This is a genomic window from Pseudomonas sp. LBUM1647, from assembly GCF_059716175.1.
Map to the genome: position 1 here is coordinate 397,149 of NZ_CP166809.1, position 57,671 is coordinate 454,819.

Below are 57,671 nucleotides of genomic sequence, written 5' to 3' on the forward strand. Positions count from 1 at the left end.
TTCGATGTTCAACAGGGTTTTTTGCAGCAATACGAGCTGTGGCTGCACTTCCATGTTGAAGCGTCGGGCGGTCTGGAACAGGCGCATCAGCACCTGGCCGAAGGAAATATCTTTTAACGGTTTTTCGAAGATCGGCTCGCACACAGTGCGGATCGCCGCCTCGAATTCGTTGAGTTTGGTTTCCGCCGGCACCCAGCCTGAATCGATGTGCAGCTGCGCGACACGACGGTAATCACGCTTGAAGAACGCAAACAGGTTGCGCGCCAGGTAGTCCTGGTCTTCCGGGGTCAGGCTGCCGACGATGCCGCAGTCGATCGCAATGTACTGCGGGCTCCACGGGTTCACGGTGCTGACGAAGATGTTGCCGGGGTGCATGTCGGCGTGGAAGAAGCTATCGCGAAACACCTGGGTGAAGAAAATCTCGACGCCGCGCTCAGCGAGCATTTTCATATCGGTGCGCTGGTCAGCCAGGGTCGTCAGATCGGTGACCTGAATGCCGTAGATGCGCTCCATCACCAGCACTTTCGGCCGGCACCAGTCCCAATAGACTTGCGGCACGTAGAGCAGCGGCGAGCCGTCGAAGTTACGTCGCAACTGGCTGGCGTTGGCTGCTTCGCGCAGCAGGTCGAGTTCGTCGTAGATGGTTTTTTCGTAGTCCAGGACCACGTCCACCGGGTGCAGCAGACGGGCATCGGCAGAGAGTCTTTCGGCGGCGCGGGCGAGGATGAACAGCCACGCCAGGTCCTGCGCGATGATCGGTTTAAGGCCCGGGCGGATGACCTTGACCACCACTTCTTCACCGGTTTTCAGCTGCGCGGCATGCACCTGCGCCACCGAGGCCGAGGCCAACGGTTCGACGTCGAAGCGGCTGAAGACTTCACTGATTTTTTTGCCGAGCTGTTCTTCGATCAGATTGACCGACACTTGCGAGTCGAACGGCGGCACGCGGTCCTGCAGCTTCATCAGTTCATCGGCAATGTCTTCCGGCAGCAGGTCGCGGCGGGTGGACAGGATTTGCCCGAACTTGATGAAAATCGGTCCCAGGTCCTGCAACGCCAGACGCAATCGCGCGCCGCGGCTCAGGTCCAGCGTCTTGCGCGGGAACCAGCGCCACGGCAAGGCGTAGCGCAGCGCCAGCAGAAACCACGGCAGTGGCAGGGCGAACAACAGGTCATCGAGGCGGTAGCGAATCACAACGCGCTGGATGCGCAACAAACGGCGGACGGCAAGCAGCTTCATGCGTTATCGCTTGGGTCGAGGGATCGGGAAAGGCGCTCGAAGCGCGCCTCGAGACGTTCCAGATCGAGTTTGATCTGGTCCAGTTCACTGAAGCGGGCTTCGGCTTCACGTTGACCGACGAGGGTGCGCGATTCTTCGGCCAGGTACTCGCCAAGATTCTGATTAAGGCTGGCGAACCCTTGCTGATAAAAGCGTGCGCGACTGCGCAGGTGACCGCCGAGCAGTTGCGCGGCGACAGGTCCCAGCCAGCGTGAGAGTTCGTACTCCCAGTCCAGCTCAAGGTCCTGAAGGATCATCGCCAGTTCCAACAGCACGCCGCTGTCGCCGTCGAGTTCGACTTCAGGGGCATGCAGGACCGAAGTCTTGTCCTCGCTCATTGCCAGTTTCAGCAGGCTGGAGGCCGGTGCGCGCAAGGTGCAATCGGCGCCGGTTTCCCAGTGGGAAGCCAGCATCAGGCCTTCGTCGCTGGGCAGGATGAACACTTGCAGCGCCGGACTGCGGCAGTCGACGGCAATCACCTTGCCACTCAAATGCGCCAGCCGCGGCAGCGCTGTGCTGTCGAGACGCAGCACCCGGTTCAGACCGAGTTCAACGCTGGCGAGCAGGCCGGCCAGCAACATCAGGGCTTGATGCCGCGGTGCAGGGCGACGATGCCTGCGGTCATGTTGTGGTAGGTCACGCGGTCGAAACCGGCCTCGACCATCATCGACTTCAGGGTTTCCTGATTCGGGTGCATGCGGATCGATTCGGCCAGGTAGCGATAGCTTTCCGAGTCGTTGGTGATCAGCTTGCCCATCAGTGGCATGAAGGCGAACGAGTAGGCGTCGTAGGCTTTGGACATCAACGCATTGGTCGGCTTGGAGAACTCCAGAACCAGCAAACGGCCGCCCGGTTTCAGCACGCGCAGCATCGAGCGCAGGGCGTCTTCTTTATGGGTCACGTTGCGCAGGCCGAAAGCGATGGTCACGCAGTCGAAATGGTTGTCCGGGAACGGCAGCTTTTCAGCGTCGGCCTGAACGAATTCGACGTTGCCGGCCACACCCAGATCCAGCAGGCGGTCACGACCGACCTTGAGCATGGATTCGTTGATGTCGGCCAACACCACCTGGCCGGTCGGGCCAACGAGGTGCGAGAACTTCTTGGTCAGGTCGCCTGTACCGCCGGCGATGTCCAGCACGCGGTTACCGGTGCGAACACCCGACAGCTCGATCGCGAAACGCTTCCACAGACGGTGCATGCCGCCCGACAGGAGGTCGTTCATCAAGTCATACTTGGCGGCTACGGAGTGGAACACCTCAGCGACTTTTTCCGCTTTCTGGCTTTCCGGAACGTTTTTGAAGCCGAAGTGAGTGGTGGGTTCGGCATCGCTGCCTTTGCGCTGATCAGTCATATCGCTGTCACCAAAAGAGAATGCGGGACATTCTAATCCCGGTGGCCTGCTTTGTCTTGGCAAGGCTGCAGGTAAGATAGGTAACCACCGGGACGTTTTGCCGCAGTAGCGGTCAGGATGCTTCGGGAAAGTATTCATAAAGCAGGAGTCATTCGATGGCCCGTATTAGTGTTGAGCGTGCCCATGGCCTGGGTAAGGAAGCGGCCCGCGAGAAGGCCGACCAGTTGGCGCAGAAACTGTCCGAGCAATATGGCCTGGAGCCGCAATGGTCCGGCGACACCCTGAACCTCAGACGCTCCGGTGTGAAAGGCGCGGTGTATGTGGGCGAGAATTCGATCAAGGTCGATGTCGAACTTGGCCTGTTGATGTCGGCCATGAGCGGCACCATCAAATCGGAAATTGAAAAGGCCCTCGATAAAGCGTTGGCTTGATGCCGAAAAGATCGCAGCCTCGTTTCACTCGACAGCTCCTACAGGTGAGCACCGCCATCCTCTGTAGGAGCTGTCGAGTGAAACGAGGCTGCGATCTTTTCCAAAAGGCACCACCGATTCATGTCAGTTGTTAGGGTGCCGTTTCTAATTATTCTCACTACTTTGTGCCTGAGCCCGACTCTTTCGCGGGCAGTTCCTCAAACCTTCTGCGCGTGAGGTGCACCATGGCCAAAGTTATTTTGAAGAAAAAAATCGACGCTTCGACAACTGCTCTGAGCGACGTTAAATCTTATGCCCGCAAGATCTGGCTGGCAGGCCTGGGTGCCTACACCAAGGTCGGCCAAGAGGGCGGCGAGTACTTTCAAGAGTTGATCAAAGCCGGTCAAGATGTTGAAAAGAAAGGCAAAAAAGTAGTTGCCGAGAAACTTGAAGCGGCGAATGCCGAGATCGATGAAGCCAAGAGTGAAGTAAGCACTTTCAAAGGCAAGGTCGAACTTCAACTCGACAAGGTCGAGAAGGCTTTTGACTCGCGTGTCGCAAGTACCTTGAATCGTATCGGCATTCCGTCTAAACATGACGTTGAGACACTCTCTGCCAAGCTCGATGAGCTGACGGCATTGCTCGAACGCGTCGCGCGTAAATCTTAAGGAGAACGGGATGGCTGGTAAAAAGAACACCGAAAAAGAAGGCAGCTCGTGGATCGGGAAAGTCGAAGACTACTCCCGCAAAATCTGGCTGGCTGGTTTAGGCGTGTACTCGAAGATCGACACTGACGGCAGCAAGCTCTTCGATACATTGGTTAAAGACGGCGAGAAAGCCGAGAAGCTCACCAAGAGCGTTGTGGGCAAAAAAGTCGATGCTGCCAAGGACTCTGCTTCGTCGGCCAAGTCGCGCATCAGCGGCGTGAAAGATCGCGCACTGGGCAAGTGGGATGAGCTGGAAGGGGCTTTCGACAAGCGTCTGAACAGCGCCATTTCGCGCCTGGGTGTACCGAGCCGCAATGAAGTCAAAGCACTGCACAGCAAGGTCGATACCCTGACCAAGCAAATCGAAAGACTCACCGGTGCCAAGGTGGCGCCTGTTGCGGCGAAAACCGCGGCGGCCAAACCTGCAGCGAAGTCCGCTGCCAAACCACTGGCTAAAGCTGCCGCTAAACCGGCTGCCAAACCAGCGGCCAAAACTGCCGCAGCGAAACCTGCAGCAGCCAAGCCAGCGGCCAAAGCAGCAGCAAAACCAGCCGCTAAACCGGCTGCCAAAACTGCAGCGGCCAAACCCGCTACCAAGCCAGCGGCCAAACCTGCCGCAGCGAAGAAACCAGCGGTGAAAAAGCCGGCAGCTCCGAAAGCGGCTGCACCAAAACCAGCAGTGGCTGCCGCCAAACCGGCAACCCCAGCCCCGGTCAGCGCATCGAACTCCGCTACTGCGCCGACCCCTGCTGCAACCCCGACTGTCGCGCCAGCTCCATCGACGCCAACCAGTCAGTCCTGATTTCAGGGCTCAAGAAAACGCCCGGCCTGTGAAGGTCGGGCGTTTTTGTTTGAAGATTGAGTCATCAGTCAAAAGATCGCAGCCTTCGGCAGCTCCTACATTGGATCGCATCACCCTGTAGGAGCTGCCGAAGGCTGCGATCTTTTGATCTTAATGCTCTTCTAAATACTGCATCGCCATCTGCTCGGTCGCGACCTTGATCGGCGGCAGCAGATGCGGCGCCACCAGCATCATGATCTGGTACACCACCAATCTCACCTCACCCTCGCGATCAAGAATCCGCTGATAGTCCAGCGAGAACAGCAGCGTCATGGTGATCTGTTCCACCAGCTGCCCCAACGCCTGGGTGTCGCTGACCAATTGCCCCTGAGCCTTTAATCGTGCGAGCAACGAAGCCAGTGTGCGCTTCAGCGCATTGAGCAGGTTGCGTATGCCCTTGGCCAGTTTTGGCAAGCGCCCGGCGAGGTTCGACAGGTCCTGGAACAGAAACCGGTAATGGGCCAGGCGCTCGACAATCAGGTGTAGGAATAGCCAGTAATCTTCCGGTGCCAGTTCCACATCGGCCGGTGGATCGAGCAGGGGCGCCAGTTCGGCCTGGAAGCGCTCGAACAGTCCGAGAATCAGGGGCTCCTTGCCGTGGAAATGGTAGTAGAGGTTGCCCGGGCTGATGCCCATTTCGTTGGCAACTTCCATGGTGGAGACGTTCGGCTCGCCCTTCTGATTGAACAACTGCAAAGCACATTCGAGAATCCGGTCGCGGGTTTTCATCCAGTCTTCTTAATGGTTCGTTGAACGTCAGCGCACACGCACGTAAGTACCGGGTGCTGCCTCCATCGGTGGATAGTTCTGGTTGCCAAGCGCCATGTGGGTTTCTTTTTGCGCACCTGAACGTTCTTGAATCCAGCCCAGCCACTGAGTCCACCAACTGCCGTCGACTTGCTTGGCGTCGTAATACCAGGCCCGTGGGTCACTGCTCAGCTTCGTGCTTTCGACGAAATTGGCTTTCGGTTTGGAGGGTGGGTTGAGAATGCTCTGCACATGCCCGCTGTTGGACAACACGAAGCGTCGCTCGCCACCCAGCAGCAGGGTCGAGCGATACACCGCATCCCACGGGGTGATGTGGTCATTGATGCCCGCGACGCTGAAGCTGTCGACGTTGACTTTCTGCAAGTCGATCGGCGTGCCGCACACCTCCAGACCTCCCGGATGACTCAGCGGGTTGTGTTTGAAGAAGTCCAGCAAGTCGCCATGCAAGGCTGCCGGCAAACGTGTGTTGTCGTTGTTCCAGTAGAGGATGTCGAACGCCGGAGGCTCTTTGCCCAACAGGTAGTTGTTAACGAAATAGCTCCAGATCAAATCGTTGGGGCGCATCCAGGCAAAGATCTTGGCCATGTCGCGGCCGTCCAGCACGCCTTTCTGATAGGAGCGACGCTTGGCCGCCTCAAGCGTCTGTTCGTCGGTGAAGAGGGTCGCAGGCGAGTCCATCTGACTGTCGAGCAGGCTCACGAGATAGGTCGCGCTGGACACCCGCCGAAGTTGTCGCTTGGCCTGTAAGTGACCTTGCAGGGCGGCAATGGTCAGCCCGCCCGCGCAGGCGCCCATCAGGTTGACCTCGCGAGCACCGGTGATCGCCCGGCACACATTCATCGCTTCTTCCACGGCTTCGACGTACGTCGACAGCCCCCATTCGCGATGACGTACATCCGGATTGCGCCAACTGATCATGAAGGTTTGCAGGCCGTTCTTCAGGGCGAACTGGACGAAGCTGTTATGCGGGCTCAGGTCGAAAATGTAGTACTTGTTGATCTGTGGCGGCACCACCAGCAGCGGTTTGGAATACTGCTTTTCGCTCATGGGCTTGTACTGGATCAACTCCAGCAGCTCATTGCGAAACACCACGGAGCCCGTAGTGGTGGCGACCGTTTTGCCGACCTCGAAAGCTTGCTTGGTGACTTGTCTGGGCAAGCCGTCGTTGTGCAGGAAGTCGTCGACCAGGTGGCTGATACCTCGCACCAGGCTGTTGCCGCCGGAGTTGAAGATCTCCTTGATCGCCAGCGGATTAAGCAGGCTGTTGGACGGTGCCATGGCGTCGTTGAGCAAGGCGAACGCGAAGTGCGCGCGGGCGCGATCGTCCGGGGTCATGTTGCTGTCGTCGATCCAGTGTTTGACCTGCTTCTGCCAGCTCAGGTAGGCCTGCAAACTGCGTCGATAAAAAGGGTTGAGGCTCCACGCCGGATCGGCAAAGCGATTGTCCTGCGGATTGGTGGGGTGCAGGGTTTCGCCCAGCAGTACACGGCCCAGTTGACCGCCCAGCTTCAAGGCGTGTCGGGCGGTGTGCACCGGGTTGCGCAAACCATGGGCGGCAACGCTGCGCAGGGTGGAAAACAGATCCCGACCACGCAGGCCGGTAATCGCACTCTGTGCGTTGATGAACGCGGCGGGAGTGGGCAAAAATTCCCTCGCTGGTTTTTCGCGCATGAATCAACACTCCTTCGTCTTCAGGCCAAATACAGATACACCGAACCAGAACACCATAGACGCTGTTGCGGATTGTTGCGCGGCGCTGCGTCTTCCCGACCCCTTTTTGTTCACAAAAGCCAGGGCCAATTAGCCGCCCAATGGCGCCGGATGCGGATGCATCACGGCACGCTGACGTTCTTCCTCGAGAAACTTCATGATGATCGGTGCCACTGCTTCGGCCCGGGTAATCAAAAACAGGTGCCCGTCATCGATGATGTGCAACTGGGCGTTGGGAATCCGCCAGGCCAGTAACCGCATGTTGACCAACGGGATCAGTGGATCGTCGTCGCCGGCCAGCACCAGGGTCGGCTGGTTGATCTTGTGCAGCCAGTGAATGCTGGTCCAGCCGAGGCCGGCGAACAGCTGCCAGTAGTAACCGAGTTTGCCCGCCGAGCGGACCTTCGCCGCATGGCTGGCGGCGAGGGTTGGATCGCGACGGAACGCACCGCCATAGATCATCGGTGCAATGCGAATCACATGAGACGGCTGGATATAACGTCGTGGGCTGGCCATCATCCACAGCACTTTCGGCTTGCCCGGCACCATCACCATGCCGGCCGCCGTAGCCGCCAGAACGAGTTTCTTGCAGCGCTCGGGATAGTCGTAAGCGAACTGCTGGGCGAGGGCGCCCCCCCAGGAAACGCCGATTACATTGACTTGCCCGTAGTCGAGATAGTCGAGCATCCGCGCCGTGAGTTTCGCCAGGCCCGGAAAGCGATACGGTCGCCTTGGCGTCGACGAACCGCCGACACCAGGGACGTCGAAGGCGATGACTTCCAGGTCCGGGTCCAACGCCGCGACGAACGGAAACACCAGCTCCAGGTTGGCGCCGATACCGTTGAAAATCAGCAAGGGCGTCAAGTGAGGCTTGCCGGGGCGTACCGCCGTGCGGAGGGTCTGGCCATCCAGGTCGACGGTACGAAATATGAACGGTTGCGGCATGCTTCAGGCCCTGTGGGTCACTGTCTTTAATTCATCCCAATCCCTTGTGGGAGCGAGCTTGTGTGGCGAGGGGATTTATCCCCGTTGGGTGGCGAAGCCGCCCCAAAACCTGCAGCCTCGGTGTATCAGTTACACCGAGTGCATTGGTTTTACGACTGCTTCGCAGTCGAACGGGGCGGTGCGACGTGTCGCTAAATCCCCTCACCACACAAGCTCGCTCCCACACAGGGGCGCGAGGTGTGTCAGTTATCGCTCATGCACATAAGTGCCCGGCGCAGCTTCGCCCGCCGGATAAGCCTTGTTGCCCAAACTGCCCGGAGACTTCTTCAGCTTGCCCGAACGCTCGGCTTGCCATGCCTGCCAGTGCAGCCACCAGGAGTCGGTGTGCTTGGTGGAGTTTTCTTGCCACTCCTCAGCCTTGACCGGCATCTCGGTGCTGGTCATGTAGCGCGATTTCGGATTGCCCGGCGGGTTCAGAATGCTTTGGATATGCCCGCTGCTGGACAGCACGAATTCAACCTTGCCACCGAACAGTTGCGCCGACTTGTAGCAGGACTTCCACGGGGTGATGTGGTCGTTGGTGCCGGCCAGGGAGTAGATGTCGGCAGTGACCTGCTTCAGATCGATCGATGTGCCGCACACTTCCAGTGCATCAGGTCGGATCAGTGGGTTGGTTTTGAACATCTCGATCAGGTCGCCGTGGAACGCTGCGGGCAACCTTGTGGTGTCGTTGTTCCAGAACAGGATGTCGAAAACCGGCGGCTCGTTGCCCAGCAGGTAGTTGTTGACCCAGTAGTTCCAGATCAGGTCGTTGGGGCGCATCCAGGCGAAAATTTTCGCCATGTCACGGCCTTCCAGCACGCCGGCCTGATAGGAGTGGCGCTTGGCGGATTCGAGGGTCTGTTCGTCGACGAACAGTGCCACGTCGCTTTCCAGGGTGGTGTCCAGCACGCTGACCAGCAGTGTCAGGGCGTTGACCTTCTTCTCGCCGATCGCTGCGTAGTGGCCCAGCAAGGCGGTGCAGGTGATGCCGCCGGAGCAGGCGCCGAGCATGTTGATGTCTTTGCTGCCGGTGATCGCGGTGACCACGTCGACCGCTTCCTTGAGCGCTTCGATGTAGGTCGACAGGCCCCACTCGCGCTGCTCCTTGGTCGGATTGCGCCAACTGACGATGAACGTCTGTACGTGATTGCGCAGGCAGAACCGCGCCAGACTCTTGTCCGGGCTCAGGTCAAATACATAGAACTTGTTGATCTGCGGCGGCACCACCAGCAATGGGCGTTCGTGCACCTGCTCGGTGGTCGGCCGGTAGTGGATCAGCTCCAGCACGTCATTGCGAAACACCACCGCGCCTTCGGTGACGCCCAGGCTCTTGCCAACCTCGAACGCGCCCATGTTGACCTGGCTCGGCATGCCGCCGTTGTGCACCAGATCCTTGGCCAGATGGGAGAGGCCGTCGAGCAGGCTTTTGCCGCCGGTTTCGAAGAAGCGTTTGACCGCCGCCGGGTTGGCCGCACTGTTGGTGGGGGCCATGGCTTCGGTCATGAGGTTGATCACGAAATGCCCGCGTGCGACATCCTTGGGCGAAAGGTTGCTGTCACCGATCCAGTCGTGGAGTTCCTTGCGCCACGCCAGGTAAGTTTGCAAATAACGTTTGTAGAGCGGGTTCTGGCTCCAGGCCGGATCGGCGAAGCGACGGTCATCGCTTGTCGGTAGAAGCTCGGATTTACCGAACAACACGTTCTTCAGTTCAAGACCAAAATGGGCGACATGCCTGGCGCTGTGAATCGGTTGTTTGATGGCCTGTCTGAGCACCATGCGAGCAGAAGCCAGTAGATCCTTACCACGCAGCCCAACGACAGGATTCAGCCCCAAGGTGTTTTCCGAGGCCTGATACTTCAAGTCATCGTTATTCTTGTTACTCATCTACGACGCTCCATTGTCCTGAGACGAGTACCTGAGTCCAGCTGTGCATTCCCACAGCAAATGCCAGGTACTACTGCTCGGGTGACCGTTAATTCTGCATCGCTGCTTTTTATCGCAGAGAGCACTGCAGGGACCTTGCCAGCTCCATTGGTTACCCGAGTTTAATTTTTTTCGCAAGCAGGCCAATCGTCGACCCGGAAGCGGAGCATTCAAACAGATGGAATTAGAAAATGCCCTCTAAAGAGCGAGAGGCCCGACCTAGAGCATCAGCTTGACGATGGATTCGTTCGGATCGCGGGTTTTTCCGGCGGCTTTGAGTTCGGCAAGATAATCGTTCCAGAGATCCTCTTGGCGCACTCCTAGCTGGTACAGATATTCCCAGGTGAAGAGGCCGCTGTCGTGGCCGTCGTCGAAGGTCAATTTCAGTGCGTACTGACCGGCCGGTTCGACCTTGCTCAGGCCCACGCCGATCTTGCCAAATTGCAGGATAGGTTTGCCGTGGCCCTGGACCTCGGCGGAAGGAGAGTGCACGCGCAGGAACTCGGCGGGCAGATGATGTTCCTCACCGGACGCGTATTTCAGCGACAGGGTTTTCGAGGCTTTGTGCAGTTTGATGTCGGTGGGGAGTTGGGTCATGACAGGTCATCCGTCTTGGTGGAGCACCCTGTAGGAGCTGCCGCAGGCTGCGATCTTTTGATCTTGTTTTTTCAAGGAAAAATCAAAAGATCGCAGCCTGCGGCAGCTCCTACAGGGGAACAGGTGACCTACAGGATATAACGGGACAGGTCTTCGTTCTGCGCCAATTCGCCCAAGTGGCTGTTGACGTAATCGGCGTCGATCAAGATCGCCTTGTCGTCGTGGGCGCTGGCCAGATCACCGGCGCTGAACGACACCTCTTCAAGCAGACGCTCAAGCAGCGTGTGCAGGCGACGGGCACCGATGTTCTCGGTCTTCTCGTTGACCTGCCAGGCGATCTCGGCAATGCGCTTGATACCGTCCGGCTGGAACTCGATCACCAGACCTTCGGTTTTCAGCAGGGCGCAATATTGCTCGGTGAGCGACGCGTGCGGCTCGCTGAGAATGCGTTCGAAATCTTCAGGCGTCAGCGCCTTGAGTTCGACACGAATCGGCAGGCGACCTTGCAGCTCAGGCACAAGATCGCTCGGCTTGCTCAGGTGGAACGCACCGGACGCGATGAACAGGATGTGGTCGGTCTTGACCATGCCCAGTTTGGTGTTGACGGTGCAGCCTTCGATCAGCGGCAGCAGGTCGCGCTGTACGCCTTCGCGGGGCACGTCGACGCCACCGGTGTTGCCGCGCTTGGCGACCTTGTCGATTTCGTCGATGAACACGATGCCGTGCTGCTCGACCGCTTCCAGCGCCTTGGCCTTCAACTCTTCTTCGTTGACCAGGCGACCGGCTTCTTCGTCACGCACCAGTTTCAGCGCTTCCTTGACCTTGATCTTGCGGCTCTTGCGTTTGCCCTTGCCCATGTTGGCGAACAGGCTCTGCAACTGGTTGGTCATCTCTTCCATGCCCGGTGGCGCGGAGATATCGACACCGGCCATTTCGGCGACTTCGATTTCAATCTCCTTGTCATCCAGCTGACCTTCGCGCAGGCGCTTGCGGAATAGCTGACGGGTGTTGGAGTCGGCCGATGGGGCGTCTTCGTTGCTGAAGCCCATGCGTGCCGGTGGCAGCAGGGCGTCGAGGATGCGCTCTTCGGCGGCGTCTTCGGCGCGGTGGCGAACCTTGGTCATTTCCTGTTCGCGCAGCAGCTTGATCGCCGCGTCGGCCAGGTCACGAATGATCGACTCGACGTCGCGGCCGACATAGCCGACTTCGGTGAACTTGGTCGCTTCGACCTTGATGAACGGCGCGTTGGCCAGTTTGGCCAGGCGACGGGCGATCTCGGTTTTACCGACACCGGTCGGACCGATCATCAGGATGTTCTTCGGGGTGACTTCAACGCGCAGCTCTTCGGGCAGCTGCATCCGGCGCCAGCGGTTACGCAGCGCGATGGCGACGGCGCGCTTGGCATCGTCCTGGCCGATGATATGGCGATTGAGTTCGTGGACGATTTCACGGGGAGTCATGGACATAGTAATTGGCGGTCCTCAGGTAAAAGTGAGCCGTGGCGTGGTGGCCAAAACAGGCTTACTCAGCGAGGTCCTGCTCCTCAATGGTGAAGGTGTGGTTGGTGAATACACAGATGTCGCCGGCGATGCCGAGGGCGGTTTCGACGATTTCCCGGGCCGACAGATCGGTTTTCTTCAGCAGCGCGCTGGCGGCGGCCTGGGCGTAGCCGCCACCGGAACCCATGGCGATCAGGCCTTCTTCAGGTTCGACGACATCGCCGTTGCCGGTGATGATCAGAGAGGCGTCTTTGTTCGCGACCGCGAGCATGGCCTCGAGGCGGCTGAGGGAGCGGTCAGTGCGCCATTCTTTGGCGAGTTCGACAGCGGCGCGAACCAGGTGACCTTGATGTTTCTCAAGCTGGCCTTCGAAACGCTCGAAGAGGGTGAAGGCGTCAGCGGTGGCCCCGGCAAAACCGGCGATCACCTGGCCGTGGTACAGGCGGCGAACTTTCTTCGCGTTGCCTTTCATCACGGTATTGCCGAGAGAAACCTGGCCGTCGCCGCCCATGACGACTTTGCCGTGGCGGCGAACTGAAACGATGGTGGTCAAGGGAGAGTCTCCACGCAGCGGGGCGAAAATGCCTTATGCCAACTCATATGGGGGTGGTGGAGCGTATTTCAACGGTGGGGGACGAATGGTGTGCGATGACTGTGGCGAGGGGATTTATCCCCGTTCGGCTGCGGAGCAGTCGCAAAACGAGTGCACGTGGTGTGTTTGATACGCCACAGGTGGGGGTTTGGGGGCCGCTTCGCGACCCAACGGGGATGAATCCCCTCACCACAGAGATTAATCCCTCATCATAGGGTTTGTGGGCGACCTCAGATTAAGGTGCCCACAAATAAGGATCAGCGGCTTTGGCGTTGTTGTAACAACAGGTTGCTGAATCCGCTGCCGGCCAGTTGTTTCTGGGCCGTGGTCAGTTGCTCACGGTTGCTGAACGGTCCGACCAATACCCGATACCAGGTTTCGTCCTTCACGGTGCCGGACTCAACTGCCACAGCCTGACCGAGCAGGATGATCTGCGCCCGAACCTTGTCCGCGTCAGCCTCCTTGCGGAACGAACCGGCCTGCAGGAAGAACTTGGTCACTGGCGCCGCTTTGGACACCGGTGGCGCTGGCGGCGGGGTAATCCCGGCCAGTGCGGCTTGAGCCCGCGCGGTATCGATCTTCGCCGCTTGCTCTGGCGTAACCGGCGTCGTCGGAATGGCCGGCACTTGTGGCGTCGGCAGGGTTTTCTCCGGCACGGCATCCGGCGGCACGATGACTTCCGATTCCGGCAGCAACGTGTAGAAGTCGTACTTCGGCTTCACCGGTTGCGTCGGGCTCGGCGGGGTCTTGTTGGCCTCGGCGATCTTGGCCTTCTGCTGCTCGATCTTCTCGCGCTTGACGCTCTCGCTGCCCTTGCCCGGTTCCAGTTTCATCAGGAACACAATAAACGCGCCGACCGTCAGGCCGATGGCCATCCACAGCCAACCCGGGATCGGTTGCTTTGCAGGAGCTTGGTAACGGCTGGCGCCACGCTTGGGTGCTGGTTTTTTCTTGGCAGCCAACTTACATACGCTCCAGAGTTTCCAGACCCAAGAGTTCCAGGCCTTGCTTGAGAGTGCGGCCGGTCAGCGCGGCGAGGCGCAGACGGCTCTGCATTTGCGCCGGGGTGTCGGCGCTGAGAATCGGGCAGTTCTCGTAGAAACTGGAGAACAGGCCGGCGACATCGTACAGGTAGGTGCACAGGATGTGCGGCGTGCCTTTGTCGGAAACGTTGTTCAGCACTTCGCCGAATTGCGCGAGTTTCGCCGCCAATTCGTGTTCGTGCGGTGCTTCGAGGACGATCTGGCCTTCGACTTCGCTGAAGTCCTTGCCGAGTTTGCGGAACACGCCGGCCACGCGGGTGTAGGCGTACAGCAGGTACGGCGCAGTGTTGCCTTCGAAGTTCAGCATCAGGTCGAAGTTGAAGCTGTAGTCGCTGGTGCGGTGCTTGGACAGGTCGGCGTATTTCACCGCGCCAATGCCCACGACCTTGGCGATGTTGCGCAATTCGTCTTCGGCCAACTCCGGGTTCTTGTCCTTCACCAGGGTGTAGGCACGTTCCTGGGCTTCGGTCAGCAGGTCGATCAGCTTCACGGTGCCGCCGTCACGGGTCTTGAACGGACGGCCATCGGCGCCGTTCATGGTGCCGAAGCCCATGTGTTCCATTTCCATCGGGTGCGTCACGAAGCCGGCCAGGCGCGCGACCTGGAATACTTGCTGGAAGTGCAAGGCCTGACGCTGGTCGACGAAGTACAGCGCGCGATCAGCCTTCAACTTGCCGCTACGGTAACGCACGGCCGCCAGGTCGGTGGTGGCGTAGAGGTAACCGCCGTCAGCCTTGACGATGATCACCGGCAGCGGGTCGCCGTCGGCGTTCTTGAACTCGTCGAGGAACACGCACTGGGCACCGTTGCTTTCAACCAGCAGGCCGGCGGCCTTGAGGTCGTTGACCACGTTGATCAGGTCGTCGTTGTAGGCGCTTTCGCCCATCACGTCGGCCATGGTCAGTTTGACGTTCAGTTGTTCGTAGATAGCCTGGCAGTGGGACAGCGAGATATCGCGGAAGCGCGACCACAACGCCAGGCATTCGGCGTCGCCGGCTTGCAGCTTGACCACCAGTCCACGGGCGCGATCTGCGAACTCTTCGGATTCGTCGAAGCGTTGTTTGGCCGCACGGTAGAAGTTTTCCAGGTCCGACAGCTCGTCGCTGGTGATCGGGTTTTCCTGCAGATACGCCATCAGCATGCCGAACTGGGTGCCCCAGTCGCCGACGTGGTTCTGACGGATCACTTCGTCGCCGAGGAATTCCAGTACGCGCGCCACGCCGTCACCGATGATGGTCGAGCGCAAGTGGCCGACGTGCATCTCTTTGGCCAGGTTCGGTGCCGACAGATCAACCACGGTGCGCTGCACCGGGCCGGCCTTGCGCACGCCGATGTGGGCGTCAGCCAGGGCGGCGTCCAGGCGAGTGGCCAGGGCCTGGGTGTTCTGGAAGAAGTTCAGGAAGCCAGGGCCGGCGATTTCGGTCTTGGTGACGTTTTCGTCAGCCGGCAGCGCGGCGATGATTTTCTCTGCCAGGTCACGCGGCTTCATGCCGGCCGGTTTCGCCAGCATCATCGCGATGTTGCTGGCGAAGTCGCCGTGAGTCTTGTCGCGGGAGTTTTCCACCTGGATCGCCGGCGACAGGCCTTCAGGCAACACACCTTCGTTGACGAGTTGGGTGATGGCTTGTTGGATCAGCTGGCGAATGGTGTCTTTCATGGTGTTCTCTTTCGACCGCAAGCGCGGCGGCGCCTGGATGCGCTAGTGGAAAAACTGGGCATTATCCGTTGCGAAGACGGGCTTGCCAACTATAGCGGGCAGGTTATGGATATGTGGTGACAAAAGCGGCAAAGATCGCAGGGTAGGAGCTGCCGAAGGCTGCGATCTTTTGATCTTGATCTTTTAATACAAATCGACCGGGTCCACATCCAGCGACCAGCGCACCGCCCGCCCACTCGGCATCTGCTCCAACACCAGCAGCCAGCTGCTTAAGAGTCGATGCAGCGGCGCCCGGGCCGTCGCTTGCAGCAACAACTGCGCACGATATCGCCCGGCCCGGCGTTCCATCGGCGCCGGTACCGGCCCGAGCAGTTCAATCCCGGTCAGGTTCTGTTCGGCCAGCAAGCGCTCGGCCTCGCTGCACGCCTCATCAAGAAAACCTTCAGCTTGCCCCGGTTTGTGCGCTTCGGCCCGCAGCAGCGCCAAGTGCGCAAAGGGCGGTAGACCCGCCGAGCGACGTTCGCTCAACGCCTGTTCGGCAAAGGCGAAATAGCCCTGTTCAGTCAATTGCACCAGCAGCGGATGATCGGCCAGGTGCGTCTGGATGATCACTTTGCCCGGCTCTTCGGCCCGCCCGGCACGGCCTGCAACCTGAACGATCAGCTGCGCCATGCGCTCGCTGGCGCGGAAGTCGCCGGAGAACAGCCCGCCATCGGCATCGAGAATCGACACCAGCGTCACCCGTGGAAAGTGGTGCCCTTTGGCGAGCATTTGCGTGCCGACCAGAATGCACGGATGGCCTTTCTGGATGGTTGCGAACAGCTGATTCATCGCATCTTTGCGCGAAGTGCTATCGCGGTCGACCCGTAGCACCGGGACGTCCGGGAATAGAATCCCCAGCCGTTCCTCGGCGCGCTCGGTGCCGGCGCCGACTGGTCGCAAATCGACCTTGCCGCACTTCGGGCAATGCCGAGGGACGAGTTCGACGTAGCCGCAATGATGGCAGCGCAGTTCGCCGGAGCGCTGGTGCACGGTCATGCGGGCATCGCAGCGCTGACACTCGGACATCCAGCCGCAGTCGTGACACAGCAAGGTCGGGGCAAAACCGCGACGGTTGAGGAACACCAAAACTTGTTGCCCAGCGGCCAGCGTCTGACCGATGGCTTGCTGCATCGGCCCGGAAATGCCGCTGTCCAGTGGACGACTTTTCACGTCCAGGCGCAGGAACCGCGGCTGTTTGGCGCCACCGGCGCGCTCGTTCAGGCGTAAGAGTCCGTATCGACCGGTGTAGGCGTTGTGCAGACTTTCCAGCGAAGGCGTGGCGGAGCCGAGGACAATCGGGATGTTTTCCTGGCGTGCGCGCACCAATGCCAGGTCGCGGGCGTGATAGCGCAGGCCTTCCTGCTGTTTATAGGAACCGTCGTGCTCTTCATCGATGATGATCAGGCCGGGGTTCTTCATCGGCGTGAACAGCGCCGAACGGGTGCCGATAATAATGTCGGCGTCACCGTCGCGGGCGGCGAGCCAGGCTTCGAGGCGCTCGCGGTCGTTGACCGCCGAGTGGATCAGCGCGATACGTGCATTGAAGCGCTGCTCGAAGCGCGCCAGGGTCTGCGGGCCGAGGTTGATCTCCGGGATCAGCACCAGCGCTTGTTTGCCAGCCTCGAGCGTTTCGCGGATCAGCTGCAAATAGACTTCAGTCTTGCCGCTGCCGGTGACGCCGGCCAGCAGGAACGCGTGATAACTGTCGAAGCCTGCGCGAATCGCCTCATAGGCCGCGCGCTGCTCCGGGTTGAGCGGCAGTTCCGGCTGCGCCAGCCAGTGTTCGTGGCGGGCGTCGGGGGCGTGCTTGCGGATTTCGACTTGCACCAGGTCCTTGGCCAGCAGCAAATCCAGGCTGTCCTTGCTCAGCATCAGTTTGCTCAACAACTGATGGGCGACGCCGTGGGGATGTTGGGCCAGGGTCGCCAGGGCCTCCCGTTGACGCGGGGCGCGAGCGATGCGTGGGTCATCAAGGCTGGCGCCGGGCGCGGCGGACCAGAAGCGTTCCTGCCGTGCTTCGGCCAGTTCGCCCTGACGCAGCAACACCGGCAGCGCCCAGCTCAAGGTGTCGCCAAGGCTGTGCTGATAATACTGAGAGGTCCACAGGCACAGTTTGAACAGCGCTGGCGGCAGGGGCGGCGTGGCATCGAGCAGGGCCAGGGCCGGTTTGAGTTTTTCTACCGGCACTTCGCTGTGATCGGTCACCTCCACCAGGATCCCGATCATCTCCCGTCGGCCGAACGGCACCCGCAGGCGCATGCCCGGCTGCAACTGGGCACGCAGGATCCCGGCCGGGGCACGGTAATCGAACAGGCGGCGCAGAGGCGAAGGCAGGGCGAGGCGCAAAATGGCGTCGGGCACGCGGGGGATTCTCGATAAGCAGCTAATAACAGCAGGGTCTTACAAGACCTGAGGGAGCTAACTGTGGCGAGGGGATAAATCCCCTCGCCACAGTTAGCTCCCTCAGGGACGGTATTAGGGCCGGGAGCCTAGCAGACGGTCGGTGTAAGGGACAGCTTGCGTGATTGCAAAGGTCTGGTAGAATCCGCGGCCTAATTATGTGCGGTATTCAACAATAGTGTTGAGTGGCGGCACACTAGCCTGAGGAATACACCATGAAAGCCGATATCCATCCAGCGTACGAAACCATCGAAGTAACTTGCAGCTGCGGCAACAAGTTCGAAACTCGTTCGAACCTGTGCAAGCCACTGGGTACTGACGTATGCAACGAGTGCCACCCGTTCTACACCGGTAAGCAGAAGACTCTGGATACTGGCGGCCGTGTACAGCGCTTCGCAGACCGTTTCGGTGCTTTCGGCAAGAAAGCTCCTGCTGCTGCAGAGTAAGGTTACAAAGCCCCATGGGCTTTACCTTGCTGATGAAAAAGGCGTCCCTCGTGGGCGCCTTTTTTGTGTCTGCGATTTGGCTTTCCGGTGCCCAGGCCTTCTGCCCGGCGCCGAGCGGGCTGACACCCGTTGTGGTGCAGCGGGTGGTGGATGGTGACACGCTGCGCCTGAGCGATGGCCGCAGCGTGCGCATGATCGGTTTGAATACGCCGGAGCTGGGCAAGAAAGGTCGCTCCGACGAGCCGTTCGCGGTGGCGGCACGCCAACGCCTGGAAGCACTGGTGAATGCCAGCGACGGACGGGTTGGTTTACTGCCCGGCAAAGAGAGCAAAGATCATTACGGTCGCACCTTGGCCCATGTCTACAGCGCCGATGGCGCCAACCTTGAAGCGCAGATGCTCGCTGAAGGACTCGGTTTCCAGGTAGCGGTCGCGCCGAATGTCGATCTGGTCGACTGCCAGCAAGCGGCGGAACACAGCGCCCGTCAGGCCGGACTCGGGTTGTGGCGTCAATCCCCTGTACTGAAAGCGGAGCAGATCAGCACGTCCGGTTTCGCTGTGCTCAGCGGTCGTGTGAGCAAGGTTCAGCGCAATCGCGGCGGGGTTTGGATCGAGTTGCAGGATTCGGTTGTACTGCGCGTTGCACCCAATTTGCTGGGGCAGTTCGATGTGGCGAATCTCGAGCGGCTGAAGGGCAGGCAGATCGAGGCCCGTGGCTGGGTGCTGGACCGTTCGCGGCGCGGCGGACTGAAAGAAGGACAGGCACGCTGGCTTCTGCCATTGACCGACCCGACGATGCTTCAGATGGCGCAGTGATAAAAAATTGTAGACATTTTTTATGCTGATTGTGAACAGTCTATCCCTTATGTTCCGCGGCTCTTGGTCCAAAGTCGTAGGGCCGGGCGCTTGACAGGGGTGACTGGTCAGTCTTGTGGGGACTTTGCGACACGAGTATCCTCGGCGGTCCGTCTGTCCAACAGTAAAAAGCGGAATGCCCACATGTCTGATTTGAAAACTGCCGCTCTCGAATATCACGCCCATCCTCGTCCAGGGAAGCTGAGTGTCGAGCTCACCAAGGCCACCGCTACCGCCCGCGACCTGTCGCTGGCCTACAGCCCCGGCGTAGCCGAACCAGTACGCGAAATCGCCCGCGACCCTGAACTCGCCTACAAGTACACCGGCAAGGGCAATCTGGTTGCAGTCATTTCCGATGGCACCGCAATTCTCGGCCTGGGTAACCTCGGCCCATTGGCTTCCAAGCCAGTCATGGAAGGTAAAGGCGTGCTGTTCAAGCGCTTCGCCGGCATCGACGTTTTCGACATCGAAGTCGACTCCGAAAGCCCGCAAGCCTTCATCGACACCGTCAAGCGCATCTCCATCACCTTTGGTGGCATCAACCTGGAAGACATCAAGGCACCTGAGTGCTTTGAGATCGAACGCGCTCTGATCGAGCAGTGCGACATTCCGGTATTCCACGATGACCAGCACGGCACCGCGATCGTTACTGCGGCCGGCATGATCAACGCCCTGGAAATCGCTGGCAAAACCCTGGCCGACGCCAAGATCGTCTGCCTGGGCGCCGGTGCTGCCGCCATCTCCTGCATGAAATTGCTGGTGAGCATGGGTGCCAACATCGAAAACATCTTCATGGTTGACCGTACCGGCGTGATCCACTCCGGCCGTGACGACCTGAACCAGTACAAGGCTGTTTTCGCTCACGCGACTGAAAAACGCACGCTGGCCGACGCCCTGAAAGGCGCGGACGTGTTCGTTGGCCTGTCCGGTCCGAACCTGCTGAGCGCTGAAGGCCTGAAATCCATGGCGGCCACCCCGATCGTGTTCGCGTGCTCCAACCCCGATCCAGAAATCGCCCCGGAACTGGCTCACGCCACCCGTGACGACGTGATCATGGCCACTGGCCGTTCGGACTACCCGAACCAGGTCAACAACGTGCTGGGCTTCCCGTTCATCTTCCGCGGTGCCCTGGACGTTCGCGCCAAACGCATCAACGAAGAAATGAAAGTGGCTGCTGCCAACGCCCTGCGTGAACTGGCCAAGCTGCCGGTTCCTCAGGAAGTGTGCGACGCCTACGGCGGCATTAAACTGGAGTTCGGTCGTGAGTACATCATTCCGAAACCAATGGATGCCCGTCTGATCACCGTGATCTCCGATGCTGTGGCCAAGGCTGCGATCGAGACCGGCGTAGCGACCCTGCCGTATCCGAAGAACTACCCGCTGAAAAGCGTGGATGACGTGTTCAACGGCTAAGTCGTTGTAGCGCTTCAACAGAAAGCCCCGGCTCTTGCGAGTCGGGGCTTTTTTATGTCTGAGGGTTTTGCGGCGGTTGTGATGGCCTCATCGCGAGCAGGCTCGCTCCCACAGGGGTACGCATTCCAATGTGGGAGCGAGCTTGCTCCGGGCGGCGATCCGACGATGGCGGCCTGACAGGCGCCACAATAAAAAGCCCCGCTCTTCTTTCGAAGGCGGGGCTTTTTGCAGCTTCAGGCGATCAGAACAAATCGATCGGCGCCGCTTCATCCGCAGGCAGTGGGCTGCCCGGTGCAGTGCCGTTGCCCAGCTCGTTCGCCGACGGTGGCGTGTCTTCGGCCTTGAACAGCTCAAAGTAGGCGCCTGGCGTGCCTGGGGTGGCTGCACGGCCGCTGATCGGGTCGACTCGCAGGCTGAGAATGCCTTCCGGCTCTGTCTGCGTATGTGGCGGCTTGTCTTTGAGTGCGGCGCCCATGTAGTTCATCCAGATCGGCAGGGCGACGGTACCGCCGAACTCCTTGCGACCCAGGCTTTCAGGCTGATCGAAACCGGTCCAGACAGTTGTGACGTAATCAGCGTTGTAGCCAGAGAACCAGGCGTCCTTGGACTCGTTGGTGGTACCGGTCTTGCCCGCAATGTCGCTGCGGCCCAAGGCCAGGGCGCGGCGGCCGGTGCCGAGTTTGATGACGTCCTCGAGCATGCTGTTGAGGATGAAAGTGGTGCGACCATCGACGATGCGCTCGGCCACGGCCGGGGTTTGTGGCGCTGGCTGGGCGGTCAAGGCTTCGCCCGGGGTTGCGTTGACGGTGAAGGTGTTGGCCGCGACAGGGGCGGCGATGCCGTCCGTGGCGACGTTGCCTTTCGGGACGCTCGGCGGGTTGGCGACGAACAGCGTGTCGCCATTGCGGCTTTCGATCTTGTCGATGATGTAGGGGCTGATCTTGTAGCCGCCGTTGGCGAAAGTGCTCCAGCCGGTGGCGATTTCCATTGGCGTCAGCGTCGCGGTGCCCAGGGCCAGGGACAGGTTGCGTGGCAGGTCCTGCTTGTTGAAGCCGAACTTGCTGATGTAGTCGATGGTGCGGTCAACGCCCAGCGCTTGCAGCAAGCGGATCGACACCAGGTTGCGCGACTTGTAGAGCGCCTCACGCATACGGATCGGGCCGAGGAACGTGTTGGTGTCGTTCTTTGGACGCCAGACCTTGTCCAGGTACTCGTCGACGAACACGATCGGTGCGTCGTTCACCAGGCTGGCGGCGGTGTAGCCGTTATCCAGCGCGGCACTGTAGACGAACGGCTTGAAGCTCGAACCCGGCTGGCGCTTGGCCTGCATGGCGCGGTTGTAGTTGCTCTGTTCAAAGGCGAAGCCGCCGACCAGGGAGCGAATGGCACCGTTCTGCGGATCGAGGGAAACCAGTGCGCCCTGTGCCTGCGGGATCTGGCTGAATTTCAGCGAGTTGTCCGGCTGGCGCTGCACACGAATCAGGTCGCCGACCTGGGCGACGTCCGAAGGCTGCTTCGGATTGGCGCCCATGCTGTTGGTGTTCAGGAACGGACGCGCCCATTTCATGCTGTCCCAGCCGACGTGTTCGTCACCGGTACGGGTCATCACTTGCAGGCCCGTCTTGTCGACCTGGGTGACGATGGCAGGTTCAAGGCTGCTGATGGTGCGCTGTTTGGTCAGCTCGGTTGTCCAGGCCTCGCGAGTCTTGCCCGGCAGGCGCGACTCCGGGCCGCGATAACCATGACGCTGGTCGTAGGTCATCAACCCTTCGTGGACCGCGGTGTTGGCCATTTCCTGCAGGTTGCTCGGCACCGTGGTGGTGACGCGGAAACCTTCGGTATAGGCGTCGCTGCCATAACGGCCGACCATTTCGGCGCGGGCCATTTCAGCGATGTACGGCGCATTCACTTCCGGGGTCGGCACGTGATAACTGGCGTTCAGCGGTTCGTTGATCGCGGTGGTGTAGTCGGCTTCGGTGATTTTGCCGAGCTTGTACATGCGCCCAAGGATCCAGTCGCGACGTTCCTTGCTGCGGGCCGGGTTGGCCAGCGGGTTGAAGCGCGAAGGGGCTTTCGGCAGGCCGGCGATCATCGCCATTTGGGCCAGACTGACGTCACGAATCGACTTGCCGTAGTAAACCTGCGCGGCGGCCTCGATGCCGTAGGCGCGGTTGCCCAGATAGATCTTGTTGACGTACAACTCAAGAATCTCGTCTTTGGTCAACTGCCGTTCGATCTGCAGGGCCAGGAGAATTTCGGTGGTTTTGCGCGAGAAGCTGCGTTCGCTGGTCAGGAAGAAGTTCTTCGCCACCTGCATGGTGATGGTGCTGCCGCCGGACTGAATGTGTCCGCTTTTTACCAACTGGGTGGCCGCGCGCATGAGGCTGCTGGGGTCGACGCCGTAGTGGTTGGCGAAGTTGTCGTCTTCAGCACTTAGTAACGCATTAATGAAATTGGGGGGAATGTCGGCGAACCGGATCGGTGTGCGGCGCATTTCGCCAAATTCTGCGATCAGCTTGTTGTCGCTGCTGTAGACCCGCAAAGGAATCTGCAACTGGATGCTTCTCAGCGCCTCCACGGATGGCAAACCCGGACTAAGGTAGAGAAAGGCGCCGCTAAGACCGAGGAGCAGTCCGCAGAAAACGGCGACGATGGACCAACCGAAAAATTTCAGCAGACGAATCAAGGCTTTTGGACATCCAGGGCAAAGAATGAATTTGGCATCAGGGTTCAGATAAACAGGGAACGACCCGCGCTTGAAGTAAAAACCGGAAAAAAACGCTGGGCATTATAAGCATTTTTCCGTCGGCGGCGTCATTTGCGCTGCTGTCAAGACGGGTGGTTTGAACGCAACGGATATTACAGAGTCCGTAAGACACGGATAGTCATAGGGAATTGGTAGTGCTAGGACTCTTCAATAAAAAGGCCAACACGCTTCTGGGGATCGACATCAGCTCCACGTCGGTCAAGCTTCTGGAGCTAAGCCGCCAGGGCGACCGTTATCGGGTCGAGGCCTATGCGGTGGAACCTTTGCCCACCAATGCGGTGGTCGAGAAAAATATCGCCGAGCTCGAAGGCGTAGGGCAGGCACTCGCGCGGGTGCTGCTCAAGGCCAGAACCAACCTCAAGAACGTCGCCGTGGCCGTGGCCGGTTCGGCGGTGATCACCAAGACTATCGAAATGGACGCCGGTCTTTCCGACGACGAAATGGAAAACCAGCTGAAGATCGAGGCCGATCAATACATCCCTTATCCATTGGACGAAGTGGCCATCGACTTTGAGGTCCAGGGCGTTTCTGCGCGCAACCCCGAGCGAGTCAATGTGCTGCTGGCGGCCTGTCGCAAGGAAAACGTCGAGGTCCGGGAAGCGGCCCTGGCCCTGGCCGGCCTGACAGCCCGCGTGGTCGACGTCGAGGCCTATGCGCTGGAGCGTTCCTACGGATTGCTGGCGAGCCAACTGGCTGCTTCTCAGGAGCGTCTGACGGTAGCGGTGGTCGATATCGGCGCCACCATGACCACTCTGAGCGTGCTGCACCAGGGGCGGATCATCTACACCCGCGAGCAATTGTTCGGCGGTCGTCAACTGACAGAGGAAATCCAGCGACGTTATGGCCTGACCGTTGAGCAGGCGGGGCTGGCGAAGAAGCAGGGTGGTTTGCCGGACGATTACGTCAGTGAGGTGTTGCAGCCGTTTCGCGATGCGCTGGTGCAGCAGGTGTCGCGTTCGTTGCAGTTTTTCTTCGCCTCCGGTCAGTACAACTCGGTTGATCACATCCTGCTGGCCGGCGGTACCGCCTCGGTCCCGGGGCTGGATCGGTTGATCGAGCAACGATTGGGTACGCCGACGCAAGTGGCCAACCCATTCGCCGACATGGCCCTAGGCAGCAAGGTCAACGCGGGTGCCCTGGCCAGCGATGCGCCGGCACTGATGATCGCCTGCGGGCTGGCCCTCAGGAGTTTCGACTGATGGCGCGGATCAATCTTTTACCCTGGCGCGAAGAGCAGCGTGAAGCGCGCCGCAAACGCTTTTTGCTGACGCTGGTCGGTGTGATGGTGGGGGCCGTGGGCGCGGTGCTGATCGCGAACCAGGCCATCAGTGGCGCTATCGATCGGCAAGTGGCTCGTAACGATTACATCGGCAAACAGATTGCCGTGGTCGACGAGCGGATTAAACAGATCAGCGATTTGAAGTCCCGTCGCCAGCAACTGGTCGAGCGCATGCGCATCATTCAGGACCTGCAAGGCAACCGGCCGATCAGCGGGCGTATTTTCGATCAACTGGCGCGGACGCTGCCTGACGGCGTGTATTTCACTGAGGTGAAAATGGCCGGCAAGTCCCTGTCCATCACTGGAGCGGCGGAGTCCAACAATCGTGTGTCAGACCTGATGCGCAATCTGGATGCGTCCGATTGGTTTGATGCGCCCAGCCTCACGGAAGTCAAAGCGACGACCGCCGGTCAGCTGGATCAGGCCAACGTCTTTCAGCTGACCGTTCGTCAGACTCAGCCCGCCGCTGCGGAGGGCGGCAAATGAGGCTGTCTGACTGGTTCGAAGGCCTGCGCAAGATCGACATCAATGACCTGGACACCAATAACATGGGTTCCTGGCCGCCAGCCATCAAGGCACTGGCGGGTATCCTGCTCATGATTCTGGTGCTTTCACTGGGCTACAGTTTTTCCATCAGCGACCTTCAGAGCCATCTCGAACTCAAGCGCGAGGAAGAGTCGACCCTCAAGGAGCAATTCGCCAGCAAAGCCCGCATGGCGGCGAATCTGGAGCTGTATACGCAGCAGATGAAGGAAATGGAGAACTCCTTTGGTGTGCTGCTGCGGCAATTGCCCAGTGACACCGAAGTGCCCGGCCTGCTGGAGGACATCACTCGCACCGGCCTGGGCAGTGGCCTGGAGTTCGAAGAGATCAAACTGCTGCCGGAGAACACGCAGCAGTTCTACATCGAGTTGCCGATCCAGATCACCGTCACCGGTGCCTATCATGACCTGGCCACCTTCGTCAGCGGCGTCGCCGGGCTGCCACGGATTGTCACCCTGCATGACTTCGACCTTGCGCCGGCCAACCCGGAAGGTGGTCCGAAGTTGCGCATGAGCATCCTCGCCAAGACCTACCGCTACAACGACAAGGGGCTGCAAAAATGAGCCCGATTCGTTGTCTTTCGATGGTTGTGTTGGTCGCCGGCCTGGCCGGTTGCGGCAGCGACAATGACTTCAGCGACCTGGATGCATACATGAACGAAATGCGTTTGCGTGCGCCCGGCAAGATTGAACCAACGCCGACATTTCGGTCTTACCCAACATTCACCTACAGCGCCGCCAACCTGCGAAGCCCGTTTTCCCGACAGATCAGAGTCGATCTGACCGGCCAGAAACACGGCTCGCGCAACGTCAAACCTGACCCGAATCGGGTCAAGCAGTACCTCGAAGGTTTCAACATCGAGCAGTTTGAAATGGTCGGAACGATCGCCAATGCGACCGGCTCCTTTGCGCTTCTGCGCGGGGCGGGCGGGGTGCATCGGTTGAAAGTCGGCGATTACCTGGGGCGTAACGATGGGCGGATCGTCGCCATCAGTGGCTCGCAGGTCGATGTGGTCGAAATCGTTCCCGACGGCGAAGGCGCCTGGCTGGAGCGGCCGCGGACCATCCCTTTGAAAGAGCACTCATAGTGGAACTCGAATAATGAACAGGATTTTCTCAACCTTCGGTATTTCGCTATGGATAGCGTTGCTGTCGCCGATGGTACTAGCGGCCAACCTCAAAGCGCTGGATGTCGCCGCGCTGCCGGGGGACCGCGTCGAGTTGAAGTTGTCGTTCGATGGGCCGCCACCGCCGCCTCACGGTTACACCACGGAATCGCCTGCACGGATTGCGCTGGATCTGCCCGGCGTCGTCAGTCAGCTGAAAAGCAAAAATCGTGACCTTGGCGGCGGAAATGCCCGCAGCGCCACAGTGGTGGAAGCCAAGGACCGTACGCGACTGATCATCAATCTGACCCAGCTGACTCCGTACAACACACGGGTCGAAGGCAACACGCTGTTCGTGGTGGTAGGGCAAGGCGCCAACAAAGCGAGCCCGGCGCCCAAAACGCCGCGCGCAGCGACTGCAACGCCGGCCCCGGCGAAAGCCTATGCGCCGGTGGGTAAGGCTATTCGGGGGGTGGATTTCCAGCGCGGTACTCAGGGCGAAGGCAATGTGGTCATCGATCTGTCGGATCCCTCCATCGCCCCGGACATTCAGGAGCGCGACGGCAAGATCATCCTCGGTTTCGCTAAGACTCAATTGCCTGAGCCGTTGCGTGTACGTCTGGACGTCAAGGATTTCGCCACACCGGTGCAGTACGTCAACGCCAGCGCCACGGGTGATCGGGCCACGATCAGCATTGAGCCCAGCGGCGCCTTCGATTATTCGACTTACCAGACCGACAACAAGCTGACCGTCAGCATCCGGCCGATGACCGTCGATGACTTGCAGAAACGCAACACCGAACGCTTCGCCTACACCGGTGAAAAGCTCTCGCTGAATTTCCAGGACATCGATGTGCGTTCGGTGCTGCAACTGATCGCCGATTTCACCAATCTCAATCTGGTAGCCAGCGACACGGTGCAGGGCGGCATCACGCTGCGTTTGCAGAACGTACCGTGGGATCAGGCGCTGGATCTGGTGTTGAAAACCAAGGGCCTGGATAAACGCATGATCGGTAACGTTTTGCTGGTGGCGCCGGCCGATGAAATTTCCGCCCGCGAGCGTCAGGAACTGGAGTCGCAGAAGCAGATTGCTGACCTGGCGCCCCTGCGTCGGGAACTGTTGCAGGTCAACTACGCCAAAGCTGCCGATATCGCCAAGCTGTTCCAGTCGGTGACCAGTGCCGAGGCAAAAGCCGACGAGCGGGGCTCGATCACGGTGGATGAGCGGACCAACAACATCATTGCCTACCAGACCCAGGATCGCCTCGACGAGCTGCGCCGTATCGTCGCGCAACTGGATATCCCGGTGCGTCAGGTGATGATCGAGGCGCGCATCGTCGAAGCCAACGTCGACTATGACAAAAGCCTCGGTGTGCGCTGGGGCGGTTCGTTGCAGAACAAGGGTAACTGGAACACCTCGGGCGTCAGCAATAGTGGGGCTAATGCTTCGTCGACCATCGGTACGCCTGGCAGCACCAGCACCAACTCGCCATTCGTCGACCTGGGCACCGCCGCCAACACCTCGGGGCTCGGCATCGCGTTCATCACCGACAACGTGCTGCTGGATCTCGAACTGACGGCCATGGAGAAGACCGGTAACGGCGAAATTGTTTCGCAGCCCAAGGTGGTCACCTCGGACAAGGAAACGGCGAAAATCCTCAAGGGCACGGAGATTCCCTATCAGGAAGCCAGCTCCAGCGGCGCTACCTCGGTGTCGTTCAAGGAGGCCTCGCTGTCTCTGGAAGTGACGCCCCAGATCACTCCGGACAACCGGATCATCATGGAGGTCAAGGTCACCAAGGACGAACCGGACTACCTGAACAAGGTGCAGGATGTCCCGCCGATCAAGAAAAACGAGGTCAATGCCAAGGTCCTGGTCAACGACGGCGAGACCATCGTGATTGGCGGGGTTTTCTCAAATACTCAGAGCAAGGTTGTAGATAAGGTGCCATTTCTCGGTGATGTGCCGTATCTTGGCCGCCTTTTCCGGCGTGACGTGGTTTCGGAGAAAAAATCCGAGCTGCTGGTATTTCTCACTCCGCGTATCATGAATAACCAGGCGATTGCTGTGAGTCATTGATTCTGTGCGAAATTTGATTCTTGTTGGACCGATGGGTGCTGGAAAAAGCACCATCGGCCGGTTGCTGGCCAAAGAGCTACGCCTGCCGTTCAAAGATTCCGATAAGGAAATTGAATTGCGCACGGGCGCCAATATCCCGTGGATTTTCGATAAGGAAGGCGAACCGGGCTTTCGTGACCGCGAGCAGGCGATGATTGCCGAGCTGTGCGGGTGCGACGGCGTGGTGCTGGCGACCGGTGGCGGCGCGGTGATGCGCGAGGCCAATCGTCGGGCGCTGCACGCCGGGGGGCGGGTGGTCTATCTGCATGCGTCTGTCGAGCAGCAGGTGGGCCGCACTTCCCGCGATCGCAATCGACCCCTGTTGCGTACTGCCGATCCGGCCAAGACCCTTCGGGATCTGCTGGCGATCCGCGATCCGCTTTATCGTGAAATCGCCGATCTGGTGGTGGAAACCGATGAGCGGCCGCCGCGAATGGTGGTACTCGATATTCTCGAACGCTTGCAGCAGCTACCTCCCCGTTAAAGCGCAGCGCGAAATGCGCTATCCTCGGCGTCCTGTCATGGCCGCTCAAGGTTGTGGCGGATGGCTACCGAACGGCGTCACACCAGCAGGCGCCGTGGATATCAGTTAATTCAAGGCAGGACGCCTGATTCCATCTTCACTGTGGGGACACATGCAGACACTCAAGGTCGATCTAGGCGAGCGCAGCTACCCGATTCATATTGGCGAAGGTTTGTTGGATCAGCCTGAGCTGCTGGCCCCGCATATTCGCGGACGGCAAGTGGCGATCATCTCCAACGAGACCGTTGCGCCGCTCTATCTCGAGCGTCTGACCCGCAGCCTCGCACAGTTCTCGGTGGTTTCCGTGGTGCTGCCGGACGGCGAAGCGTTCAAGACCTGGGAAACCCTGCAGCTGATTTTCGACGGTCTGCTGACCGCGCGGCACGATCGCCGCACCACAGTGATCGCCCTCGGCGGCGGCGTGATTGGTGACATGGCCGGTTTCGCGGCTGCCTGCTACCAGCGCGGTGTCGATTTCATCCAGGTCCCGACCACGCTGCTGTCGCAAGTCGACTCTTCGGTGGGCGGCAAGACCGGGATCAACCATCCGCTGGGCAAGAACATGGTCGGCGCTTTCTATCAGCCGAATGTGGTGCTGATTGATACCGCTACCCTCAATACCCTGCCGGCCCGCGAACTGTCCGCCGGGCTTGCTGAAGTCATCAAATACGGGCTGATCTGCGACGAGCCGTTCCTGACCTGGCTTGAAGAAAACGTCGATCGCCTGCGCGCCCTGGACCAGGTCGCCCTGACTTACGCCATCGAGCGCTCTTGCGCGGCCAAGGCTGCGGTGGTCGGTGCCGACGAACGGGAGACCGGTGTTCGCGCCACGCTCAACCTGGGTCACACCTTCGGCCATGCCATCGAAACCCACATGGGCTATGGTGTTTGGCTACATGGTGAGGCGGTCGCTGCTGGCACCGTAATGGCCTTGGAAATGTCCGCGCGCCTGGGCTGGATCAGCGAGCAAGAACGCGATCGCGGCATTCGTCTGTTCCAGCGTGCCGGCCTGCCGGTCATTCCGCCTGAAGAGATGACTGAAGCCGATTTTCTCGAACACATGGCAATTGACAAGAAAGTGATCGACGGTCGTTTGCGCCTGGTGCTGCTGCGCCACATGGGCGAAGCGGTGGTGACCGACGATTATCCGAAAGAGGTTTTACAGGCCACGCTGGGAGCGGATTACCGCGCTCTGGCTCAGCTTAAAGGTTAATAAGATCCCGATGACTAGTTTGCACGCCGACGAGGCTTTCCTCGGCCATTACCAGTTGAGTCATGACCCTTTTTCTCCACGGGTGCCTGGCTTCAAATTCTTCCCGGCCCAGCGCAAACCGGTGCTGGGGCAGCTGCATCACCTGGCACGCTACAGTCAGTTGCTGCTGGTCGTCACCGGCCCGCAAGGCAGTGGCAAGACGCTGTTGCGTCAGGCCCTGGTGGCCAGCACCAACAAACAGTCGGTGCAGAGCGTGGTGGTTTCCGCCCGTGGCGCCGGTGATTCGGCCGGCGTGCTGCGTCAGGTGGCTCAGGCGCTGAACGTCGCCCAGGCCGAGATCGGCGCGATTCTGGCTCAAGTGGTGCAGCTTGCACTGACGGGGCAGGAAGTCTATTTGCTGGTGGATGACGCCGAGCAACTCGATGAGTCCGCGCTGGAAGCCTTGCTGGCCCTGGCTGCCGGTGCACCGGAAGGTCGCCCGCATGTGTTCCTGTTCGGCGAGTCGTCGTTGATTGCTCAACTGGATGCGCTGAGCCTCGAGGAAGAGCGTTTCCACGTCATCGAATTGCAGCCTTACACCGAAGAAGAAACCCGCGAATATCTGGACCAGCGGCTCGAAGGCGCCGGCCGGGGTATCGAACTTTTCACCGCAGATCAGATCTCTGATATTCACGAAAGCTCCGACGGTTGGCCTGGCACCATCAACCAGGTTGCCCGCGATGCAATGATCGAAGCCATGATTGCCAGCCGCTCAGCGGTGAAGCGTCCAAGTATGGGGTTCAACATGCCGAAGAAACACGTATTGGCGATTTCCGCCGTTGTCGTGGTCGCGGTAGCTGCCGCCTGGTTGATGCCGGGTCGCAGCAAAGCACCGACCACTGGCGCACCTGTCAACGAACAGGCGCAACTGCCGCTCGGCCAGGGCACGCCGCAACCTAATAGCGGCGGCGCGCCTGCCGTCGAATTCGCCGGTAACTCGCAACCGATGCCATTGCCGCTGGTCGGCAACTCGCAGCCGGTCATGCGCGGTCCGTTGGCCGAAGCTGCCGGTGGCATCACCGAAGGCGATGACGGCGTGCCGGTCGAAGGTTCGAGCGCTACACCGCCGACCGTGACCACCACCGCGCCTCCAGCAGGTCTGTCGGCCGGTCCTGCTCCGACCCCTGCTGCCAAGCCAGCGCCAGCGCCGACTCAGGTTGCGACTGCCAAGCCAGCCCCGGTTGCGCCTGCCGTGAAGCCGGCTCCAGCGCCAGCCAAGCCAGCCGCCGCTGCTGCTGCTGCCGCCAAGCCTGCCGAAAAACCAGCCACCGTGGCCAAGGCCGCTGGTGGCACTTGGTACGCCGGACAACCGACGAGCAACTACGTGGTGCAGATCCTCGGCACCAGCTCCGAAGCGGCAGCGCAAAGCTTCGTGAAAGAGCAGGGTGGCGAGTACCGTTATTTCAAGAAAGTCCTCAATGGCAAGCCGCTTTACGTCATCACCTACGGTAACTTCGCCAACCGCGATGCAGCCGTTACCGCCATCAAGGCCTTGCCAGCGAAGGTTCAGGCTGGTAAACCTTGGCCTCGCACTGTCGCCAGCGTCCAACAGGAACTGGCAACAACTCGCTGAAGATTCGGCGGCCTTACCCAGGCCGCCTCTCCCGGCACCTCAAAATTTCTACAAGTGCATGCCGTCTCTACAGACCGCGTGCCTTGTGGTGTCTGCGTCACAGTAGTCTTTGAGTCGTTGCGGTCAGAATTAAAAAAGTTTTGACTAGCACAGCATATCGCTTTAAACCTTTCACAAATGCGACATAGATTTGCGACATTTCGTCGTCAAATTTGTGAGCCTCTGTGTCGGTGTGTACAATGACCTCCCTTTTGCCCCCGCAAAGCTGGCGTACGTTCGGCGCGGATGGTAAGTGGTTGAATTGAAAAGAAATTTGCCTCGACAAGAGGCAGCCTGGTGAGAAAGTGTCTATGAAAGCAGGTCTGTACCAACCAGATGAATTCAAGGATAACTGCGGTTTCGGCCTGATAGCCCATATGCAGGGCGAGCCCAGTCATACCCTTTTGCAAACGGCCATCGAGGCCCTGACCTGCATGACCCACCGCGGTGGGATCAACGCCGACGGCAAGACCGGTGACGGTTGCGGTCTGCTGATTCAAAAGCCGGATGTGTTCCTGCGAGCCATCGCCCAGGAAACCTTCGGCGTCGAACTGCCCAAGCAATATGCGGTGGGCATGGTCTTCTTCAACCAGGACCCGGTCAAAGCCGAAGCCGCTCGCGAGAACATGAACCGCGAGATCCTCGCTGCAGGCCTGACCCTCGTCGGCTGGCGCAAAGTGCCGATCGACACCAGCGTCCTCGGTCGCCTGGCCCTTGAGCGCCTGCCGCAGATCGAACAAGTGTTCATCGCCGGCGATGGCCTGAGCGATCAGGACATGGCCGTCAAGCTGTTCACCTCACGTCGGCGCTCGTCCGTGGCCAACGCCGCCGACGCCGATCACTACGTCTGCAGCTTTTCCCACAAGACGATCATTTATAAAGGCCTGATGATGCCGGCGGATTTGACCGCCTTCTATCCAGACCTCAGCGACCAGCGCCTGCAAACCTCGATTTGCGTGTTCCACCAGCGCTTCTCGACCAACACCCTGCCGAAATGGCCGCTGGCTCAGCCGTTCCGCTTCCTCGCCCACAACGGCGAGATCAACACCATTACCGGCAACCGCAACTGGGCCGTGGCCCGTCGCACCAAGTTCACCAATGATCTGATGGACCTGGAAGAACTCGGCCCGCTGGTCAACCGCGTCGGTTCCGACTCCTCCAGCATGGACAACATGCTTGAGCTGATGGTCACCGGTGGTATCGACTTGTTCCGTGGCGTGCGGATGATCATTCCGCCTGCGTGGCAGAACGTCGAAACCATGGACCCGGACCTGCGTGCGTTCTACGAATACAACTCGATGCACATGGAACCGTGGGACGGCCCGGCCGGCGTGGTAATGACCGACGGTCGCTACGCGGTGTGCCTGCTCGACCGTAACGGTCTGCGTCCAGCGCGTTGGGTCACCACCAAGAACGGCTTCATCACCCTGGCCTCGGAAATCGGTGTCTGGAACTACCAGCCTGAAGACGTGATCGCCAAGGGCCGCGTTGGCCCGGGTCAGATCTTCGCCGTGGACACTGAAACCGGCCAGATCCTCGACACCGACGCCATCGACAACCGCTTGAAGTCGCGTCATCCGTACAAGCAATGGCTGCGCAAGAATGCCCTGCGCATTCAGGCGACCATGGAAGACAACGACCACGGTTCGGCGTTCTACGACGTTGACCAGCTCAAGCAGTACATGAAGATGTACCAGGTCACTTTCGAAGAACGTGATCAGGTGCTGCGTCCGCTCGGCGAGCAAGGCTACGAAGCCGTCGGCTCGATGGGCGATGACACGCCGATGGCCGTGCTGTCCCAGCGCGTGCGCACGCCGTACGACTATTTCCGTCAGCAGTTCGCGCAGGTCACCAACCCGCCGATCGACCCGCTGCGCGAAGCCATCGTCATGTCGCTGGAGATCTGCCTCGGTGCCGAGCGCAACATCTTCCAGGAGTCGCCGGAACACGCCTCGCGCGTGATCCTCAGCTCGCCGGTCATTTCCCCGGCCAAGTGGCGCTCGCTGATGAACCTCGATCGTCCGGGCTTCGAGCGCGCGATCATCGACCTCAACTACGACGAAAGCGTCGGCCTCGAAGCGGCGATCCGCAACGTTGCCGATCAGGCTGAAGAAGCTGTGCGCTCCGGTCGTACCCAGGTCGTGCTGAGTGACCGTCACATTGCCCCGGGCAAGTTGCCGATCCACGCTTCCCTGGCCACCGGCGCGGTGCACCACCGCTTGACCGAAAAAGGCCTGCGTTGCGATTCCAACATCCTCGTGGAAACCGCGACGGCTCGCGATCCTCACCACTTTGCAGTGTTGATCGGTTTCGGCGCCTCGGCGGTCTATCCGTTCCTGGCCTACGAAGTGCTGGGCGACCTGATCCGCACCGGTGAAGTCCTGGGCGACCTCTACGAGGTGTTCAAGAACTACCGCAAAGGCATCACCAAAGGTCTGCTGAAGATCCTGTCGAAGATGGGCATCTCGACCATCACGTCGTACCGCGGCGCGCAGTTGTTTGAGGCCATCGGCCTATCTGAAGAAGTCTGCGAGCTGAGCTTCCGTGGCGTGCCAAGCCGCATCAAAGGTGCGCGTTTCGTCGACATCGAAGCCGAGCAGAAAGCCCTGGCCGCCGAAGCCTGGAGCCCGCGCAAGCCGATCCAGCAGGGCGGTCTGCTGAAGTTCGTCCACGGTGGCGAATATCACGCGTACAACCCGGACGTGGTCAACACCCTGCAAGCCGCTGTGCAGCAGGGCGACTACAGCAAGTTCAAGGAATACACGGCGCTGGTGGACAACCGTCCGGTGTCGATGATCCGCGACATGTTCAAGGTCAAAACCCTGGACACGCCGCTGGACATCAGCGAGATCGAACCGCTGGAATCGGTGCTCAAGCGCTTTGACTCTGCGGGCATCTCCCTCGGCGCCTTGTCGCCGGAAGCTCACGAAGCCCTCGCCGAAGCGATGAACCGCCTCGGTGCGCGTTCCAACTCCGGCGAAGGCGGCGAAGACCCGGCGCGTTACGGCACCATCAAGAGCTCGAAAATCAAACAGGTCGCGACTGGCCGTTTCGGCGTGACCCCGGAATACCTGGTCAACGCTGAAGTGCTGCAGATCAAAGTCGCTCAGGGCGCCAAGCCCGGCGAAGGCGGTCAGCTGCCTGGCGGCAAGGTCAACGGTCTGATCGCCAAGCTGCGTTACGCAGTGCCGGGCGTGACCCTGATTTCGCCGCCGCCGCACCACGACATCTATTCGATCGAAGACTTGTCGCAGCTGATTTTCGACCTGAAACAAGTCAACCCGAAGGCCCTGGTCTCGGTGAAGCTGGTTGCAGAAGCGGGCGTCGGCACCATCGCCGCCGGTGTGGCCAAGGCCTACGCGGACTTGATCACCATCTCCGGCTACGACGGTGGCACCGGTGCATCGCCGCTGACCTCGATCAAATACGCGGGCGCTCCGTGGGAACTCGGCCTGGCCGAAACTCACCAGACCCTGCGCGGCAACGACCTGCGCGGCAAAGTCCGGGTGCAGACCGACGGCGGCCTGAAAACCGGCCTCGACGTGATCAAGGCGGCCATCCTCGGCGCTGAAAGCTTCGGCTTCGGCACCGCGCCAATGATCGCGCTGGGCTGCAAATACCTGCGCATCTGCCACTTGAACAACTGCGCCACCGGCGTCGCGACTCAGAATGAGAAGCTGCGCAAGGATCACTACATCGGCACCGTCGACATGGTGGTGAATTTCTTCACCTACGTCGCCGAAGAAACCCGTGAGTGGCTGGCCAAGCTGGGCGTGCGCTCCCTCGAAGAGCTGATCGGCCGTACCGACCTGCTGGACATCCTCGAAGGCCAGACTGCCAAGCAGCAACACCTGGACCTGACGCCGTTGCTGGGTAGCGATCACATCCCGGCAGACAAGCCTCAATTCTGCCAGGTCGAACGCAACCCACCGTTCGACAAAGGCCTGCTGGCCGAGAAAATGGTCGACATGGCCACTTCGGCCATCAACGACATGAGCGGCGCCGATTTCGCGCTGGATATCTGCAACTGCGACCGTTCGATCGGCGCGCGGATTTCCGGTGAAATCGCTCGTAAACACGGCAACCAAGGCATGGCGAATGCGCCGATCACCTTCCGCTTCAAAGGGACGGCCGGTCAGAGCTTCGGCGTGTGGAACGCCGGCGGCCTGAACATGTACCTCGAAGGCGACGCCAACGACTACGTCGGCAAAGGCATGACCGGCGGCAAACTGGTCATCGTTCCGCCGAAGGGCAGCGTCTACAAGACTCAGGACAGTGCCATCATCGGCAACACCTGCCTGTACGGCGCCACTGGCGGCAAGCTGTTCGCCGCCGGTACCGCGGGCGAGCGTTTTGCGGTGCGTAACTCCGGTGCTCACACCGTGGTGGAAGGCACGGGCGATCACTGCTGCGAATACATGACTGGTGGTTTCGTCTGCGTATTGGGCAAGACCGGTTACAACTTCGGCTCAGGCATGACCGGCGGTTTCGCTTACGTGCTCGACCAGGACAACTCCTTCGTTGACCGGGTCAACCACGAATTGGTGGAAATCCAGCGGATCAGCGGTGAGGCGATGGAAGCCTATCGCAGCCACCTGCAACGCGTGCTGAACGAATACGTCGAGGAAACCGACAGCGAGTGGGGTCGTAACCTCGCTGAAAACCTCGATGACTATCTGCGTCGTTTCTGGCTGGTCAAGCCCAAGGCTGCCAACCTGAAATCGTTGCTTTCCAGCACCCGTGCCAACCCGCAGTGATATGCGCCTGAAGAGTTTGATGAGGTTTTAACAATGGCTGAACGTCTGAATAACGACTTCCAGTTCATCGATGTCGGGCGCAAAGATCCGAAGAAGAAACTGTTGCGTCAACGCAAGAAAGAGTTCGTGGAGATCTACGAACCGTTCAAACCCCAGCATTCGGCCGATCAGGCCCACCGCTGCCTGGGTTGCGGTAACCCGTATTGCGAATGGAAGTGCCCGGTGCACAACTTCATTCCGAACTGGCTGAAGCTGGTGGCCGAGGGCAACATCCTCCAGGCCGCCGAGCTGTCGCACCAGACCAACACCCTGCCGGAAGTCTGCGGCCGGGTGTGCCCGCAGGATCGTCTGTGCGAGGGTGCCTGCACCCTCAACGACGGCTTCGGCGCGGTGACCATCGGTTCGGTCGAGAAGTACATCACCGACACCGCGTTCGCCATGGGCTGGCGTCCGGACATGTCCAAGGTCATACCGACCGGCAAGCGTGTTGCGGTGATCGGCGCAGGCCCGGCAGGCCTGGGCTGTGCCGACGTGCTGGTACGCGGCGGCGTGACCCCGGTGGTGTTCGACAAGAACCCGGAAATCGGCGGTCTGCTGACCTTCGGCATCCCGGAGTTCAAGCTGGAAAAGACCGTGCTGAGCAATCGTCGCGAAGTCTTCACCGGCATGGGCATCGAGTTCCGTCTGAACACTGAAGTGGGCAAGGACGTGACCGTCGAGCAACTGCTCGAAGAATACGATGCCGTGTTCATGGGCATGGGCACCTACACCTACATGAAGGGCGGCTTTGCCGGTGAAGACTTGCCGGGCGTGCATGACGCGCTGGACTTCCTGATCGCTAACGTCAACCGCAACCTGGGCTTTGAAAAGTCGCCGGAAGATTTCGTCGACATGAAAGGCAAGAAGGTGGTGGTACTGGGTGGCGGCGACACGGCGATGGACTGCAACCGTACGTCGATCCGCCAGGGCGCCAAGTCGGTGACCTGCGCTTATCGTCGTGACGAAGCGAACATGCCGGGCTCGCGCAAAGAGGTGAAGAACGCCAAGGAAGAAGGGGTGAAATTCCTCTACAACCGCCAGCCAATCGCGATCGTCGGTGAAGACCGCGTCGAAGGCGTGAAGGTGGTCGAGACCCGTCTCGGCGAACCGGATGCCCGCGGCCGTCGCAGCCCCGAGCCGATTCCGGGTTCCGAAGAGATCATCCCGGCTGATGCCGTGGTCATCGCGTTCGGTTTCCGTCCGAGCCCGGCGTCGTGGTTCGAACAGCACAGCATCCAGACCGACAGTCAGGGTCGCGTCGTGGCCCCGGAACAAGGTCAGTACAAGCACCAGACCAGCAACCCGAAAATCTTCGCCGGTGGCGATATGGTTCGTGGTTCTGACCTGGTGGTAACGGCGATCTTCGAAGGCCGCAATGCCGCCGAAGGGATCCTGGATTACCTGGGCGTCTAATCACTTTCCAAAATTGGAATGGGATTAATTGTGGGAGCGAGCCTGCTCGCGAAGGCGGTGGATCAGCCAACAGAGATGTTGACTGTGAAGCCCTCTTCGCGAGCAGGCTCGCTCCCACATTGGTTTTGTGGCGTTGTAAAACTCGTGTTCCTCCGCGACAAATTGACCCGATAGACAAAAGGCTGACCTGCAACCGTGCCTTTTGCGTCGCGCTCTGAGAAAATGCCCGCACTTTTTTTCCGGATGCCGACATGACTGCCCTGAAGAACGACCGTTTCCTTCGCGCCCTGCTCAAGCAACCCGTAGACGTCACGCCTGTCTGGATGATGCGTCAGGCCGGTCGCTACCTGCCGGAATACCGCGCCAGCCGTGCCAAGGCCGGCGACTTCATGAGCCTGTGCATGAACCCGGAGTTCGCTTGCGAAGTCACGATGCAGCCGCTTGACCGCTACCCACAACTGGACGCGGCGATCCTGTTCTCCGACATCCTGACCATCCCCGATGCCATGGGCCAAGGCCTGTACTTCGAAACCGGTGAAGGTCCGCGCTTCAAGAAAGTCATCAGCACGATGGCCGACATCGAAGCCCTGCCGATTCCTGATCCGCACAAAGACCTCGGCTACGTCATGGACGCAGTCAGCACCATCCGTCGTGAGTTGAACGGCCGCGTGCCGCTGATCGGCTTCGCCGGCAGCCCATGGACCCTGGCCACCTACATGGTCGAAGGCGGCTCGTCGAAAGACTACCGCAAGACCAAAACCATGCTCTACGACAACCCGCAAGCCTTGCACCTGCTGCTGGACAAGCTCGCGCAGACGGTCACCAGCTACCTCAACGGCCAGATCATGGCCGGTGCGCAAGCGGTGCAGATCTTCGATAGTTGGGGCGGCAGTCTTTCGGCGGCGGCGTACCAGGAGTTCTCCCTGGCCTACATGCGCAAAATCGTCAGCGGCCTGATCCGCGAACATGAAGGCCGCAAGGTGCCAGTCATTCTGTTCACCAAGAACGGCGGCCTGTGGCTCGAAAGCATTGCCGACGCTGGCGCTGATGCACTCGGCCTGGACTGGACCTGCGACATTGGCAGCGCCCGTGATCGCGTCGGCAGCAAAGTCGCCCTGCAAGGCAACATGGACCCGACCGTGCTGTACGCCAAACCAGAAGCCATTCGCACCGAAGTCGGCCGCATCCTCGCCAGCTACGGCAAGGGCAGCGGCCACGTGTTCAACCTCGGCCATGGCATCACCCCGGAAGTCGACCCGGAACACGCTGGCGCCTTCCTGCGCGCGGTGCATGAATTGTCGGCGCAGTATCACGAGTGATCGTCGCCCAATAAAAAACGCCCGGCTTATGCCGGGCGTTTTTGTATCAAGATCAAAAGATCGCAGCCTTCGGCAGCTCCTACATAGATCGGCGTACACCCGTAGGAGCTGCCGAAGGCTGCGATCTTTTGCTTTTAAGCTTTCACATTTTCCAGCGGCGGCAACTTCGCCAGTTTCAACGCCACCAGCAGCGCAATCACCAGCAACCCGCCAATGAACAACCCGATCCCGTTCCACCCGCCCATGTGCCAGAACACCCCGCCCGCCGTCCCGGCTATGCTCGACCCTGCGTAGTAGCTGAACAAGTACAGCGACGACGCCTGCCCCTTGGCCTTAATGGCGCGGCGGCCAATCCAGCTACTCGCCACCGAATGAGCGCCGAAGAAACCGAAGGTGAAGATCAGCATGCCGATGATCACCACCGGCAGCGGCGTCAACATGGTCAGTGCAAGGCCTGCGAGCATCAGGACGATCGTCGCCCAAAGCACTTTACGCCGGCCTAGTTTGTCGGCCAACGAGCCGATTTTCGCTGAGCTGTAGATACCCGACAGATACACCACCGAGAGCAGCCCGACGAAGGCCTGATCCATGTGGTACGGCTCGGCCAGCAGGCGATAGCCGATGTAGTTGAAGAGGGTGACGAAAGCGCCCATCAGCACGAAGGCTTCAAGGAACAGCAGCGGCAGGCCGGCGTCGCGAAAGTGCATGGTGAAGCCGTCAATCAAGCTGCGCGGGTGCAATGAGCGGGCGCGGAAGTTGCGCGACTCGGGGAGGATTTTCCAGAACACCGCCGCCGCGATCAGCGCCAGACCACCGATCACCAGCATCGCCGTGTGCCAGCTGACGAAGTCGATCAACACGCCAGTGATCAAGCGTCCGCACATCCCGCCAATCGCGTTGCCGCCAATGTACAAACCCATGGCAAGGCCGATGTGTTGCGGATGGATCTCTTCACTCAAGTAAGTCATGGCGACCGCTGCCAGACCGCTCAGCGACAGCCCTATCAGCGCGCGCATCACCAACACACCGTGCCAGCTCGGCATCATTGAACTGGCGATTGTGCAGAGTGCGGCGGCGAACAACGCGGCGACCATCACCGGTTTACGCCCGATGCGATCGGAGATGGGGCCGGTGATCAGCAGGCCGATGGCGAGCATGCCAGTGGCGACCGAGAGAATGAGGCTGCTCTGGGCCGCATTTATGGAAAATTCGTGGGACAGCAGCGGCATCATCGGCTGCACGCAATAGAGCAGAGCAAAGGTCGCGAAGCCGCCGGAGAACAGCGCCAACACCGTGCGCATGAACATCGGTGTGCCTTTTTCGATGTAGATCTCCTTTAGTTCGGCGACAACATCGTCCACCGCTGCGGGCGGAACTTCATGGGCAAGTGGAGCGACAGCAGTTTTCACTTCGGACCTCGGAGGACGCAGCCGGTCAGGCAATGAAAAAAGCATATAGCTGCCTAATGATTCAATCCAATATATTGTTCGACCTGTTTGATAGGTTTAACGACCTAATGGAGTTTTCATGGAATTGCGTCACCTGCGCTACTTCATTGCTGTTGCCGAAGAGCTGCACTTCGGCCGCGCCGCCCAGGTGCTGGGCATCTCGCAACCGCCGTTGAGTCAGCAGATTCAGGCGCTGGAGCAGGAGGTGGGCGCGCGGTTGTTCGAGCGCACCAATCGTCGGGTCGAGCTCAGTGAAGCCGGCCGGCTGTTTCTGGAAGAGGCGCGGCTGGTGCTGGCGCAAGTCGACAAGGCGGCGGATGTTGCACGGCGGGCGCAGCTGGGTGAGTTGGGCGAACTGAAGATTGGCTTCACCTCGTCGGCACCGTTCAACTCGACCATCCCTCAGGCGATTTTTTCGTTTCGCCAGCGATTCCCTGCGGTGCACCTGAACCTGCGGGAGATGAGCAGCACCCAGGTCGCCGATGCTTTGGTGGATGAGTCGATTGAAGTCGGGATCATGCGGCCGCTTGGGTTACCGGACTCGCTCAGCGTGGTGGAGTTGATGCGTGAGCCACTGGTGGCGGTGCTCAGTTCCAAGCATCCGTTGGTGAACGACAGCGAAGAGGGCTTGTTCCTGTCAGCCCTGGCCCTCGAACCCTTTGTATTTTTCCCACGCAGTTATGGCAGTGGTCTGTATGCGCAGTTGCTCAGTCTGGCGCGGGATGCCGGTTTCAGTCCGCACTTTGCCCAGGAGGCGGGCGAGGCGATGACGATTATTGGTCTGGTGGCGGCGGGGTTGGGGGTTTCGGTGCTGCCGGCGTCTTATCAGCGGATGCGCATCGACGGTGTGGTCTATCGGCCTCTGCTCGATCCAGAGGCGGTGTCGGCGGTGTGGCTGGTGCAGCGCAAGGATCAGAAGTCGCCGATGGCCAAGGCGTTTGTGGCGTTGTTGACGCAGAAGGTTGAGCCGCTGAAGTCATAGCTGCCGCGCACTTGATCGATTACTGGACTGCCGAATGTCGTCTCATCAGGATTCCTGGTTGAGCAGGTGTAGCTCAAGAGCTACACTCGGGGCATGACGGAGATCCTTCGAAGTTCAACATTCTCTGGCTGGCTATTGAAGCTGGCCGATAGCCGCGCCAGGATGCGTATCCAGGTGCGAATTGACCGCATGTCCGAAGGGAATTTTGGTGATGTCAAAGCCATCGGAGAAGGGTTGAGCGAAGCACGAATCAACTATGGCCCCGGTTATCGGGTCTATTTCATGCAACAAGGCAACCAGTTGGTCATCCTCCTTTGTGGTGGTGACAAAAGCAGCCAAACCCGTGACATCAAACAAGCCAGGCTAATTGCGAAATCCTGGCAGGAGCAAAACCCATGACCGAACAATTCACTCGCTGGGACTCTGCCGAGTACCTCAAGACCGAGGAGGACATGGCCAATTATCTTGACGCTTGTATGGAAGAAGCGGGAGATGATCCAGCATTCATCGCCAAGGCTCTCGGGACCATTGCACGTGCACGCGGCATGACTCAGGTCGCGCGGGATGCGGGGCTTTCTCGGGAAAGTCTTTACCGTGCCCTGTCAGGTGAAGGGAATCCAGAGTTCGGTACCATCCTTAAAGTCGTGAAAGCTTTAGGATTGAAGTTACACGCCAGTACCTAAGCTTAAAAAAATGAAGGTATGGTCTTGAGCAATACTGCCCGTGTTCCCGAAAAGGGGCTTGTGAGACTCCGAGGATCCTTGGTAACCAGCCATCGTAGAGCCAGACAGGTACAGGGCGATGACAAGCCGACCTGTTTGTGAAGGGGCGTCGAAAGGCGCCCTTTGTCGTTTCTGGCGTTACGACCAACGCCGAAAAATCAGCGAAGTATTAACCCCACCAAAGGCAAAGTTATTGTTCATCACGTACTGGTTGCTCATCTGCCGGAACTCGCCGCGCAGGTAATCGAGTTTGCCGCAGTGCGGGTCGACGTCGTCGAGGTTGAGGGTGTGGACGTACAGGTCGCGGTTCATCATTTCGATGCTGAACCAGGACTCCAGCGCACCGCAGGCTCCAAGGGTGTGCCCGAGGAAACTCTTCTGCGAGCTGATCGGCATGTGCTCGCCGAACAACGCGCTCGTTGCCAGTGTTTCGGCAATGTCGCCCTGTTCAGTCGCGGTGCCGTGACCATTCACGTAGCCGATGTCTGAAGGTTGCAGCCCGGCGTCTTCCAGGGCCAGTTCCATGGCCCGGCGCATGGTGACCTGCTCTGGGCGGGTGGCGTGCTGGCCGTCGGCGTTGCTGCCGAAACCGACGAGTTCGGCGTGGATGTGCGCACCGCGAGCCAAGGCGTGTTCGAGTTCTTCGAGCACCAGCATGCCGCTGCCTTCACCGATCACCAGGCCATCGCGGCCGCTGTCGTAGGGGCGTGGGGAAGTCTGTGGCGCATCGTTTTTCAGGCTGGTGGCGTAGAGCGCATCGAAGACCATCGCTTCGGTGGGGCACAGTTCTTCGGCACCGCCGGCGAGCATCAATGGCAGGCGACCAAACTTGACCGACTCGTAGGCATAACCGATGCCCTGACTGCCGCTGGTGCAAGCGCTGGAGGTCGGGATCAGCCGACCGGTGAGGCCGAAGAAGATGCTGATATTCGCTGCCGTGGTGTGCGGCATCATGCGCACGTAGGAGTTAGCGTTCAGGCCCTCGGCCACCGAGTTGAGCAGCATGTTGCCGAACGCCTTGATCTCGTCGGTGCTGCCGGTGGATGAGCCGCAGGAAACGCCCATGCGCCCGTCCTTGATCGATTCGTCACCCAACAGACCGGCATCGGCCAAAGCCTGTTCTGCCGCGCCGACCGCCAGGCGCGAGACCCGGCCCATGCTGCGCAATTGTTTGCGGGTCCAGTGGCTCGGCACTTTGAAGTCATCGATCGGCCCGGCCAGGCGCGTGTTGAGTTCGGTGAAACGATCCCACTCGTCCATCCGGCGGATGCCGCTGCGATTGGCCGCGAAGTTGCTGGCGATGGTGTCCCAATCGCTGCCCAATGAGGTGATGCCGGCCATGCCGGTGACGACGACGCGCTTCATCAGCACAGGCCTCCGTTGACGGCCAGAACCTGCCGGGTGATGTACGACGCTTCCGCCGACATCAGGAAATTCACCGCGCTGGCCACCTCTTCCGGGGTGCCCATGCGCTGTGCGGGGATCATTTTCATCAGTTCTTCCACCGGCACGTTTTCATCGAGCAACGCGGTGTCGATCAAGCCGGGTGCGACACAGTTAACGGTAATTTTGCGCTTGCCCAACTCGATCGCCAACGCCTTCGCCGCGCCGATCAAACCGGCCTTGGAAGCGCTGTAGTTGACCTGGCCACGGTTGCCGATCAACCCGGAAACCGAGGTGATGCAAACAATCCGCCCGGCCGCGCGACGACGAATCATCGGCATCATCACCGGGTGCAGCACGTTGTAGAAACCGTCGAGGTTGGTGCGCATTACCACGTCCCAATCATCCTCGCTCAAGGCCGGAAAAGCACCGTCGCGCGTCAGGCCGGCGTTCAGCACCACGCCGTAATAGGCGCCGTGGGTTTCCACGTCGGCTTCGAGAATGGCTTTGCAGCTGGCACGGTCGGACACGTCGAATTGCAGAATGCGCACGTTGCGCCCCAAGGCTTCGATTTCGCCCTTCACGGCTTCAGCGTCCGCAAGTCCGCTGCGGCAATGCAGCACGATGTCATGCCCGGCCTGGGCCAGACGCAAAGCGATAGCACGGCCGATGCCACGGCTGGAACCGGTGATCAGTACGGATTCAGTCATGGCTGGGTTCCTTGGGTTTCATGAAGGTATTGGGCAGCCTGAGGCGGACGGAACACGTTCAGACGAGCGGTGGCGTGAATGCCGGGCGCGGTGATGTGGCATTCGAACACGCCCATGCCGTTGTCGTCTTCCAGCGAGCGGATGCCGTGGATGGTTAGCTCGGTGCCGGCGGGGAAGTACTCGACGTTGCATTCGAATTTGCGGGTGCCGAGCAGAAACCCCAGCTCCACGGCATCGCCTCGCTGGCGCGCATGGCAACCGGCGTAGGCGGCGACGCTCTGGGCCATCAGTTCGATGCCGACCCAGGCCGGCAGACTGCCGTCCGGGCGGTTGAACAGGCCATCGGGTTTGACCGTGAGGCGGGTGAAAATCTGCTCGTCATCGAACGACAGGATCTGTTCGATGAAGATCATGTCGCCAGCGTGCGGCAGCAGTTCGGCGATCGGCCAGTCAATCATGGGGCGTCTCCGATAATCAGGCTGACGTTGTTACCACCGAAGGCAAAGGAATTGCTCATCAGATAGCGAGGTGCAATGGACGTCAGGCGATTGGCCGGGGTCACCCAATTCAGGGCTGGCAATTGGGGATCCGGTTGGCCGTCCCAGACGTGAGGCGGCAGGGCGTGCTCGCGATTGCCTGCACTCAGGCTCAACCAGCAGAACGCCGCTTCCAGAGCGCCGGCCGCACCGAGGGTGTGGCCGGTCATGGGCTTGGTCGACGAACACGGAACACCTGCCGGGAACAACGTCGCCACCGCCAGGCTTTCCATGGCGTCGTTGTGTTGGGTGGCGGTGCCGTGCAGGTTCAGGTAATCGATCTGCTGCGGTTGCAGTTGTGCTCGGCTCAAGGCTTTGCGCATCGCTTGCAGGGCGCCACGGCCGGTCGGTTCCGGTGCGGAAATGTGGTGTGCATCGGAGCTGGCGCCACTGCCGAGCAGGGTAATCGGCTGGCTGTCGCCGACATTTTTGCTCATCAAAAACAGCACCGCCGCTTCGCCAATGTTGATGCCGTTACGGTTCACCGAAAACGGATTGCAGCGTTGCCCGGACACCGCTTCCAGCGCCGAGAACCCATTGAGGGTCAACTTGCACAGGCTGTCGACGCCGCCACACAGCACCGCATCGCAAATGCCCAGGTCCAACAGTCGCTGAGCACTCATCAGCGCCCGGGCGCTGGAGGTGCAGGCCGTGGAAATCACATAGGCCGGGCCGCTCAGTTGCAGCCAGTCGGCGAGGAAGTTCGCCGGAGCGCCGAGTTCCTGTTGCTGATAGTCGTAATCGGCCGGGAACTGATGCTCGCGGATGTAATGGGCCAGGCCGCGACTGGCTTCGTCGATGCCCGAGGTGCTGGTACCCAGGACGATACCGATGCGGTCCCGGCCGTAGGTCTGGATCGCCTGGTCGATGTCTTCGCGAATTTGCAGCGCGGCTTCCAGCAGCAATTGATTATTACGGGTGCCTTGCGGCGCAAGCTCAGCCGGGATCGGCGCCAGTTCGCCGTGGACCGCGGCCACGGGCAACGACCGTTCCGCCACCCAGCCAGACTCGTTGCGCATGCCCGAACAGTCACCGGCAAACAGGTTGCGAGCGACTTCGGACTTGTCACGGCCCAGGGCGCAGATCACCCCGAGGGCATTCAGGTAGGCCGTCATGGCGTGTCCCCACTGAGCGGCGTGACTTGATATTTCGGGCCTTTGGGCAGGTTCAATTCAAAGCTCATGGGTTGTGAATAGCGGACTTCCCAGTGCGCTGGCAAGGACCGTTGCGAGCCATGCTGCCACGCAGCGGGATAGTTGTCCGACAGTTCATCTTTGGGGGTCAGCGCAAACAGCAGCGCGGCGAACAGCTCTCGCGCTTCCGGATTGGGCGGCAGCAGACCGTCAGCCTGCCACTCGCCGTCGACCAGTTTCTGGCGTGCCTGGGGAATGCCCAGCAAGTCCATCATCGACCAGCGAATGCCAGGGCCTTCACGCTGGATCACCAGCACCCAGTCCTGCCGTTGGTCGGCCACCAGACGCTGAATGTGCAATTGCAGCGGCAACGACAGGTTCGGGGTTTGCTCGGGCAGCGGCGCCCGGCTGGCACAGGCGCTCAGCAACAGGACGCAACCCAACAGCAGAAAGCGGATCATCAGGCACACCTATCAAGGGGTTTGCGCGCGACCACATTGACCAGGGTTTCTTCCCGTTGGCCGAAGGGTTTTGGCTGGCGCAGACCCAAGCGTTCAAACAGGCCGAAATCCTTGGCGCGGCTCCACCACAAGTATGGATAAGACACGTTTTGCGGGCCGAGTTCGAAGCCCTGTTGGCGAATCATGTCCAGATACCCGGCGGCGCTCTTCTGCACGTGCATCGGATGGCGGAACAACCAGCGGATCACCCAGGTATCAATGTAAGCCTCGGTGGATTCGGCGAACAGCAGATAGCCACCGGGCTTGAGCACGCGGTAGAACTCGGCCAGTGCCTGTTCCTGCTGCACCAGATGGTGGAAGGTTTGGTGACAGAGCAGCAGATCGACGCTGGCGTCCGGGACGTTGATGCTCGCGCAGTCGCTGCCGATCAACTCAACGGCCATGCCCTGACGAACGGCTTCTTCGCCGGCCAGGTTCAGGCTGTGAGGGTCAGCGTCCAGACCGATCAGGCGCTGGGGGGCAAAGGTCTGGCGCAAGTACTGAAACGACTTGCCCTGACCGCAACCGGCATCCAGCAGCACCGGGTTGCTCGGCGGTGTTTCGCTGAACAGGCTGCGCAAATCGGTGATTGCGACTCGCAGAACATGGTGCTGCCAAGTGTGGCTGCGCAGGAACCAGAGACCAAAGCGGGTTTCTTCGACGTAGGTGTCGCTCATGTAGCTCATGTGGCGTCCTTTGCACAGAGCTCCGAGAGCATCCGCAGCCGGCGCTTGGGTTCGGCGACGAACGGATTACGCTCGTCCCAGGCATACCCGGCCAGAATCGAACTGATCATGCGGCGAATATCCGGCGAGCCGCCCTCATGGTAAATCACATCCTGGAACGTCCCGGCGTACCAGCCTTCGACGTAGCAACGGAACGTGTCGACGCCGCGCTTGAGCGGGATGGCGAACTCAGTCTGCCAATCGACATTTTCGCCTTGTAGTTGGCGATGCAGCACCGCGGCGGCCATGCTCGCCGAGCGCATGGCGATGGTCACGCCAGAGGAGAACACCGGGTCGAGGAATTCTGCTGCGTTGCCGAGCAGTGCAAAGCCTGGCCCGTGGAGGGTTTTGACGTTGGCCGAATAGCCGCCGATGGTTCGAGCAGGTGTATCCCACACGGCATTGTTCAGCACACCGGCCAGGCTTGGGGTTTCAGCGATAAACCCTCGCAGGCAATCGTCCAGATTCTCCATGCGACCGTCGAAGTGTTCGGCTGCCGCGACGACGCCCACCGAGCAACGGCCGTTGCTGAACGGGATGGTCCAGAACCAGATATCGCGGTGGATCGGATGGGTGGTGATGAGGATTTTTTCCCGCTCGAAAGCCGGGTTGTCGATGTGGTCTTCGACGTGGGTGAACACGGCTTGGCGCACCGGGAAATTCGACGGCGCTTCAAGGTCGAGCAAGCGCGGCAGCACACGGCCGTAGCCGCTGGCATCCAGCACGAATTCGGCTTCGACGCGGTACTGACTGCCGTCTTCGCGAAGTACATCGAGCTGCGGTTTCGGCAGGGTGAAATCGACGCTGACGATGGCTTCGCCGTAACGAACATCGACGCCTTGCAGCGCGGCCTGATCGGCCAGCAGCTTGTCGAAATCGGCACGCTGGACCTGGAAGGTGGTCGGCTTGCCGTTGCTGAACGTCTCGCCGAAATCAAAGGCGCTGTATTGCTCGCCCCAAGCGAATGCCGCACCGTTTTTCAACTGGAATCCGGCGGCGTTCACCGCCTCGAGCATGCCGGCTTCTTCGACGAAATCCAGGCAATGCGACAGCAGGCTTTCACCGATGGAAAACCGTGGGAAATGCTGGCGTTCGATCATCAATACGTCATGACCCTTGCGCTTGAGCAGCGCGGCGGCGATGGCGCCCGATGGACCTGCACCGATCACCACGACTTGGCGATGTTCCATTTCAACTGTTGGCACGGGGGCTCCTTGCCGGGACGGCGATGTTCAGAGGGGGTCGGTGCATGCCGACGAGTGCCGGCAGCAGTGTCGCGATCAGGCCCATCACCATCAGCGCGAAGTACAGCGCCGGGCTGATGAGTTGTTGTTGCAGCAGCAGGTTGAGAAAGACGATCTCGCTCAAGCCACGAATATTCAGCAATACACTTTCCCGCCAGCGACTGGCGCCTTCAAACGAGGCGCCGGCCCAGCCGAGGCCCAGCCAGTTGCCCAGCAGTTTACTGGCAATCGGAAACAGCAGCAGGGCCGCCAGTTGCACCCAGCCGAGACTGGCCATGGCCGCGTGGACGTTGATTTGCACGATGCCGAACGTGAGGATCAGCGGGATCGCGATATACGTCTGCAAGTGACTCATCCAGATCACCGGCAACGGCAGCACCAGCGGTACTTTGAGCGCGGCCATCCACAGCAGGTAACCGATGCCGAAAATCAGCGCATTGAGTTTGAAGTGTTCCGCCACGACCAGCAGTGCGAAGAAGCAACCGCTGTGCAGCAACGGTTGGCGCAATCGGAGCAGACGCAGCAGCAACGGCAGGCAGGCGCCGGCCAGCGGCAGCAGGAGGCTGCTCAGGTGCAGGCTGCCCTGAGCGAAGCCGAACAGTGTCCAGCACGTCAGGTCGATGAGGATCGCGGTTTGCACCAGTCGCCGGGTAGCGGCAGGCGGGTATTTGATGTGCCGCAGGTACAAATACAACACCGGGATCGCGGTGATGGCGAACACCAGACCGACCGCCAGCGAACTGATCCAGGGTTGCGGCGGTAACAGCCACACCGCTGTCGCGAGGCCGCAGGCAAACGGAATGCAGAAACTCGGCAGGGCGATTTTCAGGCTCTGGCGGTCGAGACGCAGGTCGATCACATCACTGAGAATGTGCCCCAGCAACAAGGCAAAGCTCAGGCTGTAGACGTTTTTCAGCCAGGCCGGTGCGACCAGTGCGGCGCCGCTCAATTGCCACTGGGGTTCGATCCAGAAGTACATCAGCAGCGGCAGGCCGAAGGTGGCCAGCAGCAACTGGCTGACAATCGGGATCACGCCGAAGTGACGACCGACACGGGTGGCCACGGCGAACAGCGCCAGGGCCATGACCCAGAACACGGCGATCATCATGTTGCCGACTCCGTGACCGGGGCGGGGTGAACCTGGCGTCCAGCCCACGGCGCAAGAATGAAGCTGAAGGCCAGGCCGAGGCTCACCGACAGACCGAAGTTGCTCACTGCCGGCGTGCTGGACACCGCCAGCAAACCGAACGACAGCCAGGTGGTCAGCGCCGCCAGCAAGGTGCCCAGCAGGCTCACGGCCGCGCCGCCGACCTGTTCACGCATGAGGATCGCATAATCGACGCTGATGGCCGTCACCAGCAGCAGGCCGAACAGGCTGAACAGCGTCAGCGGTTGCCCCATCCAGCCGAGACTGGCCAGGCTGCACAGCGCGGCCAGCAGCGGCAGGGCGACGATTCGCAGCGCGCCGCCGAAGCCGAACGGCAGGATCAGCACCAGCACGATCAGCACACAGGAAGCGAGTTTCAACTCTGCGGCACTGATCTGGGTGTCGGCGAACACCTTGTTCAACTCACCGAGGCGATCCACCAGTTCCACGCCCGGTAAATCCAGCGCCTGGACTCGTAGCAGGGCAGGGTTGTTCAACCCTTGCAGACTGACCATCGCCGCTACGCCGTCATCGGTCGGTCCCAGCCACAGCGTGCGATAGGGCTCGGCCAAAGGACCGACCAGCGCTGCGTCGATGTCTTCGGTGGGCAGTGCCTGCAACTTCGTCAGTTCCGCTTGCAGCGCCTCCGCCGGCACGCCGACATCGAGCAGCGGTTGCCAGAACTGCGGCAACTTGTTCAAGGCTTCGCGCACTTTCTGCTGTTCGGTGGGTTGGCTGACCAATTGATTGAGCGACAGATAACCCTGGAGTTTTTCCAGGTTGACCAACTGATCCAGCCGCTCGCTCAGCGCGGTTTGGCGTTCCAGCAACTCCTGCTGATTGGCGGCGCGTACCAGGAAGAACTGGCTGGTGGGTTGATAGCCGGTGATGCGTGCAATGGTTTGTGCTTCGTCAGTCAGGTGCTGCGGTGCACCGACCCATTGGCGAATATCGTTTTTAGTGTCGAGCTGCAACAGGCCGCCCACACAAAAGGCAATCAGCAGCGCCAGCAGCACCGGCGTACTCGCGAGTTTGAGCAACGCTTCACGGCGCCCCAGCAAAAACTCGGCCACCCGCAGCGGCCATTGCGCTGGACGCAGGTCTGTGCCCTTGAGCAGTGCCGGCAGCAGGCACACCGCGGACAAATAAGCGCCGAGCAGACCGGCGGCAGAAAACACGGCGATCTGGGTCAGCGCCGGGAACGGCGTCCAGGCCAGGGCCAGGTAACCGATGCAACTGGTGATCAGGCTCAGCGTCAGGCCCGGCAACGTCAGGCGCAGGGCCGGCCAACTGTGCCAGGGTTTCAGGCTCCAGCTCTTGGACAGGTAATGCAGCGGGTAATCGACCGCCACGCCGATCAGGCTGGAGCCGAGCACCAGCGTCATCACATGCATATGGCCGAACAGCGCCACACAGGCCACCGCGCCGAAGAGCATGCCCACCAGCACCGGGACGAAGGCCAGCAACACCCGCCAGCGCCGGAAGGCCAGCAACAACAGCAACAGAATACCCGCCGTGGCGCCGCCACCGACCCAGGTCATTTCCCGGGTGGCTTGCTTTTGCCCACTGGCCGCATAGAGCAAGCCGCTGGCGGCAACCAATTGAACGTTGGCCTGGGCGGCTTCTTCACGGCTGTGCTGGAGCAGGTCGGCCACTTGCAGCGGCAGGTTCATGTCGAAGGCGTTGCCCGTGGTGCGCGAGCGCAGCAGCACCCAACTCTTGCCGTCGGCATCGGCGACCAGCGCACCGCTGCCGATGTCCAGTTGCACCGAACCGTGCTGCGGCTGGCTGTTCTGGATGCGCCCGGTCAGGCCCAGCCAGTCATCCTGGCTCGGCACCAGACTGAAACCGGTGAAAGGGTCGAACAGCGCTTGTACTCGCTGCTGGATAAAGGCGTCGGGATGCTCGATCAGTTGCTGTCGGTCAGCCGCTGAGAGCATTGCCAGTCGGCCATTGAGCAATTGAGTGCGCAGCGCCGGCAGGTCGGCTTGCAGGTTCCACTGGACCTTCTCGAACAAGCCGCTCGCCTGCCACTGCTCACCCAGTTTCTGCGCCATCGCGACCGCTTGCTGGCGATCGGTGTGGCCGACCAGCACCAGCATTTCGCGGTTCAGTGGTTCTTGCATGCGTTGTTCGGCGCGCAGTTCCAGCGCGTCCGGCGCCGTGCCTGGCACCAGTTCCATCAGGTTGGCCGACAGCGGGGCACCGTCACGCCATTGCCAACCGGCGAGCGCGAGCACCGCCAGCAGCAGGATCAGAAACAGCCGTGGAAGATTCCGTTCACTCGGCAAAGTCATGTTGCTCCGCATCGCTCAACGGTTGGAAGCGGGTGCTGTCCTGCATGCGCAAAAGCGTGCTGTCGCCCTGGGTTTCGAGCAGCTCGATGCTGTGCACCAGTTCGCCGCCGGCAATGTTGATCTGAGTGAACACCTGCTTGAGCAGCATGGAACGCGGAGTCAGCGTCAACTTCCAGTTCTGCGCGTCGCCGCTCAGTGAAAGCTCGAAGTCCCGTTGCAGCCCGCTGCTGTCACCTTGCAGCACGGCGAGGAACAAGCGGTTTTGCTCGGCGCCGGCACTCTTGCTCGGCAGCATTTGCCACCCGTTGGCGTCACGCCGGGCAATACCTTTGGCGCTGATGCGGTAATCCTGTTGCAACGGGGTTCTCAGCAGCCAGAGCAAACCGTGGTTTTTAGCGAGGACGAAAGTGCCCTTGCTGGTCAGCGGCTGGGGCAGGGCGCGCAGGTGTTTTTCCTGGATGAAGTTGCCATGGATCACATCGGGTTTGGCCAGTTGATCGCTCAACTGCTGCAAATCAAAAGCCTGCGCCAGCGATGCGAAACCAAACATCAAAATCATGCCCGCCACGAACCCGTAGCAGCTGCCGAGCCCGCGAGGCTGCGTTCGGCGGCGAAGCCGTCGTAAAACCTGAACATGCGGTGCATCAGGAGAAATGCAGGGCGACTGCTGCGCCCGAGCGCGGACCGGCCGACGCAGGCTTCGCCAGCTGCTACAAAGGGTTTTCAGCAGGTTCATGCGAGCATCCTTTCAACAGCATCGGTGAAGACCTTGGGTGAGGCCAACTGCATTTCGCGGCTACTCATGTCGACGGCGACCTGCACGGAACTGGCGCGGGTCAAGCGTTCGCCGGTTTCCAGATCGCTGATCAGGTAGCTGATCTTCAGACGGTTCTCCCATTCCACCAGATTGGCGCGCACGTTGAGCTTTTGGCCGAACACGGCGCCGCGCACATAGCGCAATTGCAGATCGATCACCGGCCATACGTAGCCCGACTCGACCATGGCCGAGTAGTTGTGGCCGATCTTGTCCAGCAGCGCACAGCGGGCGACTTCCAGGTATTTGATGTAATGGCCGTGCCAGACGACGTTCATCGTGTCGACATCAAAGAACGGCACGAGGATTTCCGTATCGGTGTGAAGCACTCCCTTGCTACGCATGCAGCCTCCAGTGTTGCTCGGCAATTCGCTTCAGGCACAGGCGCAACTCGCCTTCCAGCGCACGGTCTTCGATGACCGGCGGGAAGTCCTTGGCCAACGCTTCGTGCATGGCGGCCAGGGCTGGCGGCAATGGACGTGCATCCTCGGCCTTGCTGCGCAGCCAGACGCCTTGGTTGGCGGCCAGCAGGGTGGCGGCGGCGACCTGTTCGGTCAGTTCCAGCACACGGATCGCATCGCGGGCGGCGATGGTGCCCATGCTCACTTTGTCCTGGTTGTGGCACTCGGTGGAGCGCGAGAAGACGCTGGCCGGCATGGTGTTTTTCAGCGCTTCGGCGGTCCAGGCACTGGTGCCGATCTGCACGGCTTTGAAGCCGTGGTTGAGCATCGCCCGGTCAGCGGTGGCGCCGGACAGGTTGCTCGGCAAGCCGTGGTTGTAACGCTCGTCCACCAGCAGGGCGAGTTGACGATCGAGCAGGTCGGCGACGTTGGCCACCAGGTTTTTCAGGCTGTCCATGGCGAACGCAATGTGGCCGCCGTAGAAGTGCCCGCCGTGCAGCACGCGCTCGGCTTCGGCGTCGATGATCGGGTTGTCGTTGGCGCTGTTGAGCTCGATCTCGATGAACGAGCGCAGCCAGTTCAGGCTGTCGGCCAATACGCCGAGGACGTGGGGTGCGCAACGCAGGGAATAGCGGTCTTGCAGACGATGCAGCGGTGCGGTCGGCGCGTCGATCGCCAGATCCTTGCGCAGCCACGCGGCGACTTGCATCTGCCCCGGATGCGGTTTGGTGGCGAACAGGCGCTCGTCGAAGTGCTCGGGGTTGCCTTGCAGGGCGACCACGTTCAACGCGGTGATGCGCGTGGCCAGTTGCAGCAGATAATCGGCGCGGGCATAGGCCAGGCACGCGAGACCGGTCATGACGGCAGTGCCGTTCATCAAGGCGAGGGCTTCTTTGGGGCGCAATACCAGCGGCTCCCAACCCAGTTCGCGGTGCACGTCGGCCGCTTGCCAGCGTTCACCCCGGAACATCACTTCGCGCTCGCCGGACAACGTCGCGGCGACATAGGACAGTGGCGTCAGATCACCGCTGGCGCCCACCGAACCTTCTTCCGGGATCAGCGGCAGAATGTCGTGTTCGAGGAAGGCTTTCAGGCGTTCCAGCAGCTCCACGCGCACCCCGGACACGCCGTGGCACAGCGACTGCAAACGCGCCGCCAGCACCGCACGAGTGGCCTGTGCGTCGAGCAGTTTGCCCAAGCCGCAGCCGTGGAAGGTGTACAGATGACGGGGTAATGCCTCGACGTGATGCAGCGGTACCGCGACCACGCAAGAATCGCCGTAGCCGGTGGTCACGCCGTAGATCACGCCTTCCTTGTCCAGCAGGGAGTCCAGGAATCGCGCACCCTTGGCAATACGCTCGCGGTACGCAGGGTCGCCTTGCAACTGCGTCGGCACCTGACGGTTGGCCAGGGCCAACACGTCTTCGATGCGCAAAGGGAGTTCGCCGAAGGTTACCGGCTCAAGCGTTGGCGTCGTCATCGGTCTTCCAGAAAGGGTAAAAGTTGAACCATTGTTGGGGCGCTTCAAGGCAATAGTGACCCAAGCGTTCGGCATAGCGGGAGGCCCACTGATGAATGACCTGCTCGCGGTCGCTGCGCTTCCACGCCACGGCCTCGGCGAACGGTTCGAGGGTCAGTCGATAGTCGCCCGTCGGTTTCTTCAGGCACAGCATCAGGTTGATCGGGCATTTCAGCAGACCGGCCAGCAACCATGGCCCCTGAGGGAACGCGGCCTGATGGCCGAGGAAGTCCACCGTCACGCTGCGCCCGCCGTGCAGCGGCACGCGATCGCCGGCAATCGCCAGCCACTCGCCGCGCTCCAGGCGTTCATGGAGTTGCAGCATGATCAGCGGGTCCAGTTCGCTGACTTGAATCAGCCGCAGATTGGTCGCGCCGGCTTCGCCGAGCAAGCGGTTGAATTGCTCGGCATGCTTGGTATGCACCAGCACGTTCATCGTGACTTTTTCGCCGATCTCGGCCAGCGCACGGCACACCTCGAGATTGCCCAAATGTGCGCCCACCAGCATCTGCCCGCGGGTGCCGCGCAGTTGATTGCGCAGCAATGCCGGGTCGATGATTTCGATCTGTTCGATGCTCAACTTGCCGTTCCATACGTCGAGTTTGTCGAGCATGGAATCGGCGAAGGCCATGAACTGGCCGAAGACTCGCCAATGGGTCGGGCGCAATTCATTGCGACCGCTCCAGTCGGCGAGCCGTTGCTGGTATTGCCAAGCGCTGTGACGAGCGCTGCGACCGAACAGGAAAAAGTACAGAACGATGCCGTACAGCAGCGGGCTCAGCAGCCGCCGGCCCAGCACTTTGGCGCAGAGTGCGGTGAATTTCATCAGCCAGAAGCTGCCGCGCTCTTCGCGGTCAGCCCAGTGCTTTTTATCCGCGTCAGTGCTCATGCTCGCCACCGTCGCCAGAGAATCACTGGCGCCCGCAGCAACATGCCGAAGAACAACCGGGTGTGCATGCTCGTAATCAGTACGTTGTCGTGGAACAGGCGGAAATGCGAGACGCCATCCAGCGGGTAGTGGACTTTGGTTTGCAGCCATTGCATGGGGAGATTGCGCCAGGCCAGTCGTACGAGAATGTCCGAGTCGAAGTCCATGCGCTTGCCGATCTTCGCCGAATCGATCAGCGCCAGGGTCGGTGGTAACGGATAGACACGGAAGCCGCACATGGAATCGCGAATCTGCAACGACAGGGTGTTGATCCAGACCATGACGTGAGTCAGGTAACGGGCGTACAAGCGACCTTTCGGCACGCTGGCGTCGTATTGCGGATAGCCGCAGATCACCGCCTCGGGATGGGTGCGTGACCATTCGATGAAAGTCTGGACGTCTTGCAGATCATGCTGACCGTCGGCATCCACCTGCAAGGCATGGCTGAAGCCCAGGCGCGAGGCTTCGCGCATGCCAGTCATGACCGCGGCGCCCTTGCCCTGGTTGGCGGCGAGGCGGATCAGGAACACCTTGTCGCGCAGGGCGAGTTGATCGAGCACCTTTGCGCAGGCCGGGCTGCTGGCGTCGTCCACGAGAATGCATGGCAGGCTGCTGGCGAGCAGTGCATCAACCACTGTGGTGATGGCGGTTTCGTGGTTGTAGACCGGGACGATTGCGCAGGGGTTATGCATGTTGGCTCACACCTCGCCCATGTAGCAGCTGGCGAAGCCTGCGTCCGACTGCGAAGCAGTCGTCAACCGGTATGCGAAGTCTTTCAGATTAATCGTGGTGGTCCAGATGCGAGCGCTTCGCGCTCGAACGCAGCCTTCGGCAGCTGATACAGGGGATCTCGGCTTATCCACAATCCGCCTCCAGCAAGATCCGCCCACCGGAGCAGGTCGCGGTCTCGTTGCGATAGGTGAAATACAACTTGCTGCGCGTCGGATCGAAGCGCAGGTGCAGTTGGACTTCATCGCCGGGGCGTACCAGTTGCTGGAATTTCAGCACTTCCATGCCAGCGAATTTTGCCGGCAGGTCCATCAATTGCTGGCCCAGCGTGAGCGCCCACTCCACTTGCACCACACCGGGCAATACCGGCGCCTGAGGGAAGTGGCCGCTGAAGTAGGCGAGGTCGGGTGGTACCGCCAGTTGCAGGCTCCACTCGCCATCGACTTCGACTTGATCCAGCACTTCCGGCGCCTTTGGGCGCGGCGCCAGCAGCAGGGCTTCAACGGTGGCCTGCGGCAATTTGCCCTGAGCGTTCAGCGGCAGTTGCCGCAGCAGGCGCCAGCGTCGTGGCAAGGCCAGGGCTTCGCAATGCTGGCTCAGGTGCTGACGCAATTCTTGCGTGAGGGTGCGTCGACCCTGATTGCGCAAGGCATGCAGGCCTGACTCGGTCAGCACCAGCAGCGCACCCAACGAAGCGCGGTTTTCCTGAACCACGCCAAGACGCGCTTCGGCGACCCAGTCGTGGGCCATTAATGCCTGTTCCAGCATTGGTAGAGAGATACGTTTTTCTTCCAGTTTGACGATCCGGTCCAGCCGTCCGAGCAGTTCGAATCGGCCGTCGGCAGCGATTCGAGCGGCATCTGCGGTGTGTTCGATATGCCCGGGCGGCAAGTACGGCGAAGCGATGAGCAGGGCGCCGTCGCTGTCCTGGCTCAACTCGATGTCAGCAAAGGGCTGCCAGAGCACGTGGCCCTGACGCCAGGCGATGCCGCCGGTTTCCGAGCTGCCGAGGATTTCTGTCGGCCATTGCTGCAGGCGTTGCTGAAGGCTTTGTGCGGCCTCGGCCGGCAAGGCGCCACCGGAGGAAAATACCCGGCGAACCGCACTTAACGCGGGCCAGTCGAGGTTGTCGCCCATGCGCTTGAGCAGCGCCGGGCTGGCGACCCAGGCGAACACCGGGTGTTCGCGGCTGGCGCGCTGCAGGTCT

General features: G+C 60.5%; 50 protein-coding genes (2 of these 50 cut by a window edge). 20 read left to right on the forward strand and 30 right to left on the reverse strand.

Going from position 1 to position 57,671, the window contains the following annotated elements:
* The 3 genes in view from ubiB to ubiE are tightly spaced (each overlapping or abutting the next) and all read right to left on the reverse strand, a layout consistent with a single transcriptional unit that may run on beyond the window.
* A protein-coding gene (gene ubiB, locus ACA059_RS01815) for a ubiquinone biosynthesis regulatory protein kinase UbiB (protein WP_497632480.1) crosses the window boundary here: on the reverse strand, positions 1–1,239 show its 5' portion. Its footprint begins 366 nt before the window's first position; only the first 1,239 of its 1,605 coding nucleotides appear in the window; its start codon is at positions 1,237–1,239; its stop codon lies beyond the left edge, outside the window.
* Complete coding sequence (locus ACA059_RS01820; protein WP_497632481.1) at positions 1,236–1,859, reverse strand: ubiquinone biosynthesis accessory factor UbiJ; 624 nt, start codon at positions 1,857–1,859, stop codon at positions 1,236–1,238. The genes ubiB and ACA059_RS01820 overlap by 4 nt, the downstream gene beginning before the upstream one ends.
* Positions 1,859–2,629, reverse strand: a complete 771-nt coding sequence (ubiE, locus tag ACA059_RS01825; protein ID WP_007948968.1) for a bifunctional demethylmenaquinone methyltransferase/2-methoxy-6-polyprenyl-1,4-benzoquinol methylase UbiE — start codon at positions 2,627–2,629, stop codon at positions 1,859–1,861. Before ubiE ends, ACA059_RS01820 begins: the two co-directional genes overlap by 1 nt.
* 155 nt (positions 2,630–2,784) lie before the next feature.
* Between ubiE and ACA059_RS01830 the strand changes: the two genes are divergently transcribed.
* The 3 genes from ACA059_RS01830 to ACA059_RS01840 all read left to right on the forward strand — a co-directional run bounded on the left by ACA059_RS01830 (position 2,785) and on the right by ACA059_RS01840 (position 4,548).
* The gene (locus ACA059_RS01830) at positions 2,785–3,060 is read left to right on the forward strand and encodes a polyhydroxyalkanoic acid system family protein (protein ID WP_497632482.1); all 276 of its coding nucleotides are present in this window, start codon (positions 2,785–2,787) and stop codon (positions 3,058–3,060) included.
* Positions 3,061–3,284: 224 nt separating this feature from the next.
* Entirely contained in the window at positions 3,285–3,707 is a 423-nt protein-coding gene (locus ACA059_RS01835; protein WP_282481085.1) for a phasin family protein, read from the forward strand.
* A 10-nt stretch (positions 3,708–3,717) separates the two neighbouring features.
* On the forward strand, positions 3,718–4,548 hold the full coding sequence (locus ACA059_RS01840) for a phasin family protein (RefSeq protein WP_497632483.1): 831 nt from the start codon (positions 3,718–3,720) through the stop codon (positions 4,546–4,548).
* A gap of 150 nt (positions 4,549–4,698) precedes the next feature.
* On the opposite strand, the gene ACA059_RS01845 is transcribed toward ACA059_RS01840, so the two are convergent.
* The 10 genes from ACA059_RS01845 to ACA059_RS01890 form a co-directional block, all read right to left on the reverse strand.
* Entirely contained in the window at positions 4,699–5,316 is a 618-nt protein-coding gene (locus tag ACA059_RS01845; RefSeq protein ID WP_497632484.1) for a TetR/AcrR family transcriptional regulator, read from the reverse strand.
* A gap of 27 nt (positions 5,317–5,343) precedes the next feature.
* Positions 5,344–7,026, reverse strand: a complete 1,683-nt coding sequence (phaC, locus tag ACA059_RS01850) for a class II poly(R)-hydroxyalkanoic acid synthase (RefSeq protein WP_497632486.1) — start codon at positions 7,024–7,026, stop codon at positions 5,344–5,346.
* A 129-nt stretch (positions 7,027–7,155) separates the two neighbouring features.
* Positions 7,156–8,010, reverse strand: a complete 855-nt coding sequence (phaZ, locus tag ACA059_RS01855; protein ID WP_497632487.1) for a poly(3-hydroxyalkanoate) depolymerase — start codon at positions 8,008–8,010, stop codon at positions 7,156–7,158.
* Positions 8,011–8,256: 246 nt separating this feature from the next.
* Positions 8,257–9,936: a class II poly(R)-hydroxyalkanoic acid synthase gene (phaC, locus tag ACA059_RS01860; protein WP_497632488.1), complete on the reverse strand. Its 1,680-nt coding sequence runs from the start codon at positions 9,934–9,936 to the stop codon at positions 8,257–8,259.
* Positions 9,937–10,194: 258 nt separating this feature from the next.
* Positions 10,195–10,572, reverse strand: a complete 378-nt coding sequence (locus ACA059_RS01865) for a gamma-butyrobetaine hydroxylase family protein (RefSeq protein WP_497632489.1) — start codon at positions 10,570–10,572, stop codon at positions 10,195–10,197.
* A gap of 128 nt (positions 10,573–10,700) precedes the next feature.
* Positions 10,701–12,038, reverse strand: coding sequence for an ATP-dependent protease ATPase subunit HslU (gene hslU, locus ACA059_RS01870; RefSeq protein WP_497632490.1), 1,338 nt, complete (start codon positions 12,036–12,038; stop codon positions 10,701–10,703).
* Positions 12,039–12,093: 55 nt separating this feature from the next.
* Complete coding sequence (gene hslV / locus ACA059_RS01875; RefSeq protein WP_007899242.1) at positions 12,094–12,624, reverse strand: ATP-dependent protease subunit HslV; 531 nt, start codon at positions 12,622–12,624, stop codon at positions 12,094–12,096.
* A gap of 296 nt (positions 12,625–12,920) precedes the next feature.
* Positions 12,921–13,625, reverse strand: coding sequence for an SPOR domain-containing protein (locus ACA059_RS01880; RefSeq protein WP_283189689.1), 705 nt, complete (start codon positions 13,623–13,625; stop codon positions 12,921–12,923).
* A 1-nt stretch (position 13,626) separates the two neighbouring features.
* Positions 13,627–15,363 carry an arginine--tRNA ligase gene (argS, locus tag ACA059_RS01885; protein WP_497632491.1) on the reverse strand — a complete coding sequence of 579 codons (1,737 nt, stop codon included), beginning with the start codon at positions 15,361–15,363 and terminating at the stop codon, positions 13,627–13,629.
* Between the two features lie 183 nt (positions 15,364–15,546).
* On the reverse strand, positions 15,547–17,766 hold the full coding sequence (locus ACA059_RS01890; protein WP_497632492.1) for a primosomal protein N': 2,220 nt from the start codon (positions 17,764–17,766) through the stop codon (positions 15,547–15,549).
* Between the two features lie 254 nt (positions 17,767–18,020).
* Here ACA059_RS01890 and rpmE point away from each other — a divergent pair, with 254 nt between their 5' ends.
* The 3 genes from rpmE to ACA059_RS01905 all read left to right on the forward strand — a co-directional run bounded on the left by rpmE (position 18,021) and on the right by ACA059_RS01905 (position 20,518).
* Positions 18,021–18,251: a 50S ribosomal protein L31 gene (rpmE, locus tag ACA059_RS01895; protein WP_008080648.1), complete on the forward strand. Its 231-nt coding sequence runs from the start codon at positions 18,021–18,023 to the stop codon at positions 18,249–18,251.
* 14 nt (positions 18,252–18,265) lie between these two features.
* A complete protein-coding gene (locus ACA059_RS01900) occupies positions 18,266–19,066 on the forward strand; it encodes a thermonuclease family protein (RefSeq protein ID WP_497632493.1) in 801 nt (266 codons plus the stop codon).
* A 183-nt stretch (positions 19,067–19,249) separates the two neighbouring features.
* A complete protein-coding gene (locus tag ACA059_RS01905; RefSeq protein WP_123366945.1) occupies positions 19,250–20,518 on the forward strand; it encodes a malic enzyme-like NAD(P)-binding protein in 1,269 nt (422 codons plus the stop codon).
* 241 nt (positions 20,519–20,759) lie between these two features.
* On the opposite strand, the gene ACA059_RS01910 is transcribed toward ACA059_RS01905, so the two are convergent.
* The gene (locus ACA059_RS01910; protein WP_497634616.1) at positions 20,760–23,201 is read right to left on the reverse strand and encodes a penicillin-binding protein 1A; all 2,442 of its coding nucleotides are present in this window, start codon (positions 23,199–23,201) and stop codon (positions 20,760–20,762) included.
* A gap of 218 nt (positions 23,202–23,419) precedes the next feature.
* Here ACA059_RS01910 and ACA059_RS01915 point away from each other — a divergent pair, with 218 nt between their 5' ends.
* The 11 genes from ACA059_RS01915 to hemE all read left to right on the forward strand — a co-directional run bounded on the left by ACA059_RS01915 (position 23,420) and on the right by hemE (position 39,246).
* Entirely contained in the window at positions 23,420–24,484 is a 1,065-nt protein-coding gene (locus ACA059_RS01915) for a pilus assembly protein PilM (RefSeq protein ID WP_497632494.1), read from the forward strand.
* Entirely contained in the window at positions 24,484–25,050 is a 567-nt protein-coding gene (locus tag ACA059_RS01920; RefSeq protein WP_497632496.1) for a PilN domain-containing protein, read from the forward strand. The genes ACA059_RS01915 and ACA059_RS01920 overlap by 1 nt, the downstream gene beginning before the upstream one ends.
* Entirely contained in the window at positions 25,047–25,670 is a 624-nt protein-coding gene (pilO, locus tag ACA059_RS01925) for a type 4a pilus biogenesis protein PilO (RefSeq protein WP_497632497.1), read from the forward strand. Before ACA059_RS01920 ends, pilO begins: the two co-directional genes overlap by 4 nt.
* The gene (locus ACA059_RS01930; protein ID WP_497632499.1) at positions 25,667–26,194 is read left to right on the forward strand and encodes a pilus assembly protein PilP; all 528 of its coding nucleotides are present in this window, start codon (positions 25,667–25,669) and stop codon (positions 26,192–26,194) included. The genes pilO and ACA059_RS01930 overlap by 4 nt, the downstream gene beginning before the upstream one ends.
* 13 nt (positions 26,195–26,207) lie before the next feature.
* Complete coding sequence (locus ACA059_RS01935; protein WP_497632500.1) at positions 26,208–28,292, forward strand: type IV pilus secretin PilQ; 2,085 nt, start codon at positions 26,208–26,210, stop codon at positions 28,290–28,292.
* A gap of 4 nt (positions 28,293–28,296) precedes the next feature.
* Positions 28,297–28,815 carry a shikimate kinase AroK gene (gene aroK, locus ACA059_RS01940; protein WP_010464421.1) on the forward strand — a complete coding sequence of 173 codons (519 nt, stop codon included), beginning with the start codon at positions 28,297–28,299 and terminating at the stop codon, positions 28,813–28,815.
* Positions 28,816–28,966: 151 nt separating this feature from the next.
* Positions 28,967–30,067 (forward strand): 3-dehydroquinate synthase, encoded by a 1,101-nt coding sequence (aroB, locus tag ACA059_RS01945; RefSeq protein WP_497632501.1) that lies wholly within the window; start codon positions 28,967–28,969, stop codon positions 30,065–30,067.
* 10 nt (positions 30,068–30,077) lie between these two features.
* Positions 30,078–31,679 carry an AAA family ATPase gene (locus tag ACA059_RS01950; protein WP_497632502.1) on the forward strand — a complete coding sequence of 534 codons (1,602 nt, stop codon included), beginning with the start codon at positions 30,078–30,080 and terminating at the stop codon, positions 31,677–31,679.
* A gap of 350 nt (positions 31,680–32,029) precedes the next feature.
* Complete coding sequence (gltB, locus tag ACA059_RS01955; protein WP_497632503.1) at positions 32,030–36,475, forward strand: glutamate synthase large subunit; 4,446 nt, start codon at positions 32,030–32,032, stop codon at positions 36,473–36,475.
* Positions 36,476–36,508: 33 nt separating this feature from the next.
* On the forward strand, positions 36,509–37,927 hold the full coding sequence (locus ACA059_RS01960; RefSeq protein WP_008149580.1) for an FAD-dependent oxidoreductase: 1,419 nt from the start codon (positions 36,509–36,511) through the stop codon (positions 37,925–37,927).
* Between the two features lie 251 nt (positions 37,928–38,178).
* Positions 38,179–39,246, forward strand: coding sequence for a uroporphyrinogen decarboxylase (gene hemE, locus ACA059_RS01965; RefSeq protein ID WP_008149581.1), 1,068 nt, complete (start codon positions 38,179–38,181; stop codon positions 39,244–39,246).
* A gap of 134 nt (positions 39,247–39,380) precedes the next feature.
* Here the strand turns inward: hemE and ACA059_RS01970 are convergent, their stop codons facing one another.
* Complete coding sequence (locus ACA059_RS01970; RefSeq protein ID WP_497634617.1) at positions 39,381–40,607, reverse strand: MFS transporter; 1,227 nt, start codon at positions 40,605–40,607, stop codon at positions 39,381–39,383.
* A gap of 166 nt (positions 40,608–40,773) precedes the next feature.
* Here ACA059_RS01970 and ACA059_RS01975 point away from each other — a divergent pair, with 166 nt between their 5' ends.
* The 3 genes from ACA059_RS01975 (at position 40,774) to ACA059_RS01985 (ending at position 42,359) form a co-directional block, all read left to right on the forward strand.
* The gene (locus ACA059_RS01975) at positions 40,774–41,676 is read left to right on the forward strand and encodes a LysR family transcriptional regulator (protein WP_497632504.1); all 903 of its coding nucleotides are present in this window, start codon (positions 40,774–40,776) and stop codon (positions 41,674–41,676) included.
* Between the two features lie 93 nt (positions 41,677–41,769).
* The gene (locus ACA059_RS01980) at positions 41,770–42,075 is read left to right on the forward strand and encodes a type II toxin-antitoxin system RelE/ParE family toxin (protein WP_497632505.1); all 306 of its coding nucleotides are present in this window, start codon (positions 41,770–41,772) and stop codon (positions 42,073–42,075) included.
* On the forward strand, positions 42,072–42,359 hold the full coding sequence (locus tag ACA059_RS01985; RefSeq protein WP_007943750.1) for an addiction module antidote protein: 288 nt from the start codon (positions 42,072–42,074) through the stop codon (positions 42,357–42,359). The genes ACA059_RS01980 and ACA059_RS01985 overlap by 4 nt, the downstream gene beginning before the upstream one ends.
* A gap of 177 nt (positions 42,360–42,536) precedes the next feature.
* Here ACA059_RS01985 and ACA059_RS01990 read toward each other — a convergent pair whose 3' ends face one another.
* The 15 genes from ACA059_RS01990 to ACA059_RS02060 form a co-directional block, all read right to left on the reverse strand.
* Complete coding sequence (locus tag ACA059_RS01990) at positions 42,537–43,763, reverse strand: beta-ketoacyl-ACP synthase (protein WP_497632507.1); 1,227 nt, start codon at positions 43,761–43,763, stop codon at positions 42,537–42,539.
* Positions 43,763–44,491, reverse strand: a complete 729-nt coding sequence (gene fabG / locus ACA059_RS01995) for a 3-oxoacyl-ACP reductase FabG (RefSeq protein ID WP_497632508.1) — start codon at positions 44,489–44,491, stop codon at positions 43,763–43,765. The genes ACA059_RS01990 and fabG overlap by 1 nt, the downstream gene beginning before the upstream one ends.
* A complete protein-coding gene (locus tag ACA059_RS02000; RefSeq protein ID WP_497632509.1) occupies positions 44,488–44,949 on the reverse strand; it encodes a hotdog family protein in 462 nt (153 codons plus the stop codon). Before ACA059_RS02000 ends, fabG begins: the two co-directional genes overlap by 4 nt.
* Positions 44,946–46,142, reverse strand: a complete 1,197-nt coding sequence (locus tag ACA059_RS02005) for a beta-ketoacyl-[acyl-carrier-protein] synthase family protein (protein WP_497632510.1) — start codon at positions 46,140–46,142, stop codon at positions 44,946–44,948. Before ACA059_RS02005 ends, ACA059_RS02000 begins: the two co-directional genes overlap by 4 nt.
* Positions 46,139–46,621 (reverse strand): hypothetical protein, encoded by a 483-nt coding sequence (locus ACA059_RS02010; RefSeq protein ID WP_497632511.1) that lies wholly within the window; start codon positions 46,619–46,621, stop codon positions 46,139–46,141. The genes ACA059_RS02005 and ACA059_RS02010 overlap by 4 nt, the downstream gene beginning before the upstream one ends.
* Positions 46,621–47,346 (reverse strand): class I SAM-dependent methyltransferase, encoded by a 726-nt coding sequence (locus ACA059_RS02015; RefSeq protein ID WP_497632512.1) that lies wholly within the window; start codon positions 47,344–47,346, stop codon positions 46,621–46,623. Before ACA059_RS02015 ends, ACA059_RS02010 begins: the two co-directional genes overlap by 1 nt.
* Entirely contained in the window at positions 47,343–48,590 is a 1,248-nt protein-coding gene (locus tag ACA059_RS02020; protein WP_497632513.1) for an NAD(P)/FAD-dependent oxidoreductase, read from the reverse strand. The genes ACA059_RS02015 and ACA059_RS02020 overlap by 4 nt, the downstream gene beginning before the upstream one ends.
* Positions 48,577–49,737: a cation:proton antiporter gene (locus tag ACA059_RS02025; protein ID WP_497632514.1), complete on the reverse strand. Its 1,161-nt coding sequence runs from the start codon at positions 49,735–49,737 to the stop codon at positions 48,577–48,579. Before ACA059_RS02025 ends, ACA059_RS02020 begins: the two co-directional genes overlap by 14 nt.
* Positions 49,734–52,073: an MMPL family transporter gene (locus tag ACA059_RS02030; RefSeq protein ID WP_497632515.1), complete on the reverse strand. Its 2,340-nt coding sequence runs from the start codon at positions 52,071–52,073 to the stop codon at positions 49,734–49,736. Before ACA059_RS02030 ends, ACA059_RS02025 begins: the two co-directional genes overlap by 4 nt.
* Complete coding sequence (locus tag ACA059_RS02035) at positions 52,057–52,632, reverse strand: outer membrane lipoprotein carrier protein LolA (protein ID WP_497632516.1); 576 nt, start codon at positions 52,630–52,632, stop codon at positions 52,057–52,059. The genes ACA059_RS02030 and ACA059_RS02035 overlap by 17 nt, the downstream gene beginning before the upstream one ends.
* 173 nt (positions 52,633–52,805) lie before the next feature.
* Positions 52,806–53,231 carry an acyl-CoA thioesterase gene (locus tag ACA059_RS02040; protein ID WP_497632518.1) on the reverse strand — a complete coding sequence of 142 codons (426 nt, stop codon included), beginning with the start codon at positions 53,229–53,231 and terminating at the stop codon, positions 52,806–52,808.
* Positions 53,224–54,768, reverse strand: coding sequence for an HAL/PAL/TAL family ammonia-lyase (locus tag ACA059_RS02045; RefSeq protein WP_497632519.1), 1,545 nt, complete (start codon positions 54,766–54,768; stop codon positions 53,224–53,226). Before ACA059_RS02045 ends, ACA059_RS02040 begins: the two co-directional genes overlap by 8 nt.
* On the reverse strand, positions 54,749–55,696 hold the full coding sequence (locus tag ACA059_RS02050; protein WP_497632521.1) for a lysophospholipid acyltransferase family protein: 948 nt from the start codon (positions 55,694–55,696) through the stop codon (positions 54,749–54,751). Before ACA059_RS02050 ends, ACA059_RS02045 begins: the two co-directional genes overlap by 20 nt.
* A complete protein-coding gene (locus tag ACA059_RS02055; protein ID WP_497632522.1) occupies positions 55,693–56,427 on the reverse strand; it encodes a glycosyltransferase family 2 protein in 735 nt (244 codons plus the stop codon). The genes ACA059_RS02050 and ACA059_RS02055 overlap by 4 nt, the downstream gene beginning before the upstream one ends.
* A 163-nt stretch (positions 56,428–56,590) precedes the next feature.
* A protein-coding gene (locus ACA059_RS02060; RefSeq protein ID WP_497632523.1) for an ApeI family dehydratase crosses the window boundary here: on the reverse strand, positions 56,591–57,671 show its 3' portion. The gene runs 599 nt beyond the window's last position; only the last 1,081 of its 1,680 coding nucleotides appear in the window; its start codon lies off the right edge, out of view; its stop codon occupies positions 56,591–56,593.

Excerpts from the sequence above, each read along its gene's own strand:
- ACA059_RS01820 (WP_497632481.1), bottom strand. The coding sequence starts at position 1,859 with ATGTTGCTGGCCGGCCTGCTCGCCAGCGTTGAACTCGGTCTGAACCGG.
- ubiE (WP_007948968.1), bottom strand. The coding sequence starts at position 2,629 with ATGACTGATCAGCGCAAAGGCAGCGATGCCGAACCCACCACTCACTTC.
- ACA059_RS01830 (WP_497632482.1), top strand. The coding sequence starts at position 2,785 with ATGGCCCGTATTAGTGTTGAGCGTGCCCATGGCCTGGGTAAGGAAGCG.
- ACA059_RS01835 (WP_282481085.1), top strand. The coding sequence starts at position 3,285 with ATGGCCAAAGTTATTTTGAAGAAAAAAATCGACGCTTCGACAACTGCT.
- ACA059_RS01840 (WP_497632483.1), top strand. The coding sequence starts at position 3,718 with ATGGCTGGTAAAAAGAACACCGAAAAAGAAGGCAGCTCGTGGATCGGG.
- ACA059_RS01845 (WP_497632484.1), bottom strand. The coding sequence starts at position 5,316 with ATGAAAACCCGCGACCGGATTCTCGAATGTGCTTTGCAGTTGTTCAAT.
- phaC (WP_497632486.1), bottom strand. The coding sequence starts at position 7,026 with ATGCGCGAAAAACCAGCGAGGGAATTTTTGCCCACTCCCGCCGCGTTC.
- phaZ (WP_497632487.1), bottom strand. The coding sequence starts at position 8,010 with ATGCCGCAACCGTTCATATTTCGTACCGTCGACCTGGATGGCCAGACC.
- phaC (WP_497632488.1), bottom strand. The coding sequence starts at position 9,936 with ATGAGTAACAAGAATAACGATGACTTGAAGTATCAGGCCTCGGAAAAC.
- ACA059_RS01865 (WP_497632489.1), bottom strand. The coding sequence starts at position 10,572 with ATGACCCAACTCCCCACCGACATCAAACTGCACAAAGCCTCGAAAACC.
- hslU (WP_497632490.1), bottom strand. The coding sequence starts at position 12,038 with ATGTCCATGACTCCCCGTGAAATCGTCCACGAACTCAATCGCCATATC.
- argS (WP_497632491.1), bottom strand. The coding sequence starts at position 15,363 with ATGAAAGACACCATTCGCCAGCTGATCCAACAAGCCATCACCCAACTC.
- rpmE (WP_008080648.1), top strand. The coding sequence starts at position 18,021 with ATGAAAGCCGATATCCATCCAGCGTACGAAACCATCGAAGTAACTTGC.
- ACA059_RS01900 (WP_497632493.1), top strand. The coding sequence starts at position 18,266 with ATGGGCTTTACCTTGCTGATGAAAAAGGCGTCCCTCGTGGGCGCCTTT.
- ACA059_RS01905 (WP_123366945.1), top strand. The coding sequence starts at position 19,250 with ATGTCTGATTTGAAAACTGCCGCTCTCGAATATCACGCCCATCCTCGT.
- ACA059_RS01920 (WP_497632496.1), top strand. The coding sequence starts at position 24,484 with ATGGCGCGGATCAATCTTTTACCCTGGCGCGAAGAGCAGCGTGAAGCG.
- pilO (WP_497632497.1), top strand. The coding sequence starts at position 25,047 with ATGAGGCTGTCTGACTGGTTCGAAGGCCTGCGCAAGATCGACATCAAT.
- ACA059_RS01930 (WP_497632499.1), top strand. The coding sequence starts at position 25,667 with ATGAGCCCGATTCGTTGTCTTTCGATGGTTGTGTTGGTCGCCGGCCTG.
- ACA059_RS01935 (WP_497632500.1), top strand. The coding sequence starts at position 26,208 with ATGAACAGGATTTTCTCAACCTTCGGTATTTCGCTATGGATAGCGTTG.
- aroB (WP_497632501.1), top strand. The coding sequence starts at position 28,967 with ATGCAGACACTCAAGGTCGATCTAGGCGAGCGCAGCTACCCGATTCAT.
- ACA059_RS01950 (WP_497632502.1), top strand. The coding sequence starts at position 30,078 with ATGACTAGTTTGCACGCCGACGAGGCTTTCCTCGGCCATTACCAGTTG.
- gltB (WP_497632503.1), top strand. The coding sequence starts at position 32,030 with ATGAAAGCAGGTCTGTACCAACCAGATGAATTCAAGGATAACTGCGGT.
- ACA059_RS01960 (WP_008149580.1), top strand. The coding sequence starts at position 36,509 with ATGGCTGAACGTCTGAATAACGACTTCCAGTTCATCGATGTCGGGCGC.
- hemE (WP_008149581.1), top strand. The coding sequence starts at position 38,179 with ATGACTGCCCTGAAGAACGACCGTTTCCTTCGCGCCCTGCTCAAGCAA.
- ACA059_RS01975 (WP_497632504.1), top strand. The coding sequence starts at position 40,774 with ATGGAATTGCGTCACCTGCGCTACTTCATTGCTGTTGCCGAAGAGCTG.
- ACA059_RS01980 (WP_497632505.1), top strand. The coding sequence starts at position 41,770 with ATGACGGAGATCCTTCGAAGTTCAACATTCTCTGGCTGGCTATTGAAG.
- ACA059_RS01985 (WP_007943750.1), top strand. The coding sequence starts at position 42,072 with ATGACCGAACAATTCACTCGCTGGGACTCTGCCGAGTACCTCAAGACC.
- ACA059_RS01990 (WP_497632507.1), bottom strand. The coding sequence starts at position 43,763 with ATGAAGCGCGTCGTCGTCACCGGCATGGCCGGCATCACCTCATTGGGC.
- fabG (WP_497632508.1), bottom strand. The coding sequence starts at position 44,491 with ATGACTGAATCCGTACTGATCACCGGTTCCAGCCGTGGCATCGGCCGT.
- ACA059_RS02000 (WP_497632509.1), bottom strand. The coding sequence starts at position 44,949 with ATGATTGACTGGCCGATCGCCGAACTGCTGCCGCACGCTGGCGACATG.
- ACA059_RS02005 (WP_497632510.1), bottom strand. The coding sequence starts at position 46,142 with ATGACGGCCTACCTGAATGCCCTCGGGGTGATCTGCGCCCTGGGCCGT.
- ACA059_RS02010 (WP_497632511.1), bottom strand. The coding sequence starts at position 46,621 with ATGATCCGCTTTCTGCTGTTGGGTTGCGTCCTGTTGCTGAGCGCCTGT.
- ACA059_RS02015 (WP_497632512.1), bottom strand. The coding sequence starts at position 47,346 with ATGAGCTACATGAGCGACACCTACGTCGAAGAAACCCGCTTTGGTCTC.
- ACA059_RS02025 (WP_497632514.1), bottom strand. The coding sequence starts at position 49,737 with ATGATGATCGCCGTGTTCTGGGTCATGGCCCTGGCGCTGTTCGCCGTG.
- ACA059_RS02030 (WP_497632515.1), bottom strand. The coding sequence starts at position 52,073 with ATGACTTTGCCGAGTGAACGGAATCTTCCACGGCTGTTTCTGATCCTG.
- ACA059_RS02035 (WP_497632516.1), bottom strand. The coding sequence starts at position 52,632 with ATGATTTTGATGTTTGGTTTCGCATCGCTGGCGCAGGCTTTTGATTTG.
- ACA059_RS02040 (WP_497632518.1), bottom strand. The coding sequence starts at position 53,231 with ATGCGTAGCAAGGGAGTGCTTCACACCGATACGGAAATCCTCGTGCCG.
- ACA059_RS02045 (WP_497632519.1), bottom strand. The coding sequence starts at position 54,768 with ATGACGACGCCAACGCTTGAGCCGGTAACCTTCGGCGAACTCCCTTTG.
- ACA059_RS02050 (WP_497632521.1), bottom strand. The coding sequence starts at position 55,696 with ATGAGCACTGACGCGGATAAAAAGCACTGGGCTGACCGCGAAGAGCGC.
- ACA059_RS02055 (WP_497632522.1), bottom strand. The coding sequence starts at position 56,427 with ATGCATAACCCCTGCGCAATCGTCCCGGTCTACAACCACGAAACCGCC.